Genomic DNA, 56,503 nt, shown 5'->3' with positions numbered 1-56,503 from the left:
GAAACGGCCGAAGCGACCGTCCGGCAGGCATGGGACGAAGGCGTCCGTTATTTCGACACCGCCCCGCACTACGGTCTCGGCCTGTCCGAACGACGGCTGGGCGCGGCGCTTTCGGCGTACCCTCGCGCGGACTACGTGGTGTCGACCAAGGTCGGCCGCGTGCTGGAACCCGATCCCGATGGCGCTTCACGGACCGACAGTCAGGGTTTCGTCGTGCCGGCGGCCTACAAACGCCGGTGGGACTTCAGCCGTGACGGGATCCTCCGGTCGCTTGAGGACAGTCTCGAACGACTCGGGCTCGACCGCGTGGACGTCGTCTACGTGCACGATCCGGACGAACACTTCGAAGATACCGTCGACGGCGCGTTTCCCGCGCTGCTCGAACTGCGCGAGCAGGGTGTCGTCGACGCCATCGGCGCCGGGATGAACCAGGCGCCGATGCTCGCGGAGTTCGTCCGCCGCTTCGACCTCGACGTGCTCCTGCTGGCCGGCCGGTACACCCTGCTCGACCAGCCCGCGCTCGACGATCTTCTGCCGCTGTGCGTGGAACGCGGGGTGGACGTGGTCGCCGGGGGAGCGTTCAACGCGGGGATCCTCGCCACGGCGTCGCCGGGCACGATGTACGACTACGCCGAGGCTCCCACCGGACTGGTCGCGCGGGCGCGGGCCATCGCCGAAGTCTGCGAGCGGCACGGTGTCGAACTCCCGCAGGCCGCCTTGGCGCTGCCCGCCGCGCATCCGGCGGTCGTGTCCGTCGTCGTCGGCGCGCACGATCCCGGGCAGGTCCGGCTCAACGCCGAGCGGTTCCGGCGGCCGGTACCGCGCGCGTTGTGGGCGGACCTGATCCGTGCGGGACTGTTGCGTGAGGACACCGTGCTGCGACCGGAAGGACAGTCGTGATCGACGCGCACCACCACCTCTGGGATCCCACGCGGCGGCACTATCCTTGGCTGGCCGATGCCGCCCTCGATCCGATCCGCCGTCCGTACACAGTGGACGATCTTCGCGCGGTGACCAAGGCTGCGGGAGTGAAGGGGACCGTGCTGGTGCAGACGGTCTCGTCGGAGGAGGAGACGCGTGAGTTCCTCGCGACCGCTTCCGCCGAGCCTTTGCTCGCCGGGGTCGTCGGCTGGGTCGATCTCACCGCCCCCGATGTCGCCGACCGCGTCGCCGCCTTTTCCGGTCCACTGGTGGGAATCCGGCATCAGGCGCAGGACGAGGCGGATCCGTCTTGGCTGACCAGGCCCGAGGTCCTGCGTGGCCTCGCCGCCGTCGGCGAGGCCGGGCTGGCGTACGACCTGTTGGTGAAGCCGCCTCAGCTCCCGGCCGCCGTTACCGCGGCGAGGTCGTTGCCTGATCAGGTTTTCGTTCTCGACCACGCCGCGAAGCCACCGATCTCCTCCGGGGAATGGCAGCCTTGGGCGGACGGAATCGCGGCCTTGGGCGCCTTGGAAAACGTCTACTGCAAGCTCTCGGGCCTGGTGACCGAGGCGGACTGGGCACAGTGGAAGGTCGGACATCTGGCGCGCTGGGCCGAGCACGTGCTGGAGTGCTTCGGGGCTTCGCGGCTGATGTTCGGCTCCGACTGGCCTGTCTGTGAACTCGCCGCCGCGTACGAGGTGGTCGTGGACACGGCGTTCTCGCTGACCGGTTCGCTGAGCGACGCCGAGCGGCTGGAGTTCTTCGACGGCACGGCTCGGCGGGCCTATCGGCTCACCTGAGCGGCAGGTCGGGAAAGTGAGAGGCGCGGGGGCCAGGCGCCGGATAGCCGCCGATCAACGACCTGCGACAGGGGGAAGGAAAGATCAGAATTCGTCGTGGGTGACCATCGTCCGCAGGCGGGCCAGTGCGCGGTGCTGCGTCACGCGCACGTTGCCGGCGGAGATTCCGAGCGCCTCGGCGGTTTCCGCGGCGGAAAGGCCGACGGCGATGCGGAGCGCGAGGATCTCCTGCTGCACTCGCGGAAGTTTGGAGAGCAGGCGGCTGAGCCGGGCACCGAGGTCCAGGTGCAGGGCGTGCGTTTCGGGCTCGTTGTCGCCGATGGGTCGTTCCGGCAGTTCCGGCACCGGTTCCGACCGGTCGCGGGAGACCGCGCGGTAGGCGTCGGCGACCTTGTTGGCGGCGATCGCGTGCACGAGGTAGAGGAACGAACCGCCGCGATCCTGATAACCCGGCAGTGCCTTCAGCACGGCCATGCACACTTCCTGCGCGACGTCGTCCGCCGACAGGTAGGACAGGTCGCGGCCGCCCATTCTGGCGCGGCAGTAGCGGACCACGACGGGGCCGATCATCCGCAGCAGCGCTTGGATGGCGGCGGGATTCCCGTCGCCCGCGTCCTTGACGAGAGGATCGAGATCCTCCTTCGTCAACCGTCCGCCCGGTCGAGGCAGGTTCTCCGGTGTCGTATAGCCGGGGACCGCATCGGTGGTGACGGTTCTGGACGCGCTGGAGATTGCTTGCATGGTCGTCCTCCCCGGCCGACCCTGCGACCGTCGCTGTCGAGGGGCCAACAATCCGTAATGATTGAGGGCGGCAGATGCTCCGTAAGATCAGGTTCACCCGCCGCCGTTGCGACGCAGCGTAATCGTAGGCGTCGATCGGACGGCAGTAAAGATTTCAACTAGAGATAGCCCATTCGCCGGAGTCGGCTTAATACAACCGAGACTCCGCGTCGCGAAAAGGGTGCGCGCGATCGCTCGATGTGCGCGGCGGTTAGCGCACGGCGATCAAAGCGGCCGCCGTGGCTACGACAAGTGCCGACACGGTGACCGCCAGGACAGGGTTAAGAGGTTTCGGGGTGTCCGTGCTGCGCAGTGCCCGTTCACGAACCGCTCCGACGACGGCGAGGGTGATCACCATGGCGCCGGCGAACACGACGGGGATGATCGCCGTCCCCCACCCCCGGCGGGCGGCCGAATGCAGCAGCAGGAGTGTGCAGGCAGTAGCCGCGAGCGCGGTCCGGCGCCAGGCCAGTCCCGTCCGTTCCGCTTGCGCTCCGTGATCGCTCACACGCTCGCCAAGTTCACGAGAAGACCACCAGTGCCGCGGCCGTCAGTGTGATCACGAGGATCCCCGTGGTCAGCACGAGCAGCATTCCGCTCTTCGGCAGCGGCCGTCCCGCGCGCATCGCGGCCTGGACCCGCCGCCAGCGGGGATACGCGCTCGCCGCGAGTACGGCGGCCAGTACGACGCACAGCCCGGCGAGGACGGTGCTCAGCGCGGTGGGGTCCGGTACCAGCTGGTGCACGGCGACCCCGCCGGCGAGCAGGCCCAGCGCCGTCCGGAGCCAGGCAAGGAAGGTCCGTTCGTTGGCGAGCGTGAATCGGTAATCGGGTTCCGAACCGCTGTCGTGCGGTCCGTTGATCTCTGCCACGCGACGAGACTAGGCCTTCTGGCGCGGGAAGACCCACCAGCGAAGGACCCCGAAGCGCGCGATGCCACCCACGACGCTGGCCGCGAGCAAGGCGCCCGTCTGCTCCAGCGCGGTCGGCTCGGTGATCACCGCGTCGAGTGACGCGAGCACGATCGAGCCGTACGCGGCGTAGAAGGCGAACGTCACCACGTCCTGAAAATGCCGTTTGCCCGCATGACTCTTCCGGGTGGCGAAGGTGACCCGACGGTGGAACTCGGTGTTTCCGACCGTCGTGACCGCGAGCGCGACCAGATTGGCCAACTGGGCGCCCAAGACCGGCTGAAGGACAAGGAAGAGCACCGCTTGGAGGCCGGTGGCGGCGACCCCGGCGACGACGTACCAGGCGGCATGGTGGCCGAGCTCGTGATGCCGTTCCGGCGCGCGCCGGATGATCCGGTGCCCTGGCGCCCACCTGGTGGTGGTCATGAAGACGACGCTACCCCTCGTTTCACAAATTTGTGAAGCTGCTAAAGCCATTGAGAACTGTGATCCCCCCGACAGCGTCGTCGTTTGGCCTCCGGTGGCATCGGGTAGGCCACAGGGACCGGGTCGAGTACAGCACGGCCCGGCGAACGTCCGATGAGGAGGGAACGGCCGATGGACGACCGCGATACGGCTGAGCCGGAAACCTTGAGTCCCAGTGAAGCGCTCGACGAGGACGAACTCCGGGTCGATCCGCTCGAAGAGGGCGTGGAACCACCCGAACACTGGAGTGGCGCCGACCGGTTCGGGACGACGCCGGCGGAAATGCGCGAAGGGGAGTCGCACGCCATGCGGCTGGCCGAAGAGGAGCCGGACGTCGGCGAAAAATGATCTTCACTCAGACGGCGGGCCGTGTTGTCACCCCCTAGCGTGGTCCGTCAAGTGCAAGACCGCGACGAAGGAAGGCAGAGATGCTGACAGTCACCGAAGCCGCCGCCGAGGCGATCACCGCACTGACCGGGCAGGAGGGAACCGACGACGGCAGCGGACTGCGTTTCGCGATGCACTCCCAGCAGGGAGACAGTCCGCAGCTCGCGGTTTCCGTTGCTCCGCAACCCGAAAGCGGCGACAAGGTGCTCGGCGCCGACGGGGGCCCGAAGGTCTTCCTGGAGCCGGAAGCGGCCGCGTTGCTCGACGACAAGGTGCTCGACGTCCAGCAGGACGAGACCGGCGAAGTCGCTTTCGCCGTACTCCCGCAGCCTCACCCAGGCAACTGAGCCGTTTCAGGCTTACTTGAGTTTTAAGGCAAACGTGGCGTCTTGAGGCTTTCGGTGAGGGATGGGTCAGGTTGGTCGTGAGTGGCGATTCGGGTTCTAACCCGAATCGCCACTCACGACCCACTGGACCCACGCGCCGCTGCCCTCAACGAGTCCTTCACGGCCCAGCCGCTGGCCGCTCCCGCCCACTCCACCACGACACGTTTGCCTCACCCCTCTATAGAACCCTCAGCGCCACTCACGACCCCATGCAGGGCAGAACATCGGGGCATAATCGAGCGCTCGCTCAGGAATGTCCCTTGTGGACATGAAGCCCGGTCCGCGTCCACCACCCCTCAAACGGTCCGAGCCCAGGCGCGGACCAGTTCCCCGGCCCGCTCGCGCAGGAGTTCCGCCGCGTGCGTGCGGGCGTGGTCGAGCGAAGGCGCATGGTCGATCAAGGCGGCGCTGCCCACGACACCGAGGCCGGTGAGCTGGCGCTCGTCCAGCTGGATCCGTCCGGCGAGCACCATCAAGGGCACCGAATGCTCGTGCGCGCGGGCCGCGATACCCGCCGGGGCCTTGCCGTCCAGGCTTTGCTCGTCGAGTGAGCCCTCGCCGGTGATGACCAGGTCGGCGCGCTCGATGGCGCCGTCGACCCCGGTGAGCCCGGCGATGAGCCGGAAACCGGATTCCACTCGGCCGCCGAGTCCCGCGATCGCGCCGGCGGCCACCCCGCCACCCGCCCCCGCTCCGGAGATGTCGGAGACGTCGGGAGCCCCGGCGTTCCGCAGCGCCTGTGCCCAGCGGGCCAGCGACGCGTCCAGTCGCTCGACTTCGCGTGGTCCGGCCCCCTTCTGCGGTCCGAAGATCGCGGCCGCGCCACGCGGTCCGAGCAGCGGATTCGTCACGTCCGTGGCGACTGACACCGGCACGGAACCGAGTCGTTCGCGCGCCGGCCCGAGTTCGGCCGAGGCGACGCGCCCCAACGTGCCGCCACCGAGCCCGACCGGCGCCCCGAACGCGTCGAACACCCCGGCGCCCAGCGCCGCCAGCATCCCGGCACCGCCGTCGGTGCTCGCGGTTCCGCCGACGGTCAGCACGAGCCGCCGCGCGCCGTCGTCGATCGCGTGCGCGAGCAGTTCGCCGACGCCCCAGGTATGCGCGGCCAGCGCCACCTCCGGACTTGGCTCGACGAACTCGATCCCGCACGCACGGGCCGATTCGATGTAGGCCGTCCCGTCGAGTGTCACGTAGCGCGCGTCGACGGTGTCGTCGAGCGGCCCGCGAACGGGGAGTTCCACGAGACGGCCACCCGCCGCCACGAGGACGTCGAGCGTTCCCTCGCCGCCGTCCGCGACCGGGCAGGCGGAGATTTCGGCCTCGGGCAGTGCGTCGCGGACGCCGTGGGCGATCGCCTCCGCGGCCTCGACCGCGGTCAGGCTTCCCTTGAATTTGTCGGGCGCGATGACCACACGAGTCATGGACGAACCTCCGTCAGCGGGTTTCCGCCGGTGAGCACCGACGCGACGTTCTCGGCCGCGAGCACGGCCATGGCGGTACGGGTTTCGACCGTCGCCGATCCGAGGTGCGGCGTCAAGACGACGTTCTCACGGTCAAGGAGGCGCGGTTCGACGTGGGGCTCGGCTTCGAACACGTCGAGTGCGGCTCCGGCGATCTCCCCGGCTTCGAGCGCGTCCGCCAGCGCCGCCTCGTGCACGACGGGTCCGCGCGTGGTGTTGATCAGACAGGCGCCCGGTTTCATCGTCTTCAGCGCTTCCGCGTCGATGAGATGCCGGGTCTGTGGCGTCAGCGGGCAGTGCAGTGAGACGACGTCGGAACTTTTCAGCAGTTCGTCGAAGGGCACATATTCGGCGCCCAAGGCCTTCTCGGTCTCTTCGGCGGCCCGCGACCGTCCTGAGTAGACGATCCGCATGCCGAAGCCGAGTGCCCGCCGCGCGACCGCCTGCCCGATCTGGCCGAGCCCGACGACACCGAGCGTCTTGTCCTGCAGTCCGGAGCCGAGCAGGAAACCCAGGTGGAACGACCACGGCGTGCGCGAGCGGAGCAGCCGTTCGCCCTCGCCGAGCCGTCGCGTGACCGCGAGGATCAGCCCGAACGCCAGATCCGCGGTGGCGTCGGTGAGCACGCCGGGGGTGTTGGTGACCGTGACGCCGCGTTCGGCCAGTGCCGGGACGTCGATGTTGTCGTAGCCGACGGCCACGTTCGCCACGACCTTCAGCGCCGGACCCGCCGCGTCGGCGACCCCGCCGTCGATCCGGTCGTGCAACATGCCGACGATCGCGGACGCGCCTTGGACGAATTCACGCAGTTCGTCCGGCGTCAGCGGCCGTTCGGCTCGCGACAGTTTCACCTCCCCGATGTCGGCGAGCACTTTCAGCGCTTCGTCGGGAATCCACCGGGTCACCGCGATCGTCGAGGTCACGCCATCAGCCTAGTGGGCGGAGATTGGTATCCCAAACGCGAGAAACCCCGGTATGAGGGAGGCGCTTCCCCTGTGCGGGGGAGTCGTCACCGTCCGTCGCCGCGAGATGGTCGTAACCGCGGAAAGGTTCCGTGAGCAGGGGGTTCCAGGGGGTGGAAATGAAACGATCACGAGAACTCGCGGCCATCGGAGCCGCGATGGTCATCGCCACGACCCTCGTCGCGTCGGGCCCGGCATCGGGGGCGGAGGGGGACAAAGGGAAGCCGTCCGAGCCGAGTCTGATCGGCAGCGCCAAGATGCTGCGCACGGACGGCGACGACGTTCGGTTCACCTTCGATGCCCACGGTCTCTATCCGGACAGCCGCGGGACGTTCCGGGTGAGCCATGTCGGCGAGGGTTTCTCCGGCTACTTCCAGGGGACGGTCGACTGCCTGGTGGTCGGCGGTCCGGTCGCCGTGGTCACCGGCATCGTCAAGGACACGAACGTCCCGGAGCTCAAGGAGCGCCGCGTCGGGATGACGGTGTACGACCACGGTAGGCGCGACCGAGTCGGCTACAGCTGGGGGCTCGATCGCGAAAACAAGTTCGTCGTGCCGCCCTGTATGAGCGGTGCGCCGTTCGAGACGGTCGAGACCGGGGACTTCCGGGTCGTCGAATGGTTTCCGCCCGGCAGTGGGATGAGCTGAGCTCCTTCGGGGACCCGTGAAGGCTGATCGAGATTCACCGGGCCGGAAGCAGTGCCCGGACCCGGCCGACTGTGCTATGTTCATATGGAGAACAGCTGTGCGCGATACGAACATTATCAACAGGCCGGGAGTGGGGATGGCGGAGCTGCTGTCGTTGAAGGACGCCGTGGCACGGCTGGTGCACGACGGGGACACCGTCGCGCTCGAGGGCTTCACGCACCTCATTCCGGTCGCCGCCGGTCACGAGATCATCCGGCAGCGCCGCACCGGGCTGACGCTCGTCCGCATGACCCCGGACATCGTCTACGACCAGCTCATCGGCGCCGGTTGCGCGAGCAAGCTGATCTTCTCCTGGGGTGGCAATCCCGGTGTCGGCTCGCTGCACCGCTTCCGTGACGCGGTACAGCATGATTGGCCGGTTCCCTTGGAAATAGAGGAACACAGCCACGCGGGCATGGCGAATCGGTACGTCGCCGGCGCGTCGGGCCTGCCGTTCGCGGTGCTGCGCGGCTACACCGGCACCGATCTCGCCGCGCAGACCGACACGATCAAGCCCATCACCTGCCCGTTCACCGGCGAGCGACTCGCCGCCGTCCCCGCGCTCAATCCGGACGTGTCGATCGTGCACGCCCAGCGTGCCGACCGGTCCGGCAACGTCCAGATCTGGGGCATCACGGGCGTGCAGAAGGAGGCGGTGCTCGCGGCGAAGCGCTCGCTGGTCACCGTCGAGGAGATCGTGGACGAGCTGGAGCCCAGGCCGGGCGCGATCGTGCTGCCGTCGTGGGCGGTCACCGCCGTCGCCGAGATTCCCGGCGGCGCGAAGCCGTCGTACGCGGCGGGGTACTACGAACGGGACAACGACGCCTACCAGGCATGGGACGCGATCGGCCGGGACAGGGAGAGCTTCACCCGCTGGCTCGGCGAGCTGACGGGAGTGAAGGCATGACCGACTACACCTCCGACGAGATGATGAGCGTCGCCGCCGCTCGCGCGCTCGGCGACGGAATGTCCTGTTTCGTGGGCATCGGCCTGCCGAGCACGGCCGCGAACCTCGCTCGGCGAGGCCACGCGCCGAACCTCACGCTGATCTACGAATCCGGGTGTCTCGGCGCCAAACCGAGCCGCCTCCCGTTGTCCATCGGCGACGGCGAACTCGCCGACACCGCGGACGCCGTGGTCAGCGTCCCGGAGGTCTTCAACTACTGGCTTCAGCCCGGCCGGATCGACGTCGGCTTCCTCGGCGCCGCACAGCTGGACAAGTTCGGCAACATCAACACCACCGTGATCGGCCCGGACTACGCCAACCCGAAGGTGCGCCTGCCCGGCGCGGGCGGTGCGCCGGAGATCGCCGCGTCCTGCCGCGAGGTGTTCGTGGTGCTGCGGCAGAGCACCCGCACCTTCGTCGAGAAGGTCGACTTCGTGACGTCGTTCGGCCACGGCACCGGCAAGGGCGACCGTGAGCGGCTCGGCCTTCCCGGCGCCGGGCCGACGCTGGTGGTCACCGACCTCGGCCTGATGCGGCCCGACCCGGAGACCGCGGAGCTCACGCTGACCGAGCTGCATCCCGGCGTCGAGGTCGATCAGGTCGTCAAGGCGACCGGGTGGAAACTGAAGGTGGCAGGCGACCTGGCTACCACCCCGGCGCCGACCGAGGCAGAACTCCGCATCCTCCGAGACCTCAAAAGGGCGAGCGCATGACCGACGTCTTCCTGTTCGACGCCATCCGTACCCCGTTCGGCAAGTACGGCGGCGCCCTGTCCGGGGTCCGCCCGGACGATCTCGCCGCCACCGTGCTGCGGGCGCTGGGCGAGCGCAACGACCTCGACCCGGCCACCGTGGACGAGGTCGTCCTCGGCGACGCCAACGGCGCCGGCGAGGACAACCGGAACGTCGCGCGGATGGCGGCGCTGCTGGCGGGCTGGCCGACGAGTGTCCCGGGCGCCACGGTCAACCGGCTGTGCGGCTCCGGCCTCGACGCGGTGATGCAGGCGAGCCGTTCGATCCAGGTCGGCGACGCTTCGCTCGCCGTCGCGGGCGGGGTGGAGTCGATGAGCCGCTCGCCGCTGGTCATGCAGAAGCCGGAAAAGGCCTTCCCCGCCGGAAACCAGACGCTGTACTCCACCGCACTCGGCTGGCGCATGGTCAACCCGAAGATGCCCGAGCAGTGGACGGTCTCGCTCGGCGAGTCCACCGAACAGCTCGCCGAACGCTACGGCATCGGCCGCGAGGAGCAGGACGCCTTCGCCGTCCGCAGTCACGTCAACGCCGCCCGCGCCTGGGACGAAGGCTTCTACGACGATCACGTCGTCCCCGTCGAAGGCGTCGAACTCACCCGTGACGAAGGTATCCGGCCGGATACCAGCCCGGAGAAACTCGCGAAGCTCAAGCCCGTCTTCCGTCCACAAGGGACGGTCACCGCCGCGAACGCCTCGCCGCTGAACGACGGCGCGTCCGCGTTGCTGCTCGGTGACGAGGCGGCCGGGAAACGGCTCGGCAAGGCGCCACTGGCCAGGATCGCCGGCCGGGGCGCGGCGGGCGTCGATCCCGACGTCTTCGGCATCGGCCCGGTGCGCGCGGCCGAAATCGCCTTGGAGCGGGCCGGAATCGGCTGGGAAGACCTGGCTGCCGTCGAACTGAACGAGGCGTTCGCCGCGCAGTCGCTGGCGTGCCTGCGCGACTGGTCGGAACTCGACCCGGAGATCGTCAACGTCAACGGCGGCGCCATCGCGATCGGGCATCCGCTGGGCGCCTCCGGCGGCCGCATCCTCGGCACCTTGGCCCATCATCTGCGCCGCTCCGGTGGCCGGTGGGGACTGGCGGCCATCTGCATCGGCGTCGGCCAGGGGCTGGCCGTCGTCCTCGAAGCCCAGTGATCCGCTGACCCGCGCTGGAGGGAACAGTATGTCCGCACCCGCAGAACTGAGGCTCCCGCGCTACCGGCGCGATCCGGAGGGGACGCATCCGCCGCTCGACCACGCCGGTTACCGGTCGACGGCGCTGCGGCACCCCAAAGAGCCGCTGATCGTGCTTCCGCAGCTGCTGACGGAGGTGACCGGGCCGGCGCTGGGGCCGGGGCGCGTCGGCGAATCCGACAACGACCTCACCCAAGGGCACGCGGGCGAGCCGCAGGGACAGCGGATCATCGTCACCGGGCGGCTGCTCGACGGCGACGGGCGGCCGATCCGGGATTCGCTGGTGGAGATCTGGCAGGCGAACGCGGGCGGCCGGTACCGGCACACCGGGGACCGGTGGCCGTCGCCGATCGACCCCAACTTCGACGGCGCGGGCCGGACGCTGACCGACAGCGAGGGCCGCTACACCTTCACCACCATCAAACCGGGCGCGTACCCGTGGAAGAACCACGACAACGCCTGGCGCCCGGCGCATATCCACTTCTCCGTGTTCGGCAGCGCGTTCACCCAGCGGCTGGTCACGCAGATGTACTTCCCGGAAGACCCGCTGTTCTCGCAGGACCCGATCTTCAACTCCATCCCGGACGAGAAGGCGCGGCAGCGGATGATCGCGCGGTTCGACCTCGACCGCACCGAGGCCGAATGGGCGCTGGCCTTCCAGTTCGACATCGTCGTCCGGGGCCGCGAGGCGTCGGTCTTCGAGGACGAGGAGGACGAGCACTGATGCCGGAGACGACGCCCTCCCAGACCGTCGGCCCGTACCTGGCCCTCGGCCTGCCCTGGCCGGACGGGCCCGACGTCGTCCCCGCGGACGAACCGGCCGCGATCCGTATCCACGGCCGCGTCCTCGACGGCGCGGGCGCCCCCGTGCCGGACGGCATGATCGAGACCTGGCAGGCCGACGCCGAAGGCCGGTTCGATCACCCCGACGATCCGCGCGGAGCCGTCGCGAGCGGATTCCGGGGCTTCGGGCGCTGCCCGACGGACCCGGACGGGAACTACGAGATCCGGACGATCAAACCCGGGCCGGTGCCCGGACCGGCGGGAAGTACCCAGGCTCCGCACATCGACGTCTCGGTACTGGCCCGCGGCCTGCTGCACCGCGTCGTCACCCGGATCTACTTCGAGGACGACGACAACTCCGGGGATCCGGTACTGGCTTCGGTCCCGGAGGCGCGCCGGGGCACGCTGATCGCCGCCAAGACCGGCGACGGCTACCGGTTCGACATCCGGTTGCAGGGCGAAGGGGAGACGGTGTTCTTCGATGTCTGAGCCGGTGAAGGTGCACAGCGTCGCGGACGGGCCGGCGGACGGCCCGGTCGTGGTGTTCAGCGGATCGCTCGGCAGTGACCACCGCATGTGGGAGCCGCAGGTGAAACCCTTGGCGGACAAGGGTTTCCGGGTACTCCGCTATGACACCCGCGGACACGGCGCGTCCCCGGTACCGCCGGGGCCGTACGCGCTCGAGGACCTCGGCGGTGACCTGCTCGCATTGCTCGACGAGCACGGCGTCGAACGTGCCCACGTCGTCGGGCTCTCGCTCGGCGGGATGATCGGGATGTGGCTCGGCGTGCACGCGCCGGACCGGATCGAAAGCCTGGTGCTGTGCTGCACGTCCGCGAAACTCGGGCCGCCGGAGATGTGGGCGGACCGGGCGAAGACAGTCCGGGAGAACGGCACCGGAGCGGTCGCCGAAGCCGGAGCCGGCCGCTGGGTGACGGCGGGCTACGCCGCGGCCCATCCCGACAAGGTCGCTTACCTGCGCGAGATGATCGCGGCCGTCCCCGCCGAGGGATACGCGGCCGCATGCCGGGCCATCGAACAGATGGACCTCGTCGGCGACCTGCCGAAGATCTCGGCGCGGACCCTGGTCATCGCCGGGGCCGAGGATCCGGCCACCCCGGTCGAGCACGCCGAGGTGATCGCGGGCGGTATCCCGGGCGCCCGGCTCGAGGTCGTCGGAGGCGCCGCGCACCTGGGGAGCTTCGAACAACCCGAGCGGTTCACCGCGCTGATCCTCGACCACCTGGAGGTGCCCCGATGAGCGAAGATCCCTATGAGACGGGCATGCGGGTGCGGCGTGAAGTCCTCGGAGACGCCCACGTCGATCGCGCGGTGGCCCGCACCACCGAGTTCAGCCGACCGTTCCAGGACTACATCACCCGGGGCGCCTGGGGCTCGGTCTGGTCGCGCGACGGACTCGACCGCAAGACCCGCAGTTGCGTCACCCTGGCCGCGCTCACCGCGTTGCACGCGCACGACGAACTCGCCATGCACGTCCGGGCCGCCGTCCACAATGGACTTACCGCCCAGGAGATCTCCGAGGTCCTGCTGCACACCGCCGTCTACGCGGGCGCCCCGGCCGCCAACGCCGCGTTCGCCGTCGCGCAGCGGGTGCTGGCCGAACTAGGTGAGCCTGCCGCCCAGGAAGAGGGTGGCCGTTAGGGTTCTCATATGGACGAAGGCGAGGTGACCGAGCGCGGAGCGCACCATGTCCAGTCGCTGGAACGTGGGCTGGCGGTGATCAAGGCGTTCAACGCGGACGCGGCCGAGCTGACCTTGAGCGACGTCGCCCGTGCCACCGGGCTGACCAGGGCGGCCGCTCGCCGGTTCCTGCTCACCCTCGTCGACCTGGGGTACGTGCGCACGGACGGCAAGTACTTCTCGCTCACCGCGCGGGTCCTCGAACTCGGCTACTCGTACCTGTCGAGCCTGTCGCTGCCCGAGGTCGCCCAGCCACATCTGGAGCGGTTGTCCGCCGAGGTACACGAGTCCAGCTCGGTCTCGGTGCTCGAAGGCCCGGACATCGTCTACGTCGCCCGCGTGGCCGTCTCGCGGATCATGACCGTCAGCATCAACGTCGGCACCCGGTTCCCCGCCCACGCGACGTCGATGGGGCACGTCCTGCTGGCCGGTCTCCAAGATCCCGACCTGCGCGGCTACTTCGACGCGGCCAAACTCGAGAAACTGACCGCGCACACGCTGACCAGGCAACAGGACCTCCTCGCCGAACTGGAGCGGGTGTACCGGCAGGGTTACGCGATGGTCGACCAGGAACTCGAAGAAGGCCTCCGCTCGATCGCCGCGCCGATCCGGAACCGGCGCGGCCGGGTCGTGGCCGCGGTCAACCTGTCCACGCATGCCAGCCGCACGACGCGGGAGTCGGTCGAGCGCGAACTGCTGCCGCCGTTGCTCGAGGCGGCACGGGCCATCGAAGCCGATCTGGCCTCGGCACCGCCGAGCAAGGCCGGCCATGGCTGAGATCGCCGGGCTGCTGCTCGCGGCCGGGGCCGGGCGCCGGTTCGGTGGGCCGAAGGCGCTGGCCGTCCTCGACGGCGAGCCGTTCGTCGTCCGGGCGCTGCGGGCGCTCACCGACGCGGGCTGCGTGCCGGTCCGGGTGGTGCTGGGTGCCTCGGCCGCCGAAGTCCGTGCGCTCCTGCCCGATCCCGAGTCCGCCGTCGTGGCAGGTGGCTGGGAGTCCGGTATGGGCGCGTCACTGCGTGCAGGCTTGAGGGCGCTGGAAACGACCGGCGCCGAAGCCGCCGTCGTGCACCTCGTCGATTTGCCCGGCGTCGGTGCCGAAGTCGTCCGCCGGGTCGCGAACGACGCAGGCCCGGGCAGCGTCGCGCGGGCGGCCTACGACGGTGTCCCCGGTCATCCTGTCGTGCTCGGCCGCCGCTGGTGGCCGGAGATCGTGGCGGGCGCGTCCGGGGACAAGGGCGCGCGCGACTGGCTCAAGGGCCGCCCGGAGCTGCGGCTCGTCGAATGCGGCGACCTCGGCACCGGCCACGACGTGGACCGCCGCGAGGATCTTCCAGGCTGATCCGCGGCTCCGCGAGGCCTACCATCGGGTCGTGACCGTCGAATCGCCGGAGAAACTGGCCGAAGCCCTCGAATCGGTCGGCTATCTCGCCGACGACGGCATCGCCACGGCCGGGTTCCTCGCCTTGCGGCTCGGCCGCCCGCTGTTCTGCGAGGGCGAACCGGGCGCCGGCAAGACCTCGCTCGCACTGGGACTGGCCGAAGCACTCGGCATGCCCCTCATCCGGCTCCAATGCCACGAAGGGATCGACGCGGCACAGGCGCTGTACGAATGGGACTTTCCCCGGCAGCTGCTGCATTTGCGCGCGCTCGAAGCCTCCGGCCACGGCGGTCTCGACGTCGAGACCGCCGAGCAGTCCCTCTACACCGAGCGTTTTCTGCTCTCCCGGCCCCTGCTGAAGGCGTTGCAGACCTCGCCGTGCGTGTTGCTGGTCGACGAGATCGACCGGGCGGACGACGAGTTCGAAGCGTTCCTGCTGCAACTTCTCGACGAGAACGCGGTGACCATCCCCGAGTTCGGCGAGGTGCGGGCCGAACATCCGCCGCTGGTGGTGCTCACTTCCAACCGGACCAGGGAAGTGCACGACGCGCTGAAGCGCCGTTGCCTCTACCACTGGCTCGAACACCCCGGCCTGGCCCGCGAAATCGAGATCCTGCGCCGCAAGATCCCGAACCTGGGCGAAGATCTCGCCGCCCAGGTCGCGACGGCGGTGCACCGGCTGCGGGCGATGGAGCTGCTGAAGCCGCCCGGCGTGGCGGAGTCGATCGACTGGGCTCAGGCCCTTCTCGCGCTGGGCAGGTCCGAACTGGACGCCGCGGTGGCCGCCCGGACCCTCGGCTCGGTCCTCAAGTACAGCGAAGACCTCGACCGGGTCCGGGCCAAGCTGGACAAACTGCTCGCCTGAGCAGGGGTGCGGGTTACCATGGCCAAGCGGAACACTGATCCGGTAACCGCGAGGTGGCGAGGAGCGACGTGGTGAGCAACGGCGAGGGTCGCAGGTCGAAACGGGCGGACGCCCGGCGCAACGAGAAGACCCTGCTCGACGCGGCCGCCGCCGTCTTCGTCGCTTCGGGCGTCGAGGCGCCGGTCCGCGACATCGCGGCCAAAGCGGGCGTCGGGATGGGCACGATCTACCGGCACTTCCCGACCAGGGCGGATCTCATCGTCGCCGTCTACCGGCACCAGGTCGACGCCTGCGCCGAAGCGGGTCCGGAACTGCTGGCGTCGAGCGATTCCCCGTACGAGGCGTTGCGGCGCTGGATCGACCTCTTCGTCGATTTCCTGGTCACCAAACACGGTCTCGCCGCCGTGCTGCAATCCGACAACGCCGGCTTCGAGACGCTGCACACCTCTTTCCTCGACACCCTCCTGCCCGTCTGCACCCGATTGCTCGAAGCGGCGGCCGAAGCGGGCGAGATCCGCGCCGGTCTCCAGGCCTACGAGGTCATGCGCGGGATCGGGAACCTCTGCATCGGCGCCGACAGCGATCCCCGCTACGACGCGCGACGGCTGGTCGACGTCCTCATCGCGGGACTGCGCCGGTGACCCCGCGTTTCGTCCTCTGAATGCGGTAGTTGCCCGGGCAACTACCGCATTCAGAGGACGAAACGCGCGCACAATGGGGGTGTGAGCGATCCAGTGGCGGGTTTCGTCGGCTTCGCGGAGGCTTTGCGCGAAGCGGGCTTGCCGTGCGACGCGCACCGGGTCCAGGCGTACCTCGCGGCCGTGGGCGAGGTCGACCTCGCCGATCCCGAGCAGCTGTACTGGGCGGGACGGCTGACGCTGTGCGCCGACCCCGACGACCTCCCACGCTACGACGCCGCCTTCGACGGCTGGTTCACCGGAACGGAAGCCGGACCACGCCGTCGAGGCCGGGAAGCGACCCCGAAACGAGCCAGGATCGCCACGCTCGTGCAGGCGCCAGGCCAGGGCGAGTCCGGCGCGGAACCCGACCGGCTCCGCGTGGCGGCGAGCGAGGACGACATCCTCCGGCATCGCGACCTCGCCGAACTGACCGTCACCGAACGCGCTCACCTGCGGGAACTGCTCGCTAAACTGCGCCCTGCCCTTCCGCCGCGGACATCACCGCGCCGCCGTGCCGCCCGGCGAGGCGCCCTCGATCCCTCGCGCACTCTCCGCGCGATGCTGGCGGGCGGCGGCGAGCCCGTGCGGCTGGCGTATCGGCGCCGGAGCACCAAGCCGCGCCGTCTCGTCCTCCTCATCGACGTCTCCGGCTCGATGGGCCCGTACGCCGACGCCCTGCTGCGGTTCGCGCACGTCGTGTCCCGGAGCGCTCCCGGCCGGGTCGAGGTGTTCACCCTGGGTACCCGGCTCACCCGGGTGTCCCGCCAGCTGCGGCTGCGCGACCCCGAACGCGCGATGCTCGCCGCGGCCGCCGCGGTCCCCGATTTCGCGGGCGGGACCAGGCTCGGCGAGACCCTCCGGGCCTTCCTCGACCGCTGGGGGCAACGCGGGGTGGCCAGGCGTTCCGTGGTCACCGTGTTCTCCGACGGCTGGGAACGGGGCGACCCGGGACTGCTCGGCGAGCAGGTCGCCAGGCTGCGCCGGCTCGCGCACGTCGTATTCTGGGTGAATCCCCATGCGGGGCGGGCGGGTTACGCTCCCGTGCAGTCCGGCATCGTGGCCGCGCTCCCGTACCTGGATCGGCTGCTGGCCGGGCACAGCCTGGCCACGTTGGAACGACTGCTTGTGGAGATCGCCGATGCGTGACGTACTGGACGAACTGCACCGCCGCTGGGCCGCCGGGGAGACGGTGGGGGTCGGCACGGTGGTGGCGACGTTCTCGTCGGCGCCGCGGAGTCCTGGCGCGGCGATGCTCGTCGCCCCGGACGGCACGGTCACCGGCAGCGTCTCCGGCGGGTGCGTCGAGGGAGCGGTTTACGAACTCGCCCAGCAGGTGGTCGCCGAACGCGCGCCCGTGCTGCGACGCTACGGCGTCACCGACGACGACGCCTTCGCCGTCGGGCTGACCTGCGGCGGGATCATCGACATCTACGTCCAGCACGTCGACCGCGACTCGATGCCGGAACTAGGTGACGTCGTCGAATCGGTCCACAATGGACAGCCGGTCGCCGTGGTGACGGTGGTCGAGCACGAACGGCCAGGGCTGGTCGGGGAGCATCTGATCGTCTGGCCGGACCGCGTCGCCGGTTCGCTCGGCTCCTCGCGGATGGACGACGCCGTCGTGGACGACGCGCGCGGCATGCTCGCCGGTGGCCGCACCGGCACGCTGCACTACGGGCCGGACGGGCAGCGCCGCGGCGAGGGGATGACGGTCTTCGTCAATTCCTTCGAACCGCCCGCGCGCCTGCTGGTCTTCGGCGCGATCGACTTCGCCGCCGCGATGGCGAAGATGGGCGCGTACCTCGGCTATCAGGTCACGGTCTGCGACGCGCGACCGGTGTTCGCGACGAAGAGCCGGTTCCCCGACGCGCACGAGGTCGTCGTCGACTGGCCGCACCGGTACCTCGCGGCGGAAGTGGAAGCGGGCCGGATCGACGGCCGGACCGCGATCGCCGTACTCACCCACGACCCGAAGTTCGACGTGCCGCTGCTGGAGGTCGCGTTGCGCCTCGACGTCGGCTACGTCGGCGCGATGGGCTCGCGCAAGACCCACGACGACCGGTTCGCGCGGCTGCGCGAGGCCGGGCTGACGGAGGCGGAACTCGAACGGCTGTCTTCGCCGATCGGCCTCGACCTCGGCGCGCGGACGCCGGAGGAGACGGCCGTGTCGATCGCGGCGGAGATCATCGCGCTGCGGTGGAACGGTTCGGGTTCGAGGCTCGCCGAACTCACCGGCCGGATCCACGGCTGATGCCGGGGACCGGGACGGCCTGACTCGATTTGACCACTTCGAAGGCGGGCAAGGTCTCGAAACGTTTGACGTGCTCCTCGAACAGTTCCCTGGACAGGTACCGGCTCTCTTTGAGGTCCGGGGTGAGCAGGACGACGACGTAGTCCCATTGCCCGACGATGCTGTAGCAGTGCTGGACGCGTGGTTCGGCCAGCATGCGTTCGCGGAAAGCGGTGTGGTGCTTCTCGTCGTCGTCGGTCAGCGCGACCAGGATGACCGACGCCATCCCCGCGCTCAGCGCCTCCGGATCGAGCACGGCGACCTGCGCGCGGATCACGCCCGCGGCGCGTAACCGCGTCAGCCGTCGCTGGACCGCGCTCGGGGAAAGGCCGATGGCGTCACCCAATTCATGCAGCGGGCGGGCCGCGTCCACCTGGACGAGGTCGAGCAGCAGGTGGTCGATCTCGTCGAGAGGCACGCAAGATTTTTGCACACGGACGGGAAAATTTACAATCGGGATGATCGGCTTCCCGCCTAATTTCGACGTCATGACCGACATCGACCTGCAGCTGGATCACGTCGCCGAAGCGACGAAGGTGATCGATCCCGTTTTCCTGAACTCCCCGCAGTACAGCGACGAACAGCTGAACGAGCGCCTCGGCAGGCGCGTACTGGTGAAGATCGAGACGCTGAACCCGTTGCGCAGCTTCAAAGGCCGCGGCGCGGACTACTTCGCCGCCGGACTGGAGCCGGGGACGACCCTGGTGTGCGGGACCAGCGGCAACTTCGGGCAAGCCATCGCGTTCACCGCCAGGAAGCGCGGCCTGCGAGCCGAAATCTTCGTCCCCGCCGACATCTCGCCGGTCAAACTGCGGCGGATGAAGGCACTGGGCGCGCGGGTGCGCCGGGTCGACGGCGAGGCGAAGGTCGCCGCGGCCGCGTTCGCCGCCGAAGCCCCGGATCGCGTCTTCGCGGTCGACGGCCGTGATCCGGCGATCTCCGAAGGGGCGGGCACGATCGGCCTCGAACTGGCGGCCGAGCGCGGGATCGACACGGTCGTGCTCCCGGTCGGCGACGGCGCGCTGATCGCCGGGGTCGCACTGTGGCTCAAGGCGCATTCGCCGGACGTCCGGATCGTCGGCGTCGGGGCCAAGTCGGCGCAGGCCATGGTGACGAGCTGGCGGGCGGGCGAGCCGATCACCGTCGAGCGGGCCAACTCGTTCGCCGCCGGGATCTCGATCCGGGCCCCCGAGCCGGAATCCGTGCGACGCCTGCGGTCACTGGTCGACGACTTCGTGCTCGTCGACGACGACGAGCTGCGCGCGGCCATGCGGCTGGGCGCGGAAACCCTCGGCGTCGTCCCGGAACCCGCGGGTGCGGCCGGTCTGGCCGCGCTGACCGTGCACGACATCCCTGGCGACCTGGCCGCCACCGTGGTCACCGGGGCGAACGCGGACCTCTCGGTGCTCGGCATGACGAGGTGAGTCCGCCGGGGTGGGGGTGTCGTGGGGGGGGAGGGGGGGTGGGAACCGAAGCGCCAACCCAGAACCACCGAAGACGGGGGGGTCGAGAGAGGAAAAAAACGGTCGGATCCAAGAAGTCAAGCGATCAGCCGTCGCCCGCCCCGCACGGCGGCTGGTGTGCTCGGATGATGTTGCTGAGACGCACCTTGACGGTGTTCGCCGCCATCGGTCTGCTCCTCGCCCCGGTCACTACGCAAACCTCCGCCGCCCAGACCACCGCAGCCCAGACCGCCGCCCAAACCACCGCACAGACCGACGCCCCGAAGAGCAGGCTCACCGAATGCTCGGACGCCGATCACCACGGTGACAAACGGCTCGGCCCGGAGAAACTGCCCGTTCTGGGCGACGTCGGCTTCCAGCTCATCGGCTACCGCCGCACCGGGACGCTGACCGAGCAGCGTTTCCTCGACACCTACTACGACCCGGCGGCCTCCTCGTGGCGCTACCCGCCGAAGAACGGCTACGTCCTGCGCCCCGACGGGACGCCCGTCCAGTACGTGATCACGTTGACGCCGGGCAAGCGGATCGACCGGTACGGCAGCGAGTACGGCTCGTTCCTCGCGCCGAAGGGCTCTCCGTACGCTTCGAGGGCGATCCCGCCGCAGAGTCTCGACTCCGCGCCGGCCGCGAGCTGCAACTATCACGCCTATCGGGTGGCGAAAGCCTTCGCGGTCCATTCCGGTCCGATCGCCGCGTGGTTCGCCCAGCCGGGCGGTGGCCTTCAGTACCAAGTGGACGGTGCGTTGCTGCCCGGTTCACCGCCTTCGGTCAATGTCGGATGGTTGATCGCCAACGGATTCCTCGAGCGCTTGAAGTAAGGGTTGCAAGTCCGCATTCGCGGTGAAAATCCTTGGCTGGAAACTTGCCCGCGGTTCCGGTCGGGAGTGACCCCCTGGTGGGGGTTGTCCCGGCCGGGCAGAAGTAGCACGCTCGACTGTGAGTCCGATCACGGTTCGCCCGTGACCGCCGACTGACCGGCCGCTCCCGAACGACCCCGGACCCAGCGCGGGGTTTCTCTCGCTTTTGGAGGCCTGATGCGCATCACCGTCACCGTCGACGGCACCAGCTACACAGACGACGTCGAGCCCCGCACCCTCCTCGTGCACCATCTGCGCGAACGGGTCGGGAAGGTAGGCACCGTGGTCGGTTGCGACACCAGCAACTGCGGGGCCTGCACCGTCCACCTCGACGGGCACAGCGTGAAATCCTGTTCGGTACTCGCGGTACAGGCCGACGGCTGCGAGGTCACCACGATCGAGGGACTCGCCCGCGACGGCGAACTGCATCCGGTGCAGAAGGCCTTCCACGAGAACCACGCGCTCCAGTGCGGTTTCTGCACGCCCGGCATGATCATGCAGGCCATAGACCTGCTCGCCGACAATCCCGATCCGGACGAGAAGGCCGTCCGGGAGGGGCTCGAAGGCAACCTGTGCCGCTGCACGGGTTACCAGAACATCGTCCGCGCGGTCCGCGACGCCGCCCACCAGATGCGGCCCGGTGCCGGTCCGGAGGCCGAGCGGCTCGCCTCGGACACCGCCTCCCGTGTCGGCGCGGGTGGTGAGTGATGACCTCCACGACCGAACCGGAAGTCGGCCCAGAGATCGGCAGGGCCCGCCGCCGCAAGGAGGACGAGCGGCTCATCACCGGCAGGACCCGCTGGACCGACAACCTGACGCTGCCGGGGATGCTGCATCTCGCGGTGCTCCGCAGCCCGTTCGCGCACGCCAAGATCGTGTCGATCGACGTCACCGGGGCGAAGTCCGCGCCAGGGGTGATCGCGGTGTTCACCGGGAAGGACCTCGACCCCGAAAGCGCCATCGGCATGCCGTGCGCGTGGCCGATCACGCCGGACATGAAATCGCCGAGGCGGCCGATCCTCGCTTCGGACACGGTGAACTTCGCCGGTGAAGGCGTCGCGGTGGTCGTCGCCCGCACGTCGGCCGAAGCGCACGACGCGCTTGAAGCGATCGACGTCGAGTACGACGAACTGCCGGTCGTTCTCGGACTCGAGAACGCGCTCGCCGAGGGCGCCCCGCTGGTGCACGAAGAGCTCGACACCAACCAGAACGCGGTGTGGGTCTTCGATTCCGCCGACGCGGGCACCGGATCCAGTGTCGAGGACGCCATCACGAACGCGGAAGTCGTGGTCAAACGCCGGTTCCGCCAGCAGCGGCTGATTCCGGCGTTCATGGAACCGCGGGCGTGCGTCGTCGATCCGACTGGCAGCCAGCTGGTCATGTGGTCGGCCACCCAGGTCCCGCACATCCTCAAGACGATGACCGCGGCCACGCTCGGCCTGCCCGAGCACAAGGTGCGGGTGATCGCGCCGGACGTCGGCGGCGGCTTCGGCGGCAAGATCGCCGTGCTGCCCGAAGAAATGATGTCGACGCTGATCGCGCAGCGGCTCGGCAAACCGGTCAAGTGGACCGAGTCCCGTTCGGAGACGATGGTCGCCGCGCACCACGGCCGGGACCAGATCCAGGACATCACCATCACCGCGAACCGCGACGGCACGGTGACCGGCCTCAAGGTCGAACTGCTCGCCGACATGGGCGCGTATCTCGGTCTCGTCGGCCCCGGTGTGCCGATCCTCGGCGCGTTCATGTTCAACGCCATCTACAAGTTTCCGGCGTACCACTTCGCCTGCACCAACGTGTTCACCACCACCACGCTCACCGACGCCTATCGCGGCGCCGGGCGGCCGGAGGCCACGTTCGGGATCGAGCGGATCATGGACGAACTGGCCGTGGAACTCGGGATGGACCCGATGGAGCTGCGCGAGAAGAACTGGATCTCCCACGAGGAGTTCCCGTTCACCACGGTGGCCGGGCTGACCTACGACTCGGGCAACTACGAAGCCGCCACCGCCAAGGCCAAGGAACTGTTCGATTACGACGGCCTCCGCCGCGAACAGAAGGAACGGCGGGACTCGGGTGACCCGGTCCAGCTCGGCATCGGCATCTCGACGTTCACCGAGATGTGCGGTCTCGCGCCGTCGCGAGTGCTCGGATCGCTCGACTACGCGGCTGGCGGCTGGGAACACGCGGAGATCCGGGTGCTGCCGACCGGCAAGATCGAGGTCGTCACCGGCGCCTCCGCGCACGGACAGGGCCACGAGACGGCGTGGAGCCAGATCGTCGCCGACAAACTCGGCGTCCCGTTCGAGGACATCGAGGTCCTTCACGGCGACACCCAGTCCTCGCACAAGGGCATGGACACCTACGGTTCGCGGTCTCTGGTCGTCGGCGGGATCGCGGTGATCAACGCGGCGGACAAGGTGCTCGCGAAGGCGAAGCCGATCGCCGCGCATCTGATGGAGTGCTCCGAAGACGACCTCGAATTCGAGGCGGGCAAGTTCTCCGTCAAGGGCACGGATTCGTCGACGTCCATCCAGGACATCGCGTGGGCCGTGTTCTCGGCGCACAACCTGCCGGACGGCGTCGAACCCTCGCTGGATTCGTCGGACACCTTCGACCCGGAGAACTTCTCCTTCCCGCACGGCACGCATCTGTGCGCGGCCGAGGTCGACACCGAGACCGGACGGGTGCGGTTGCGGTCCTACGTCTGCGTCGACGACGTCGGGGTGGCCGTCAACCCGCTCATCGTCGAAGGCCAGGTGCACGGCGGGCTCGCGCAGGGCATCGCGCAGGCGCTGTTCGAAGAGGCCGTCCACGACGAAGGCGGGACGCTGACCACCGGGACGTTCGCCGACTACCTGCTCCCGTCGGCCGCGGATCTGCCCGAGTTCACCACCGACCGCACCGAGACCCCGTCGACGACGAACCCGTTGGGCGCCAAGGGAGTCGGTGAGGCGGGCACGATCGCCTCGACGCCGGCCGTGGTCAACGCCGTCATCGACGCCGTCCGGCACTTCGGCGTGAACGACATCGAAATGCCGTTGACCCCGATGCGGGTCTGGCACGCCATCCAGCACGGGTCGGCCTCGGCGGGCGGCCTCGGTTCCGAAGCCGGTGGCGGTCTCGGTTCGATCGACGCCTCCGGAGGTGCCCAGTGATCCCCGCCCCGTTCGACTACGTCGCTCCATCCACAGTGGACGAAGCGATCAGTGCGCTCGCCGAGGCGGGCGAGGACGCCAAAGTACTGGCGGGCGGGCAAAGCCTGCTGCCGGTGCTGCGGATGCGGCTCGCCACGCCGACCACGCTGATCGACCTGGGGAAGATCGGTGAGCTGCGCGGGATCACCGAAGCCGGTGACGCGCTGGTCATCGGCTCGATGACCACGCATGACGACGTCCAGCGGGACGCGCTGGTCGCCGAACACGCCGCGCTGCTCAAGGCCGCCACCGACACGGTGGCCGATCCGCAGATCCGCCACCGCGGCACGTTCGGCGGCGCCATCGCGCACGCCGATCCCGCCGGTGACCTGCTCGCCCCCGTGCTCGCGCTCGGCTGCGAACTCGTCGTCGCCGGACCGGGCGGGCGGCGGACGGTGCCCGCGGCCGACTTCTTCCAGGACATGTTCACCACGGCCCTCGCCGCGGACGAGATCCTCGTCGAGGTCCGCGTCCCGAAGCACACCGGCTGGCGTGCCCACTACGAGAAGTTCAACCGGGTCGCGCAGGCGTGGTCGATGGTCGCCGTCGCGGCCTGTGTCCGCACCGAGGCGGGGACCATCGAGGAGGCACGGGTCGCGCTCACCAACATGAACTCCACACCGGTGCGGGCGGCCGGGGTCGAGGCGGCGCTGGTCGGCTGCGCCGCCACCGCGGAGGCGATCCGCGGCGCGGCCGAACACGCGGCCGAAGGGACGAACCCGACGGCCGATGGCAATTCCGACGTCGAATACCGGCAGCATCTCGCGCGGGTGCTGACCGGCAGGGCGGTCCTCGCCGCGGCAGGTTCGTAACACGAGAAGGGAGGTCGGCCCGTGCGGCTCGACCACGAATTCACCGTCCCCGCGCCGGTCGACGAGGTCTGGCGGGCCGTCGTCGACCCGGAACGGGTGGCGCCGTGCCTGCCGGGCGCCACCATCACCGGAGCCGAAGGCGACACCTTCCAAGGCACGGTGAAGGTCAAGCTCGGGCCGATCTCCCTGCTCTACAAGGGATCCGGCGAGTTCGTCGAGAAGGACGCGGACGCGAAACGGGTGGTGATCAAGGCGTCCGGCAAGGATGCCCGCGGCGCGGGTACGGCGTCCGCGACGGTGACGCTCACCTTGACCGAGAAGGACGGCGTCACCCATGGCACCGTCGCCACGGAGCTTTCGGTCACCGGCAAACCGGCGCAGTTCGGGCGCGGGATGATCGCCGAGGTCGGCGGCAAGATCCTCGACTCGTTCGCGGACCGTCTGTCCGGCGAACTCGGCGAGCCCGAACCTGAGAAAATCCAGGAACGCCCGCCGCTGCAAGCGGTCAAGCCGGTGCCGGAGGGCGAAGCCGTCGACCTGATGGCGTACGCCGGCGAGTCGGTGGTCAAACGGGTCGCGCCGGTGCTCATCGCCGTCACCGGGGTGCTCCTGATCGTCGCGATCGTGCGGGCGCTGAAGCGGTGAGTGTGACCTAGGCGGCGCTGGGGACATAGAGAGAAATATCCGGGATCCGCCACCGTTGAACCCGGTATGAAGGCGGATCACGAAGTCGACGTGGCGGTGATCGGGGCGGGCCAGGCCGGTCTGTCGGCGGCGTATCACCTGCGCCGCGCGGGTTTCGCCAACGAGTCGGGCTTCGTCGTGCTCGATCACGGCAAACGACCTGGCGGCGCGTGGCAGTACCGCTGGCCTTCGCTGGTGATGGAGAAGGTCCACGGCGTCTACGACCTTCCCGGGATGGCCTTCGGCGTCCCGGATCCGAAACTGCCCGCGGCCGAGGTCGTCTCGGAGTACTTCGGCCGCTTCGAACGGACCTACGACCTTCCCGTCCATCGCCCTGTCGACGTCCTGTCGGTAAGCGCCGAGGACGATCGTCTGGTGATCGCGAGCGCGGCCGAAAGCTGGGCCGCCCGTGCGGTGATCAGCGCGACCGGCACCTGGCACCGGCCGTTCTGGCCGTATTACCCGGGACAGGAGACCTTCCGCGGCCGCCAGCTGCACACCGCCGACTACACCGGTGTCGGCGACTTCCGCGGCAAACGCGTCGTGGTGGTCGGCGGCGGTTCGTCGGCCGTCCAACTGCTGCTGGAGATAGCGCCTTTCGCCCGGTCGACGCGCTGGGTGACCCGGCGTCCGCCGGTCTGGCGTGACGAGCCGTTCAGCGAGGACTGGGGCCGCGAGGCCGTGGCCAAGGTCGACCGGCGGGTCCGGGAGGGCCTTCCGCCGGAAAGCGTCGTCAGCGTGACCGACCTGGCGGTGACGCCCGAGGTGCGGGCGGGGCTGGACGCGGGCATCCTCGACCGCCGCCCGATGTTCGAGCGGATCACCCCGGATGGCATCCGATGGGCGGACGGGACTTTCGAGCCCGCCGACATCATCCTGTGGGCCACCGGTTTCCGCGCCGCCATCGACCATCTCGCCCCGCTGCGCCTGCGCGCCGCGGGCGGCGGGATCCGGATGGACGGCACCCGGGTCGTCGCCGAACCGCGGCTGCACTTGGTCGGCTACGGGCCGTCCGCCAGCACCGTCGGGGCGAACCGCGCGGGGCGGGCGGCCGTCACCGAGATCCGGCGCCTGCTCGGATCGCCCGCCGCCTGAAGTCGAGTATTTGACCGTTCGTTACAGAACGTGCGATGCTGAACGGGTGCCACGTCCGAAGGGATTCGATCCCGCCGAAGTTCTCGACGCGGCCGTCGACACGTTCTGGCGCAAGGGTTACGCGGCCACCTCGGCCCAGGATCTGGTGGACGGCACCGGGCTGGGGCGAGGAAGCCTGTACCACGCGTTCACAAGCAAGCAGCGGCTGTTCGAGGAGGCGTTGCGCCGCTACGAGGACACGTCCGCCACGCGCGTGGAGGAGATGCTGGCCGCGCCGGGCACGATCCGGGACCGGATGCGGCGGGTGTTGATGGACGTGGTCGACGAGGAAACGGCGGAGTCGTCCGGGCGTCGTGGCTGCCTCGCCGTCAACGCAGCCCTCGAACTCGGCGGAATCGACGAGGAGGTCACCGCGCGTGTCCGCCACAACTTCCAGCGGCTGGAAGACGCGTTCCACGTCGAGTACGCCGCCGCGCGGCAGGAAGGTGAAATCGCCGAGAGCCGCGATCCGCGGGCGCTGGCGCAGTTCACCCTCGCCGCGATGTACGGCCTGCGGGTACTGGGCAAGACCGCGGACCGGCAGGTGCTCACCCAGGTCGTCGAAACCACCATCCAGGCGTTGTGATGTTCCAGGTTTCGTAGCGAACCCCGTCAGTCCGCGCGTTTCCGTGCGCCCGCGCGGTCCCGCTGTCGGCCGTGTCCCTCACTGTGCGGATTTCGGAAGTTAGATGACACTCAACGGCCCTATCCCCACACCCCCTCGTCCAACGACGCCATTTTTGACTTACCCCTCGAAGTAAGTCAGCCGGTCAGGTAGCCTCCGCTCGCGTCGACGTCGGTCCCGGTCACCGCGCTCGAATCCGGGGAGCTGAGCCACATCACCACCGCCGCCATCTCCTCCGGCCGCACGATGCGCTTGATCGGGTAGTCCTGTGCGATCTGTTCGTAGGTCAGCCCGAAGGCTTCCGCGGCGCGGCGGAGCATCGGGGTGTCCACGGCGCCCGGGGCGAACGCGTTGACCCGGATGTTCTTGTCCGCGTATTCGAGTGCCGCGACCTTGGTCAGCGACGTGACACCGTGCTTACTCGCGTTGTAGGGCGCGATGGTGGCGAACCCGACCTCCGCGGAGATCGAAGCGGTGTTGACGATGACGCCACCACCCTGCGCGAGCATCCTCGGGATCTCGTACTTCATCCCGAGGAAGACCCCGGCCGTGTTGGTGCGCCAGACGTCCTCCAGTTCGGCCAGGGTCTGCTCGGCGAGCGGTACCGCCCGGGGGCTCTCGATCCCCGCGTTGTTGACGGCGATGTCCAAGCGGCCGTAGCGGCGCACGCACTGGTCGACCAGACCGTGTACCTCGGCCTCCACCCGGACGTCCGCGCGGCGGAAGGTCGCGTCGCCGCCGTGCGCCCGGATTTCGGCCGCGACCTCCTGGCCGAGCCTTTCGCGGCGGCCGCAGAAGAACACCTTCGCGCCCTCGGCCGCCATAGCCCGCGCCGTGGCGGCACCGATACCCGAGGTCGCGCCGGTGATCAGCACGACCTTGCCGTCGAACCGGCCTCGGGACCGTTCCGCGGCGGAGGCCGCGCCGGTCGACGCCATGGCCGTCGCCGCGAGCCCCCAGGCACCCGCGGTCAGCACTCGTCTGCGTGAGGTATCCATCGCTCAGCCCTTCGCGAGACGGTCGGGGATCCGTGCCAGCGGGTACTGCCGCCAGAAGAACGCGTCGGCGGCGTGCTGGTCGGACGCGAAGTTGATCGCCTCGGCGATCCGCTTGCCCTGGATGCGATAGGCGAGCACCCAGGTGATGTCGAGTCCGGTGGGCGTGGTGCTCCAGCCGCGGTGCAGATCGACCACCCAGTCGCCGTCCGCGGCCAGATACAGCACCTCCGCCCGGAATCCGGCGCGGGCGAGTTCGCCGAAGAAGGCGAGCACCTCGTCCGCGCCGGTCTTCGTCCCGGCGAGCGGATGGTGTCCCGGGATCGTCCACCGGATGTCCGGCGTGAAGAACTGCTTGAGCGCGTTCAGATCGCCGGAGCCGTAGGCCTCGTAGTAGCGCCGGATCAGCGCGACGTTGGGGTGTTCCCGGGTACGCTCCGGCGCGGCGGACGCGGTCCCGCCGGTCAGGGACGTGGCCAGCAGCGCGGCGGCGCCCGCCCCACCGGCCCGCAGGAACGTCGCCCGGTCGATCGGTGTCCTTCGGTCTTCCACGGTCGTTTCCCTCCAGAAGTGGCTGCCGTCCACGCAATCACCGGGACCTCACGGCGGTCCAATGCCCGTACCCATACGTTCGGGGCATCGGGAGGATCGGACATGGATGTCGACACGAGGGTGCTGCGCTATTTCGTCGCCGTCGCGGAACATCTGAGCTTCACCAGGGCCGCCGAAGCCCTGTTCGTCACGCAGCCGTCACTGAGCCGCCAGATCCGGCAACTGGAGTCCCGGCTCGGCACGGATCTGTTCGCCAGGGGGAACGCGGAAATCCGGCTGACCGCCGCCGGTGAGGTGCTCCTGCCCGCCGCGCGCCGTCTTCTCGCCGACTGGCAGCTCGCCGGTCGTCTCGTCCGAACGGCCGCCGCGGCCGAGGGCAACGTGCTGCGGGTCGGTTTCGTCGCGACCGGTGGTGGTCCGCTCGCCCGGCGGGCGCGGACCCTGTTCACCGAACGCCATCCCGACGTGACCATCGAACCGAAGCGGTTCGACTGGGGTGGTGAGGCGCAGGCCTTGCGTGACGGACTCGCGGACATCGCGTTCGTCTGGCTGCCCGCCGAGCTGACCGGACTGCACGCCGAAGTCGTCGCGACCGAACGCCGGTGGGTCGCCATGAACGCGTCACATCCCTTGGCGGACAAGGAAGAGGTCGTCATCCACGACCTCCGCGACGCGCCGTTGCTGTGGACCCGCAACGCTCCCTCCGACTGGGTCGACTGGTGGGCGGTCAACCCACGCCCCGACGGCTCGGCCCCGAACTGGGGACCGGAGAACGACAACGTGGAGGAGATGCTCGAACTCGTCGCCACCACCGACGCGGTCTGCATCTCGCCCGAGTCGATGGCGAAGTTCTACGCGCATCCGGACCTGGTGTGGCGGCCGATCGTCGACATCGAGCCACTGCGGATCGCGCTGGCCTGGCCGAAGGAGAGCACCAGCCCGCTGGTGGGGGCGTTCGTGCGGGCGGTGCGTCTCGTCAGCCCTTCAAGTACCTGACCTGCGTGGCTTTGCTCTCCTCGAAGTCTCCCCGGCCGGAAAGATGCTCCGGAACGCCGACCTCCCACCAGGCGCCTGCCTCGGTCCAGGAGTTCGGCTGGGTCCGGACCACGACCACCGCCGGCCGGCTCTCGGCCACCGCCGCTTCTCGCGCCTTCGCGTAGGCCGCCCGCACATCGTCCAAAGAGGACGCTGTGAACACCGCGCAGCCCAGCGATTCCGCATGGCGTGCGAAGTCGACTCGCGGCGGTGACGCGTGCGCTGTGCGGCAGTCGGCGAGGAAGTTGTTGTACGGCTTGCCGCCTTGCCCTTCCTGCAGCCGGGCGATGACCGCGTAGCCGTCGTTGTCACAGACCACCGCCACGAACGGATGCCCGGCGAAGGCGGCCGAGAACAGTTCCGAGTTCAGCATCAGATACGAGCCGTCGCCGAGCATCGTGGTCACCAGGCCATCGGTGTGCGCCATCGCCGCACCCCAGGCGCCCGCGAGTTCGTATCCCATGCACGAGAACCCGTACTCGACGTCCATGCTGATCGACCCCGAGCCACGCCAGCCGCCGATCAGTTCCCCCGGCATCCCGCCGGACGCGGTCATCACGTAGTCGTGCGGTTCGGAGAGGTCGTTGACCGCGCCGACGACCTGGGCGTAGGTCGGAACCTCGCCGGAAACGGCGCGCAGGGAGTCGACATGCGCGTCCCACCGGCCGCGTTCCGCCGCGGCACGTGCTGTCCACAAAGGATCGACCTGCCAGCTTTCCAACTGGGCGGCCAGCTCCGAGAGACCGGCGTCGGCGTCACCCACGACGGCCAGCGCACCGTGCTTGACCGCGTCGAACCGCGCGGCGTTGAGGGTGATCAACCGGACGCCGGGGGAGAACACCGTCCATGATGCCGTGGTGAAGTCCTGCAACCGGGTGCCGACGGCCAGGACGACGTCGGCTTCGGCGGCCAGGACGTTCGCGGACGCCGAGCCGGTGACGCCCAGCGGGCCCGCGTGCAGCGGATGTCCGTGCGGGACCAGGGTCCGCCCGGCGGTGGTCTCGGTGACGGGGACCCCGTGGTGGTCGGCGAAGGCCAGCGCGCGCTGACCGGCGCCGGAATACCGGACGCCGCCCCCGAGTATCAGCAACGGTTTCCGGGCCGCCCGCAGCACGCCCGCCGCCTCGGTGAGGGTCCGGCGGTCAGGCCGGGAGCGCGGCGGGCGATGGGTCACCGGTTCGAACAGCGCGTCCGGGAAGTCGTAGGTCTCCACCTGGACGTCCTGGGGCAGCGCGAGGGTCACCGGACCCGCGTCCGCCGGATCGGTCAGCACCCTGGCGACCTGTGGCAGGGTCGAAAGCAACTGCTCCGGCCTGGTGATCCGGTCGAAATACCGGCTCACCGCGCGGAACGCGTCGTTGACCGTGGCCGTCGGATCGCCGAAATGCTCCACCTGCTGCAGCACCGGATCCGGCGCACGGCTGATGAAGGTGTCACCGGGAAGCAGCAGCACCGGCAGCCGGTTGGCGTGCGCGACCCCGGCCGCGGTGACCATGTTCAGCGCGCCGGGCCCGATCGACGACGTCACCACGCCGACCTGGCGCCGATGCGTCGCCTTGGCGTAGCCGACGGCCGCGAGCGCCATGCCCTGTTCGGTTTGGCCACGCCACAGCGGGAGCTCGTCGCGGTGTTCCTCCAGTGCGGTGCCGAGCCCCAGTACGTTGCCGTGCCCGAAGATCGCGAACACGCCGGGGAACAGAGGGACCTCGCGGCCGTCCATGGCCTCCGACCGCTGCGCGAGCAGCCAGCGCACCAGCGCCTGTGCGGTGGTCAGCTTCATGACACCCGTCCTTCGTGGCTCGTGACCGGGCAACGCGGGTCGAGTTCCTGGTCGTTCCAGGTCTCGCGGACCCAGCCGTGCGCGGGGTCGTCGCAGAAGGCCATCGACCGCTCGTCGGCGGGCCCGGCCAAGACGTTCAAGTAGTACATCGGGTAACCCGGGGCGGCGACGCAAGGGCCGTGATAGCCGCGCGGGATCAGGAAGACGTCACCGTCCCGGACCGCGACGTCCTCGTCCAGCTCGCCGTCCGCGGTGTACGTCCGGTGCAGGCCGAAGCCTTCGCGTGAAGGGGTCACGCCGTCGCGGCCGGCGACGCGGAAGTAGTAGATCTCCTCGTTGACGACCTCGCATTCGGACACTTCGTCGTGCTTGTGCGGCGGGTAGGACGACCAGTTGCCGCCGGGGGTGATCAGCTCGCACGCGTTCAGCTTGTCCGCGTGGTCCCAGACCCCGGGCACGCCGAAGTTGGTGACCTGCCTCGTCGCCTGCCCGGCCCCGCGCACCTCCACCGGGACGTTCTCGGCCGGTCCATAGCGGGGTTCGAGACGGCGGGTACAGCGCGCCATCGGCAACGCCACCTCGATGCCCTCCACCGTCGACAATTCGACTTCGGCGCCGCGGGGCACGTAGACGAAATCCGTGACCCGGGTGAACACCGAATCGCGTCCGGCGAGGTCGAAGACCTGCCCGTCGACGCGGACCGTGCACGCGCCGGACAGCGGCAGGACGAATGCCTCGTACTCGCCGGTGCGCAAGACCCGTTTCTCACCGGCCCGCAGCGAGAGCACCCGAAGCCCGCTGTAGGTCCAGCCCGCCGAATCCGGGGTGAGCCGGACCGGGTCCTGCTCGTCCGAAAGCGTCCCGAGTGGACGGTGCAGCTTGCTCACAGCAACTCCTCGATCTCTTCGGCGGTGGGCATGGCGTCGGCGCAGGCCAGCCGTGACGCGACGAGCGCGCCCGCCGCGTTGGCGTAGGTGGCGATACGCACCGGATCCCAGCCGGACAGCAGACCGTGGATCAGCGCGCCACCGAACCCGTCACCGGCGCCGAGCCCGCACACGACCTCGACCCGCTGCGGTGGCACGGTCCAGCGTCCCTCGGCGGTGGCCACCAGAACACCCTCGGCGCCCTTCTTGATCACCGCGAGTTCGACGCCCCTGGCCAGCATCCTGGACGCGGCCTCGTCGGGATCCGCCGTGCCGACGGCGACCTCCGCCTCGGTGCGGTTGCCGACCGCCACCGTGACGTGGTCGAGCATCCAGCCGATCTCCTCGCGCGCGGTCTCGGTGCCGGGCCAGAACATCGGCCGGAAGTCGAGATCGAGCACGGTATGCGACCGCCGTCCGCGCCGCTCGAGCATCTTGCGCTGGGTCCCGCGTGCCGGTTCGACGGACACACCGGTCCCGGTGACCCACAGCAGCGGCACCGTTTCCACGAGGTCCCAGGGCACGTCGGTTTCGTCGAGGGTCAGATCCGGCGCGATGGGGGACCGGTAGAACAACAGCGGCGGATCCGCGGGCGGGTTCAGTTCGCAGAACACCACCGGCGTCCGCAGCCCCGCCGAGGTCCCGACGTGGTCCGAGGACACGCCGAACTCCCGCAGTGCCTGCCGTACGTAGTCGCCGAACCCGTCCGGGCCGACCTTCGTCAGCACCGACGTCGAGCGGCCCAGCCGCGCGGCGGCGACCGCGACGTTGGTCGCGGTGCCGCCGAGCGATTTGGCGAAGGTGCTGACCCCGGCCAGGGGCACGCCGCTCTGTTCCGGGTAGAGGTCCACCCCGACCCTGCCGACGGTCAGTGCTTCGAGAGTGGTCATGAAGGAGACTCCACAGCTCGCAATTCGTGTTCGAGGGCTTCCAGTTCCGCGCCGCCCGCCATCTGCCGGGTCAGTTCGGCGAGGTCGATCTCGGACTTCTCGTAGGAGCCGAGCGGCGCGCCCCGTTTGAGCAGCAGGAACCGGTCGGCCACGGGATAGGCGTGATGCGGGTTGTGCGTGATCAGCACGACGCCGAGCCCGCGATCACGAGCCTGCGCGACGTACTTGAGGACGACACCGGCCTGTTTCACGCCCAACGCCGCGGTCGGCTCGTCGAGGATCAGCACCTTCGCCCCGAAGTGGACCGCCCGCGCGATGGCGACGCACTGCCGTTCGCCACCGGACAGCGTGCCGACCGGCTGCTCGACGTCACGCAGGTCGATGCCCATGTCGGACAACGCCTTCTTGGTCGTCTCGCGCCCTTTCTTCCGGTCCAGCGCCCGGAACGGGCCGAAGCCGACCGTCGGTTCGGAGCCGAGGAAGAAGTTCCGCCACACGCTCATCAGCGGGACGACCGCCAGATCCTGGTACACCGTCGCGATACCGCGATCGAGGGCCTCGCGTGGGGACGCGAACTTGACCGGCTCGCCCTCGACCAGGAACTCGCCCTTGTCGTGCTGGTGGACCCCCGCGAGAATCTTGATCAAGGTGGACTTGCCCGCACCGTTGTCGCCGAGTACGCAGGTGACCTCGCCCGCGTTGACCACGGTGGACACGTCCCGCAAGGCGATCACGCTGCCGTAGGTCTTGCCGACGTCCTTGACCGACAGCAGCTCTTCGACTTGGCTGTGACTCATCGCCGTACCCTTTCCGCGCGCCGCCGGAAGGCGTTGTTGACCAGGACCGCGGACAGCAGCATGACCCCGAGGAACAGCATGAACCAGTCGCTGTCCCAGCGGGCGAACACGATTCCCTGCCGCGCCATACCGAAGATCAGTGCTCCGATGGCGGCGCCGATCGCCGAGCCGAAACCGCCGGTCAGCAGGCAACCGCCGATCACGGCCGCGATGATGTACTGGAATTCCAGCCCGATGCCCTGGTTCGCCTGGACGCTCGCGAACCGCAGGATGTTGATCGAACCGACCAGCCACGCGGCGAGCGCGGTGGTCATGAACAGCATGATCTTGGTGCGCACCACCGGCACCCCGACCGCGCGTGAACTCGGCGCGGAGCCGCCGACGGCGAAGATCCAGTTGCCGAACCGGGTCCGGACCAGGAGCCAGGCCGCCAGCACGGCGAACCCGATCCACCAGACGATCGAGATCTGGAAGGCCGTCCCACCGACGTCCACTGTGGACGCGAAGACGAAACCGGCGGTTTCGTAACCGTCGGCCGAGCGCATTCCGGAGACCTGGACGGTGCCGGTGACCAACCGTGTGACGCCGAGGTTGAGCCCTTGCAACGCCAGGAACGTGCCCAGGGTGACGATGAAACTGGGCAGGCCGGTGCGCATCACCAGCCAGCCGTTGAACGCGCCGACCGCGAGCGCGAAGACCAGCGACGCGAACAGCGCGAGCCAGACGTTCCAGCCCGCCTGCGTCGCCAGTGTCGCGGTGACGAGGGCGGTGGACGCGGTCATCACGCCCGCCGAGAGGTCGAACTCGCCGCCGATCATCAGCAGTGACACGGCGACCGCCATGATGCCGAGCGTCGAGGCGTCGTCCAGCCAGGTCGCCACCCCGCTGCCGCTGAAGAACTGGTCGGTGACGAGGGTGAAGAACAGGAAGACCACGACGGCGCCGAGCAGCGCGCCGATCTCGGGCCGGACGACCAGCCGGTCGAGCAGTCGCGGTTTCGCGATCCGTTCGTCGAGGAAGGTAGTTGTCATCGCGTGCCCCTTTGCACGTACTGGCCGACCGTGTCCACAGTGGATTTATCGACCAGGTCGGGTCCGGTGAGCACCGGTTTCCCGCCGCCGACGACGTTCGCGTTGTCCCGGTAGAGCTTGAGGAACGACACCGGGAGATAGCCCTGCTCGTACTGCTGCTGGTCGACCGCGAAGACCACGTCGCCCGCCTTGATCGCACCGACCACGTCGGTGTTCAGGTCGAAGGTGCCGACCTGGGCCTTCGAGCCGACCGCCTTGATCGCGCTCACCGCCCGGGCCGCGACCTGCGAGTTCAACGTCAGCACGGCGTCGAGAGAGGAGTCGGTCTGCACCGCGCCTCTGATCCGGGATTCGGCGTCGGTGGGGTTGCTGATGTCGACCTGCAGGGTCTGCACGTCGCCTGCGAAGCCCGTCTTGGCGCCGTCGCACCGCTGGGCCTGCCCGACGTTGCCCGCTTCGTGGACCACGCAGAGCAGCTTCTTCTTGCCGAGTTCCTTGAACTTCTTCCCGGCCTCCTCGCCGGCGATGGTCTCGTTCTGCCCGACGTGGGTGAGGGCGCCGTATGCCGCGCTCTTGTCCTCGCCGGAGTTGATGGTGATGACCGGGATCCCGGCGCGGACCGCGTTCTCGATCGAGGTCTTGAGCGCTTCCGGGTTCGCCATCGACACCACCAGCCCGCCGACCCGCTGGGCGACCGCGTTGTCGATCAGCTTGGCCTGGTTGCCGGGGTCCCCGTCGGAGTTGTACTCGACCTGGACGTCGAGCTGTCTGCCCGCCTCCTCGGCGCCGTTCTTGACCACGTTCCAGAACGCGTCACCCGCCGTGCCGTGCGAGATGACCGCGACCCGGAGCGGCCCGCTGGGCTGGGTCGTCGCCGGAGCTGTGCCCTCGGCGGGCTTCTCCTCGGCCTTCGGCCCGGTGCACGCGGACAGGAGCACCAGCCCCGCCGCGGCCACCAAGGTCGCCTTCAGTGTCTTCCCGGGAACCCGCGACCGGAATCGCGTCGCCAGTGCGCTCTTCGGCGCCGTCCCATGCCAGGCATGGGACGGCGCCCTGCCGCCGCGATTCCGGGGCCTGCCGGCCTTGGCGGGTTCCGGCTGGGGTTCCTGTGCGCAGGCGCCGTCGCTCCGCCATTTCCTCAAGCGATAAGACATCGTCGTCTCTCCTCGCTTCTTCCTTACCGGGCAGCCGGGAGCCGGCTGACGATTTCCTCGAGATGCGCCAGGCTCCTGGCCACATCCCGCTTCGGCAGATCTTCCGGGCTTCGCTCGTTCAGCGCGGTGTCCTGTTCGAGCACGTACCACCCGGCATAGCCCGCCCCGTGGACGGACCTGACCATCGCTTCGATGTCGACGTCCCCGTCACCGAGCGGGACGTACAAACCTTGGCCCACCGCTTCGGCGTAGGGAAGCCTGCCGGCGCGGACGTTTTCGGCGAGTTCGCCGCGTACGTCCTTGAGGTGCAGGTGACCGATCCGATCCGGGTGGCGTTCGGCGAGGGCGACCGGATCGGTGCCGCCGATCAGCAGATGTCCGGTGTCCAGGCACAGCGGGAGGGCGGAATCGGCGAGGAAACGCTCGACCTCCTCCCCGGTCTCCACCTGCGTCCCGGCGTGCGGATGCAGTACGGTGCGAAGGCCGTGTCGCGCGGCGATTTTCGCGATCTCGTCCGAGGTTTCGAGCAACGTCGCCCAGTCGGCCTCGGTCAGCTTCGGCTTGTCGTCGTACCCGTCGAGCCCCGTCGCGGCGGCGAGTACGAGCATGTCACCACCGCAGGCGGCGAACAGCGCCGCCGACTCTTCCGCCTCGGCCAGGGCGGCTTCGGGGTCCTTGTGCAGCACGACGGCGAGGAAACCGCCGACCAGGTCGAGCCGGTATCCCCCGAGCAGCTCACGCAGCGCGGCCGGGTCACGCGGGAGATACCCCGGAGGCCCGAGTTCGGTGGCGCGGACGCCCAGCTCCGCCATTTCGCCCAGTACGGTCCCCGTGTCGAGCACACGGCCCCAGCCGGGGACTTCGCACACACCCCAGGAGATCGGGGCGGCGGCGATTCGGATCCGGGATGTCATCGGCGACCTCCGGTAGAGGAGTGGATTAGAGCGCTCTATTGATTAGAGCGCTCTAATCATGTAGCGTCCGTCACAGCAAAGTCAAGGGCGGGGTTCGGCTGGGTTTCGGCTGATTTCGGCAGGCAGGGGGAGAGCGGGACATGGCACGACCGACGATGGAGGACGTCGCCGCGAAAGCGGGGGTTTCCCGGGCGCTCGTGTCCCTGGTGATGCGCAACGCGCCGAACGTCTCCGACGAACGGCGGACACGGGTGCTGTGCGCGGCGCACGAACTCGGCTATGAACCGCACGCCATGGCCAGGTCGCTGGCCAGCCGGACCTCCACCGTGCTCGGCGTGATGGTCTCCGATCTGCGCAACGCCTTCTTCGCCGACGTCGTCGAAGGACTCGACGCGGCGGCCGAGGCCGCCGGCTTCAACCTGATCCTCAACACCGGTGGCCGTAGTCCCGCGCGCGAGCGCGCCGCGCTGCGGAACCTGCTCTCCTTCCGGCCGGCGGGGGTGATCCTGCTGTCGCCGGTGCTGCCCGCGATGGCGATCGAGGAAGCGGCCGCGCAATGCCCGGTCGTCCTCGTCTCGCGCACCTCGCGTGTCCGGGACGTGGATACGGTGAACGACGACGGTGAGGCGGGTTCCGCGCTGGCCGTCGAGCATCTCGTTTCCTTGGGGCACCGGCGGATCGCCCATCTGGACGGCGGCGTCGCGGCCGGCGCGGCCGCCCGGCGCCGGGGATATCAGCAGGCGATGCGGCGGCACCGCCTGCACCCGATCATCGTGCGCAGTGAACACACCGACACCGCCGGTGAAAAGGCCGTACACGAACTGCTCGGCGACTACGCGCGGGCTGAGTTGCCGACGGCTTTGGTGGCGGGCAACGACTTCAACGCCGTCGGCGCGATCTCCGCGCTGGAGGAGGCGGGCCTGCGGGTGCCGGAAGACGTTTCCGTGGTCGGCTACGACAACACCTCGCTCGCCGCGTTGCGCCATCTCTCACTGACCACAGTGGACCAGCCGCGCACCGAAATGGGACGACTGGCCGTCGAGGCCCTGCTCGAACGGATCCGGGGCGAACGCGCCGAACCGGTCCGGCATCTGCTGCATCCGTCGCTGGTGGTCCGCTCGACCACCGCCGCGCTCTAGAAAGGGCAAGAGAATGAGGTTGGGACTTGCCGGCACCGGCCGGATCGGGACTTCGCACGCCGAAACCTTGAAGGGCTTCGACGAGGTTTCGTCCGTGGTCGTCGCCGACGTCGACACCGCGCGGGCCCAGGCGGCCGCGGCCAAACTCGGCGTCGAAGCGGCGGCGGACCTCTCCGCACTCTTCGCGTCCTCTTTGGATGGCCTGGTGATCGCGGCCGCGACGGACGCGCATCCGGAACTGATCCTCCGGGCCGTCGACGCGGGCATCCCGGTTTTCTGCGAGAAGCCCGTCGCCGCCGACATTCCCGGCACGCTCGCGGTGATCGACAAGATCTCCGGTTCGACCGTCCCGGTGCAGATCGGTTTCCAGCGCCGGTTCGACGAGGGCTACGCGGCCGCCCGCGCCGCGGTGGCGTCGGGTGAGCTGGGCTGGCTGCACACCCTGCGCGCCACGACCCTGGATCCGGCGCCGCCTCCCGCGGAGTACGTCGCGCATTCCGGTGGCCTGTTCCGTGACTGCGGGGTGCACGACTTCGACGTCGTCCGGTTCGTCAGCGGTCGTGAGGTCGTCGAGGTCTACGCCGTCGGGGCGAACAAGGGCGAGCGGTTCTTCGTCGACGCCGGTGACGTCGACACCGCGGCCGCGACCCTGACGCTGGACGACGGCACGCTGGCCGTGGTCTCGCTGACCCGCTACAACGGCGCGGGATACGACGTCCGGCTGGAGGTGCTCGGCTCGGCCGGGAACGCGGTGGTGGGCCTGGACGAACGCACGCCGCTGACCTCGGTGGAGCCTGGTGTCCAGCCCCTGCCCGGTCCGGCCTATCCCGGCTTCATGGAGCGGTTCCGCCCGGCGTACGTCAGCGAGCTGAAGGCGTTCCTGGAGGTCGCGGCCGGTCGTGCGCCGAGTCCGTGTGGTGCCGCTGACGCACTGGAGGCCTTTTACATCGCCGAAGCCTGCGAGGTCTCCCGTCGCGAACGCCGACCGGTCCGCGTGGACGAAGTACGCGTATAGCGTCGGAGGCGCGGATGTGGTCCTGAGTGGCGATTCGGATCAGTGGCTGGTTCGTGAAGGCCCCTTCCCCACTACATGATGGCCCCCTTCCTTGTGCCTAGTGTCGTGCGTCTGAAGTTCGTGTCGTAAGTACGTGCGCAAGCGCGGTGACCCTGTTCTCCGAACTCGCGTGCTCAGAGACGTGACTCGCGTGCTTGGAGGCGGATTTCGCGTGTGCGGTCTCCACGCACGCGAGATCCGCCTTTGAGCACGTGGGATACGGCTCAGAGCACGTGAGTGCGGGGTTTGATCCAGGTTCCCGCTGGACGCACGAACCTCCGGCGCGGGACACTAGGTACATGAAGGGGGCCATCATGTAGTTCACCACTCACGAGCGCCACCAGAAACAATTCACGTACCAAACCGAATCGGGCAGAACCGCTACAGCTTGTCGAGGATCAGCTTCGCCCGTTCTTCGGCGAGCCGGTATCCGGAGCGTGCGGCGAGTTCGAGTGCCAGCTCGGCGTGTGTCCGGGCCTCGTCGAGCTTTCCGAGTTCCAGCAGCGCTTCCGCGAGCCCGGTCCGCGCGGCGGCCTCGCACCAGAAGAAGCTCGTCGTGCGCGCGATCGACAACGCGAGCCGCTGATGTTCGGCGGCCTCCTCGGGCAGGCCGAGGCGCAGGCAGACCTCGCCGAGCCCGGCGAGGGTCCAGGCTTCGGTGCCCCGATCGCCGATCTTGCGGGTGAGTTCGACGGCCTCGAGGGCGTCTTGGCGGTTCTGCTCGCTCGGGTCGAGCCTGCTTTCGAGGACGGCTCTGCCGGAAAGGGCGGTGGCTTCGCCGTAGGTGTAACCGAGTTCGCGGTTGGCCGCGAGCGCTCGGGTGTAGAAGTCGTAGGCCTCGTCGGTCAGGCCCAGGTCACGATGCACATTGCCGAGGTCGACCAGCAGTACCGCGACGCTGAACCGGGCGCCGTCCCGTTCGGAGACCGCGAGCGCGCGGGTGAAGTTGGCGAGCGCGTCGTCGAGCTGGCCGGTCTGCCAGTACGGGAAACCGAGGTTCGCGAGCGCCATCGAGATGCCGGGCATGTTCAGTTCTTCGCACAGCCGCAGGGATTCCAGTCCGCAGCGGATCGCCTCCTGCGGGTCGCCGAGGCGCTGGTGCACGGCGCTCAGGTTGTTGAGTACGGCCGCGCGGCCGGCGGCCCAGTCTGCGAGGAGATCTCCGCGCAGGGCGCTGGTGAGGTGTTCGCGTGCCTCGTCGTAGCGGCCGCTGTTGACGCAGGCGAGCGCGATGCTCAGGTGCATGGCCGCCTGAGCCTGTCCGGCACCGCTGCGGCGGGCGGCCTTGAGGGCGGTCGACGCGGTGTCGATCCATTCCGCGTGATGGCCGCGCTGGTGGAAGAAGGCGCGCAGCGCGTCGGCCAGGTGCCAGGAGAACTCGGGCGGGCCGTGTTCGGCGCTGTGCTCGACGGCGGCGGCGAGGTTCGGCCACTCGGCGTCCAGCCAGGCCAGTGCCTCGTCGGTGTCGGCGAAGGGGGTGTCCTCCGGCTCTTCACGCGGCAGCCGTAAGAAATGGGGGATGAGTACGCGGCCCGCGGCGTCGGCGGTGGTCAGGTAGCTCTCGAAGAGCCGCCTCTCCGCCGTGTCGCGTTCAGGCTTCGCGTCCTCGGAAAGCGTGCGACCCGCCGCGAAACTGCGGAGAAGGTCGTGGAACCGGTACCGGTCCGGGGTGTAGCGCTCCACCAGATGTGCCGCCGCGAGCGCCTTGAGCTGTTGGTTCGCCCGGGAAAGCGGGGCACCGGTCAGCGCCTGCGCGGCGGGAGCGGTGAACGTCTGGCCGGGGACGAGCGCGAGCCTGCGGAACAGCAGGCGGTGTTCCTCGGGCAGCGCCCGGTAGGAGACGCCGAACGCGGTGGTCACGGCGCTTTCCTCGGCGCCGTCGACGGTCAGTTCCGCCAGTGGGTCGCCACCGGCCAGCTCGCGGGCGAGTTCGGCGATCTCGGGTTCGCCGCTCGCGCCGAGGTTGGCCGCCGCGATCCGGAGGGCCAGCGGGAGATGCCCGCACAGCCGGGCCAGCTCCGCCGCCGCGCCCGCCTCGGCCGCGACGAGTTCGCTGCCGAGAACGGCCTCCAGCAGATGCCGCGCGTCCTCGGCGGGCAGCACGGACAGCGGGAGCGCGCGGGCGCCCGTGCGGGCGATGAGGTCGCCGAGCCGCTGGCGGCTGGTGACCAGGACGGTGCCCGACGGCGGCAGCAGCGGCATCACCTGACCGGTGTCGCGCACGTTGTCGAGGACCAGGAGGACTCGCTTGTCGGCGAGGAGGGAACGAAGGAGCGCGGCCCGTGCGTCGGTGTCCGGCGGGATGGCCTTCGGCGCGGTGCCGAGCGCTTGAAGGAGCTGCGTGAGCGCGACCGCCGGGGTGAGCGGTTCGTGGTCGGGGTCGAATCCTCGCAGGTCCAGGTAGAGCTGGCCGTCGGGGAAAGCGTCGCGGACGCGGTGGGCCCAGCGGACCGCGAGCGCGGTCTTGCCGACGCCGGCGGTCCCGCTGATCACCCAGATGTCGGTGCCCTCGCCGTCCGGACGGGTCGCTTCGTCGAGCCGCTCCAACTCGGCCGCCCGGCCGGCGAACCCCCGGACGTCGTGGGGCAGCTGCGCCGGGCGCACCGGCTCGGGTTTGACCGTGCTGGTCACCGGCTCGAGAGCGGGATCCGCCGCCAGGATGGCGGCTTCGAGTTTGCGCAGCTCCGGGGATGGGTCGAGGCCCAGTTCGCCACTGAGCCTGTCCCGCAGCGCACGGAAGGCTTCGAGCGCGTCGTCGGTGCGGCCTTCGCGGTGCAGGGCGAGCATGAGCTGCCCGACGAACCGTTGGCGCAGGGGATGCGCGGCGACCAGTTCGGTCAGGTCCGCGAGCACTTCCCGGCCGCGGCCGAGCCGCAACTGCGCCTCCGCGCGATCCTCCAGCGCCGTCCAGCGCGCCTCGTTCATGCCGCCCCGCAACCGCTGGGCGACTTCACCGCTGACGACGTCGGACAACGCCTCGCCACGCCACAACCCGAGCGCCTCGTCCAGGAGTTCCACGGCGGTCTCGTCGTCGGCCTTGCGGGCTCGTGCCGTCAAGTCGGTGAACCGGTGCAGGTCGACCCGGTGCGGATCGACCTTCAGCAGGTAACGGGTCCCCTCCGAAACGATCTCCGGTCCGCCCGCGCCGCGGAACACCGCCCGCAGCCGGGACACCAGCGCTTGAACGGTGTTCCGGGCGCTCACCGGCGGCTCTTCGGGCCAGAGCAGGTCGATGATCCGGTCTCGCGGGACCGGTTTGCCCGCCTCCAGCAGCAGAACCGCCAGCACGAGCCGTTGTTTGGGCGAGCCGAGATCGACCGGGCCGCCGTCGGCCCACGCCTCGACGGCGCCGAGGACGCGGAACTCCACCCGGCCACCTCCGCCCCAACCTCGTCAGAGCCTGCAAGCGTAGTGCAAGCGCCCTGCATCCGGTTCCGATGATCCTTGGGCGGTGTCCACCGAGGACCCGTCGCCGGAACCGTGCCCAACCAACAAGACGGGCAGGACCCCCCATTCGGTTCCGGTACGACGGTGGACACCTTCGACTTGCACAGGCACCGCCATCTGACGGCGGTGGGGGTTGGGGGTAGTGCCAGCTCGACGTCTTCCCCCGTGTCGTCGGACTGGCGCTCTTCGTGACTGGGGCTGGGGCTTTCTCGTCGCCGTCTCTCGGCGACGTCCTGGGGAGGGTTGGGCGGGCCGGGTGCGGCTCGCCCACTCCAGGACTCTCTGCGGTCAAGGACCGCTTTTAGAGGACTAATTGCGTTCATCGTCTTGACAAGCACGCCCGCCTACCTACACCCTTTCACTACTTAATTAGTGAAAGGGTGTTGCCAGTGGTCACCTTCCACCTGGACAAGGGTTCGGGCGTCGCCACCTACGTCCAACTCGTCCAGCAGGTCAAACACGCCATTCGGCTGGGGTTGCTGGAGCCGGGCGACCGGCTGCCGACGGCGAAGGAAGTGGTCGCCGAGCTGGCGATCAACCCCAACACCGTCCTCAAGGCCTACCGCGAACTGGAACGCGAAGGGCTCGTAGAGGGAAAGCCGGGCCTCGGCACCTTCGTGCAGAAGACGCTCGGGGGTGCTTCGTTCACCGAGCACGCGCGCTTGCGGAAAAGCCTGGGGGTCTGGGTCCGCGACGCCCGGGAATCGGGACTGGATCAGGAAGACGTCGAGGCGTTGTTCACCTCTGTGGTGGTCGACGGCTTTCGAGGGGAGCGAACCGCGTGACTGAGAAACCCGTCATCGAAGCCACCGGCCTCGGAAAGCGTTACCACCGCAAGTGGGCGCTGCGCGACTGTTCCCTGTCCGTCCCGAAAGGACGAGTCGTGGCGCTGGTCGGGCCCAACGGCGCCGGCAAGACGACCTTCCTGCACCTGGCCGTCGGACTGCTCGACGCGACCCTCGGCTCGGTCTCGATCCAAGGAACAGCCGCGTTCCTGGCGCAGGACAAACCGTTGTACCCCGGCTTCAGCATCGCCGAGATGCTCAAATTCGGCAGACGGCTGAACCCCGGCTGGGACGACGAGTTCGCGCGCGAACGCATCGATTCGCTGAGCCTTCCCTTGAAACACAAGGTGGGCAAGCTTTCCGGCGGTCAGCGCGCGCAGGTCGCGCTCACCCTCGCGCTCGCGAAACGCCCGGACCTGCTGGTGCTCGACGAGCCGCTCGCGAACCTCGACCCGCTGGCCCGGCACGAGGTCATGCGCGGGCTGATGGAGGCGGTCGCAGAAACCGGGATGACCGTGCTGCTCTCCTCCCACGTCGTTTCCGACCTGGAGAACACCTGCGACTGGCTGATCGTCCTCAACGGCGGCCGCGTACAGGTCAGCGGCGACATCGACGAGCTCGTCGCCGGACACCGGATCCTGTCCGGACCGGCGGAGGAGGCCGACGCGCTGGCCAACCGCGTCGCGGTCGTGGACGAGGCCAGGGCGGGCAGGCAGGCGACCGTCTTCGCCCGTACCGAGCAGGTCCCTTTGGGTCCACAGTGGACCGAACGGCCGGCGAACCTGGAGGAGCTGGTGCTCGCCTACCTCAGGCGTCCCGACTCCGCGAGTCTGCCGCGGCCCACACTGGCCTCGGCGTAAGGGGAAACGATGTTCTGGCTCACCTACCGTCAACACCGGTCGCAGTTGCTGATCACCGCGGGTGCCCTCGTCGTGGTCGGGATCCTGTTGCTGATCAACGGAAACGCCGCGGCGGACAGTGTGAATCCGGCGGACCACTTCGGGAGTCTCTACACTTATCTCTCCTGGTTGCAGGTGGCTCCGGTGGCGATCGGCGTCTTCTGGGGAGCGCCGCTGCTCGCCGCCGAATACGAGCGCGGCACGACGAAACTCGCCTGGACACAGTCGATCTCACGGTTCCGGTGGCTCGGCGTGAAACTGGGGTTCCTCGCCGTACTGGTCACGCTGGGCGGTCTCGCGTTCGGCTTGATGATGCAGCGCTGGCTGGAGGTCTTCCCGACCGATCGCGGGGACACGAACTTCACCAATCACTTCGACAATCCGGTCCTGTTCGCGATGACCGGCGTGGCGCCCGGCGCTTGGTGGCTCTTCGGCTTCGTCATGGGCACGGCGGCGGGCGCGGTCATCCGCAAAACGCTCCCGGCCATCGCCGTCACCATCGCGGTGACCGTGGGATTGATGATCGGCGTGTCCAACGTGCGCGACTTCTACGCTGAACCAAGGCTCGTCGCCCTGGGCGAGGCGGGCCCGACCGGGCATGATCCCGGCGGCCGGGTCGTCGACATGATCACGGACGCGAGCGGGCAGGTCACCGCGCTCAAGATCTTGCCGCAGGACTTCTACTGGCGCTTCCAATGGACCGAAGCCGCGATCCTGATCGTCGTCACGCTCCTCCTCGCCGCCACCGCGACCTTCGCCATCCGGCGACGCTCCTAGAAAGGGACACGTTCTTGCTCTGGCTCACCTGGCGGCAGCATCGCGCTCAGCTGCTCGTCACCCTGGGGTTCCTGGCTGTGGTCGGCGGAGTCCTGCTCCTGTCCGGCCGGCTCGCCCTCGACGCGGCGAACGGCGAGATCTCCTCCTACTGCTACGGAGGCGGCGTGCCGTGCCGCGAGCGCGACGCGGGACTGGAAGACCTCTACCAGAAGATCTACCCGCTGGTCGTGATGCTGCCGTTCGTTCCCTTGCTGGCGGGCGTCTTCTGGGGCGCGCCGCTGCTCGCCAGAGAGTACGAACGCAACACCCATCAGCTCGCCTGGACGCAATCGGTGAGCCGGGGACGCTGGCTGGGTGTCAAGTTCGGCGTCCTCGCTCTGTGCGCGACCCTCGCCGGGCTGGCCTCGGGGCAGATGTTCGGCAGATGGCTGGAGATCTTCCCCGGCAAGGCCGAAACGCTCGCCGAGACCGCGTACTTCGGCGCCGTCGGGATCGCGCCCGCGGCATGGTGGTTGTTCGCCTTCGCCCTCGGTACCGCGGCCGGGGTGCTGGTGCGCAAGACCTTGCCCGCCATCGCGATCACGGTCGCGGTGTTCGTCGCGGCTTCGATCGCCTTGCTGCTCCTGCGGCCGCACTACGCCGAACCGGTGCGCACGATCGGCGCGGATCCCTCCGCCAAGGACGCCTTGATCGTCCAAGCGGGCAGGGTCGCGCCGGACGGGCGTGAGCTGCGCTTGATGGACGACGTACCCGAATGTCCTCGCGGCAGGGAAATGAACGCCTGTGTCGACGCCGCGGGCTACCGCGACTTCACCGTGTACCAGCCTTCCAGCCGGTTCTGGCGATTCCAATGGACCGAGGCGGGCATCCTGCTCGCCGCGACCGCGGTACTCGGGGGTGTCGCGGTAGGGGGAACGGTCCGCCGCCGTCGCTGAGGCGGCGGCGGCGGACCGTCCGGCCGACGCTGGAAGAACTCAGTCGAGCTGCAGTTCGGGGGAGTACAGGTCGAACCAGTGGTAGAGGTCCAGCGCCCGGTCGATCCCGGTGCGCTGGGCCGAGGACATCGTCGCCGGGTCCACTTCGGACGCCCGGTGCAGCCAGTCGCGGTCCACCAGTGAGAACACCGGGTTGTCCCGTTCGGTCAGCGCCTCCTTGGCCTGCTGCTGCAGCGCCGCCGCGTAGCCGGGGTCCTGAGTGGACGGATACGGGCTCTTGACCCGGTCGCGGACCGACGCGGGCAGGACGTGCTTCGTGGCGTGCCGCAGCAGGCTCTTCTCCCTACCATCGAACGTCTTCAGCGACCACGGCGTGTTGTAGACGTACTCGACGAGTCGGTGGTCGCAGAACGGCACCCGCACCTCGAGCCCCACGGCCATCGACGCCCGGTCCTTGCGGTCCAGCAGCATCCGCACGAACCGGGTGAGGTGGAGGTTGCAGACCGTCCGCATCTTCCGGTCCTGCTCGCTTTCTCCGTCGAGATACTCGACCTGCGCGACCGCGGTGCGGTACTGGTCGGCGATGTAGCCGGGCAGGTCCAGCTTGCTCCGGACGTCCTCGCGCAGCAGGGTTTCCCGCTCGCTGGTGAGGCCCATGCGGAACGCGAGCCAGGGGAAGGTCCCCGAGTTCACCGAAGCCTCGTCGTGGAACCAGCGGTATCCGCCGAACACCTCGTCGGCCGACTCGCCGGACAGCGCCACCGTGGATTCCGCGCGGATCGCCTTGAACAGCAGGTAGAGCGAGGTGTCCATGTCCCCGAGCCCGGCCGGGATGTCGCGCGCGGTCAGCACCTTGCGGCGCACCTCCGGGTCACTGAGGTCCGCCGGGTTGAGCATGACGTCCTTGTGGTCGGAACCGACCAGGTCCGCGACGTCGCGGATGTAGGGCGAGTCCGGGGTGTCGCGCACCTCGTCCGGTTTGAAGTTCTCTTCCTGGCCGAGGAAATCGACCGAGAACGTGCGCAGCCGTTCGCCCTCTTCGGCCAGCCGCGCCGCGGCGAGGCCGGTTACGGCGCTGGAGTCGAGCCCGCCGGACAGCAGGACGCAGCGGGGGACGTCGGCGATCAGCTGGCGGTGCACGATGTCGGTCATCAGCTCCCGGACCCGCTCGACCGTGGTCTCCTGGTCGTCGGTGTGCTGCTGGGCGTCGAGCTTCCAGTACGTCCGCGTGCGGATCCCGGAGCGGTCGACGGTGACGATGGTGCCGGGGCCGACCTCGTGCATGCCCTTCCACAGCGACCAGCCCGGGGTCTTGGTCATCGCCATCAGCTCGCGCAGGCCGTCGGTGTCGACCACCTTGCGCGCCAAGGGGTTGGCGAGGATCGCCTTCGGCTCGGAGCCGAACAGAACGCCGTCCGGGGTCGGGTAGTAGTAGAACGGCTTGATGCCCATGCGGTCACGGATCATCACGAGCTTCTCGTCGCGTTCGTCCCAGATGGCGAAGGCGTACATCCCGTTGAGGTGATCGACGACGGCGTCGCCCCACTCCAGGTAGCCGTGCAGCACCACCTCGGTGTCGCTGTCGGTCTCGAATTTGTGGCCCCGCTTGGAAAGTTCCTCGCGCAGCTCGGTGAAGTTGTACGCCTCACCGCTGTAGACCATGGCAGCCAGCCCGGCTTCGGCCATCGGCTGCCTGCCGCCCGGCAGGTCGATGATCGCCAGCCGCCGGTGGCCCAGCGCCACGTTCGGCCGGACCCAGGTACCCGAGTCGTCAGGACCGCGGCAGGCCATGGTGGCGGTCATCGCGTCGACGACCTCCCGGCGCTGCGTCAGGTCCGTGCCGAAGGAGACCCACCCGGCGATTCCGCACATCGCTACCTCCTATTGCTTAGCACATACAACTATCTGTAACACTGGTGTAACACGCTTCGGCGCCGTTGTCTGCCCGAATTGCACGCTCCGTCCGCAGTACGTCACGGGCTGTGGGGCACATCACCGGGCATCAAGAAGTCGTAAAGGCACCCGATCGGGGCATCAAGACGCCATCAGTCCCCGGTCTCGATGGTCTGTACCAGGCGCACTGTTGCGGGGTCCTGGTCACCGATGGGGTGACCTGTCCTGAGAGGTGCCTAGTGGCCGACTTGCTCTACGCCGTGCTCCTGATCGGCGTATTCGTGGTTCTCGCCCTGACCCTGCGTGGTCTGGAGAAGCTGTGACCGGCACGGGAGCGCCTGCCAACGTCGTCGGCGGACTGCTGGCGCTGGGGCTGATCGTCTATTTGTTCATCGCACTGGTCAGGCCGGAGAAATTCTGATGTCAGACACCATGGCCGGCCTCCTGCAGGCCGGCCTCTTACTCGTCGCCCTCGCCGTGGTCTACCGGCCACTGGGCGACTACATGGCGCGGGTCTTCTTGACCGAGACGCACACCAAGGCCGAACGTGGCCTGTACCGCCTGTTCCGGGTGAACCCCGGATCGGAACAGCACTGGAAGACCTACGCGTCCGCCGTGATCGGCTTCTCGTTCGTCTCCGTCGTCTTCCTGTACCTGCTTCAGCGGCTCCAGTCGATCCTGCCGTGGAGTCTCGGCAAGGAACCGGTCTCGCCGGCGGTCGCCTTCAACACCGCCGTCAGCTTCGTGACCAACACGAACTGGCAGTCCTACAGTCCCGAAGCGACCATGGGTCACTTCGTGCAGATGGCCGGGCTGACCGTGCAGAACTTCCTGTCCGCCGCCGTCGGGCTCGCGGTCGCCGTCGCGGTGGTGCGCGGATTCGTCCGCTCGAAGACCGACCGCCTCGGCAACTTCTGGGTGGACCTGACCCGCGGCACGATCCGGATCCTGCTGCCGATGGCGTTCGTGGCGGCGATCCTGCTGATCGCGCTCGGCGTCGTGCAGAGCCTCAAGAGCGGCGTCGACGTCCTCAACCCGGATGGCGGCACGAGCAAGATCGCGCTCGCCCCGGCCGCGAGCCAGGAGGCGATCAAGGAACTCGGCACCAACGGCGGCGGCATCTTCAACGCCAACTCCTCGCACCCGTTCGAGAACCCGAACGCCTGGACCAACCTGATCGAGATCTTCCTGATCCTGGTCATCCCCGTCTCGCTCACCCGCACGTTCGGCAAGCTCGTCGGCAACACCAAACAGGGCTACGTTCTGCTGTCGGTGATGGCCGGGCTGTTCACCGCGATGCTCGCGGTGACCTGGCTCGCCGAAGCCCACGCGAGCGGACCGGCGCCGCTGGCCGCCGGGGCGAACCTGGAGGGCAAGGAACAGCGGTTCGGCATCGGCCTGAGTTCGCTGTTCGCCAACGCCACCACGGGTACGTCCACCGGCGCGGTCAACAGCATGCACGACAGCTACAGCGGACTCGGCGGCGGTGGGGCGCTGCTCAACATGCTTCTGGGCGAGATCTCGCCGGGCGGGGTGGGCACCGGTCTCTACGGCATCCTGGTGATGGCCGTGATCGCGATGTTCCTCGCCGGGCTGATGGTCGGCCGGACACCGGAGTACCTGGGGAAGAAGCTCGGCAAACGCGAGGTCACCTGCGCGGCGGTCTCGATGCTGGCCATGCCGACCGTGGTGCTGCTCGGCGCCGGGATCGCGCTGCTGAATCCCGGCAACCTGGCCGCGCTGAACAACCCGGGCGCCCACGGGCTCTCGGAGGTGCTTTACGCCTACGCGTCGGCGGGCAACAACAACGGCAGCGCGTTCGGCGGGATCACCGTCACCAACGACTGGTTCCAGTCCTCGCTCGGCGTCGCCATGCTGCTCGGCAGGTTCGTCCCGATCCTTGCCGTGCTGTGCCTGGCCGGATCCCTCGCCTCGCAACGGAAGGTTCCGGAGACCGCCGGCACGCTGCCCACCACCGGACCGCTCTTCGCCACGATGCTCGCGGGCACGATCGTGCTCGTCGCGGCCCTCACTTTCATCCCGGCGCTCGCGCTCGGGCCCATCGCAGAGGCACTGGCATGACCTTGATTCAGGAACGCACTCCCGAGGAGACAACGCGGCACCACGGGGAGAACACCGGCCGCGTCGGTGCGGGCATCTTCAGCCCACGACAGCTCCTGACCTCCCTTCCCGAGGCGCTGCGCAAGCTGAACCCCAAGCACCAGCTGGCCAACCCGGTCATGTTCGTGGTGTGGATCGGCTCGGCGCTGACCACGGTCTTCGCGATCACCGACCCGAGCGTGTTCACCATCCTGATCGCGATCTGGCTGTGGTTCACCGTCCTGTTCGCGAATCTGGCCGAGGCGGTCGCGGAAGGCCGCGGCAAGGCGCAGGCGGAAACCCTGCGGCGCAGCAAGAAGGAGACCATCGCCCGCCGTCTCACCGAGGACGGCGACGAGGAGCAGGTGCCGGGCGCGGACCTGCGGGTCGGTGATCTCGTGGTCGTCGAAGCGGGCCAGGTCATCCCCGGAGACGGTGACGTCGTCGAAGGCATCGCGACCGTCGACGAATCGGCCATCACCGGCGAATCGGCTCCGGTCATCCGCGAGTCGGGCGGCGACCGGTGCGCGGTCACCGGCGGCACCACGGTGCTCTCGGACCGCGTCGTCGTGAAGATCACCACCAAACCCGGCGAGTCCTTTGTGGACCGCATGATCGCCTTGGTGGAAGGTGCTTCCCGGCAGAAGACGCCGAATGAGATCGCGCTGACCATCCTGCTGTCGACGCTCACGATCATCTTCCTGCTCGCCGTCGTGGCACTGCAGCCGATGGCCGGGTACTCCGGCAGTCAGCAGTCCGTGATCGTGCTGACCGCGTTGCTGGTCTGCCTGATCCCGACGACGATCGGCGCGCTGCTGTCGGCGATCGGCATCGCCGGGATGGACCGGCTGGTGCAGCGCAACGTGCTCGCGACGAGCGGCCGCGCGGTGGAGGCCGCCGGTGACGTCTCGACCCTGCTGCTGGACAAGACCGGCACGATCACCTTCGGCAACCGCAAGGCCACCGAGTTGATCCCGGTCGGGCCGTCCACTGTGGACGACATCGCCAAGGCCGCGCGGCTGTCCAGTCTCGCCGACGGCACACCGGAAGGCCGCAGCATCGTCGAACTCGCCGCGCGGGAGCACGGTCTCGCGGCGACGGCGTCCGACGACGAGAAGCACGCGGACTTCGTCGAGTTCACCGCGCAGACGCGGATGAGCGGCATCGACATCGGCGAGCGTCAGGTCCGCAAGGGCGCCACCGCCGCCGTCCGCGAGTGGGTCCGCGACCGCGGTGGCGACATGCCGGACGAGACCGAACGTGTCGTCGACGAGATCAGCCAGCAGGGCGGTACCCCGCTGGTGGTCGCGGAGTACGACGGCGGGAAAGCCTTCGTACGCGGTGTGATCCGGCTGTCCGATGTGGTCAAACCGGGGATGCGGGAGCGGTTCGTCCAGCTCCGCGCGATGGGCATCAAGACCGTCATGATCACCGGGGACAACCCGCTGACGGCCAAGGCCATCGCCGAGGACGCGGGCGTCGACGACTACCTCGCCGAGGCCAAACCCGAAGACAAGATGGCGCTGATCCGCGAGGAACAGGAGGGCGGACGGCTGGTCGCGATGACCGGCGACGGCACCAACGACGCCCCCGCGCTGGCGCAGTCCGACGTCGGCGTCGCGATGAACACCGGGACCTCCGCCGCCAAGGAGGCGGGGAACATGGTGGACCTCGACTCCGACCCGACGAAGCTGATCGAGATCGTGGAGATCGGCAAGCAGCTGCTGATCACCCGCGGCGCGCTGACCACTTTCAGCGTCGCCAACGACCTCGCGAAGTACTTCGCCATCCTGCCCGCGATGTTCACCGGCATCTTCGCCCAGCTCGGCGCGCTCAACATCATGCAGCTGGCGACGCCGAAGTCGGCGATCCTGTCGGCGGTCATCTTCAACGCCCTGATCATCGTCGGGCTCATCCCGCTCGCCCTGCGCGGCGTCCGGTACAAGCCGTCCTCGGCTTCGGCGCTGCTGCGCCGGAACCTGCTGGTCTACGGCCTCGGTGGCATCGTCAGCCCGTTCCTCGGGATCTGGCTGATCGACCTCGTGGTCCGTCTCATCCCTGGAATCGGGTGACTCGAAGTGAAACCGTTGTTCAACCAAACCCTCGCCGGGCTGCGGGTCCTGCTGGTGATGACCGTGCTCCTCGGCGTCGTCTACCCGCTGGGCGTCTGGGCGATCTCCCGGATCCCCGGCCTCGAAGGCAACGCCGAGGGCTCGACCGTCACCCGGAACGGGCAGGCCGTCGGCTCGTCGCTGATCGGGATCGACCCGGTCGCGGCCGACCCGGCCACGGACCCGTGGTTCCACAACCGCCCGTCCGCGGGGTCGAAGGACGTGCTCGGCCCCGGCGATCCGTCGTCGTCCGGCGCGTCGAACAAGGGCACTTACAACGAGGACCTGGTCGCCGCCATCGGCGAGCGCAAGAAGCTGATCGCCGCCCGTGAGGGTGTCCAGGAGTCGCAGGTGCCACCCGACGCGGTGACGGCGTCGGCTTCCGGGATGGATCCGGCGATCAGCGTCGCCTACGCCGACCTCCAGGTCCCGCGGGTGGCCAGGAACACGGGCCTGTCCGAGGAGAAGGTCCGGCAGCTCGTGGCGGAGAACACGGGCGGCGCCGGGATCGGTGTGCCGGGCGTCAATGTGCTGAAGGTCAACTTGGCCGTGCGCGACGCGGCCGGAGGAGCACACTGACAGACGTGGACGAGAACACGACCAAGCCGCGCCGGGGCGAGCTGAGGATCTACCTCGGCGCGGCCCCGGGCGTCGGGAAGACCTTCGCGATGCTGGGCGAGGCACGCCGCCGCCTCGACCGGGGCACCGACGTGGTCATCGGCCTGGTCGAGACGCACGGTCGCCGGAAGACCGCGGAGCTCGTCGAGGGACTCGAGAGCGTGCCGCGCCGCCGGACCGAGCACCGCGGCCGTGAGTTCGAGGAGATGGACCTCGACGCGCTGCTCGCCCGCGCGCCCGAGGTCGCCGTGGTCGACGAACTCGCGCACACCAACGTGCCGGGTTCGCGCAACGAAAAGCGCTGGCAGGACATCGACGAGCTGCTGGACGCCGGGATCGACGTCCTCTCCACGGTCAACGTGCAGCATCTGCAGAGCCTCAACGACGTCGTCGAGCGGATCACCGGCGTCACCCAGCAGGAGACGGTGCCGGACGAGGTCGTACGGCGGGCCGAGCAGCTGGAGCTGGTCGACATCACGCCGGAGGCGCTGCGCAGGCGGCTGGCGCACGGCAACGTCTATCCGGCCGAACGGATCGACGCGGCGCTGGGCAATTACTTCCGCCCCGGCAACCTCACCGCGCTGCGGGAACTGGCGCTGCTGTGGGTCGCCGACCAGGTGGACGTCGCCCTGCAGCGGTACCGGGCCGAGCAGAAGATCACCGACACCTGGGAAGCACGCGAACGGGTGGTCGTGTCCATCACCGGCGGGCCGGAGAGCGAGACGCTGATCCGCCGGGCGAGCCGCATCGCGAACCGGGCGGGCGCCGAACTGCAGGTGCTGCACATCCTGCGCGGCGACGGGCTGGCCGCGATGGGGCCGACGGCGGTCGGCAAGTACCGGAAGCTGGCGGAAGAGGTCGGCGCGACCTTCCACACCGTCGTCGGCGACGACGTCCCGACGGCGCTGCTCGATTTCGCGCGGGGAGTGAACGCCACCCAGCTGGTGGTCGGGACCTCACGGCGATCACGGGTCGCGCGGCTGTTCGACGAGGGTATCGGCGCGGCCGTGGTCCAGCGGTCCGGTCCGATCGACGTCCACATGGTCACGCACGCCCAGGCGGGTGGACGGCTGCGTGCCCGGTTCAACCGGAGCCCGCTGACGCCCTCGCGACGGCTGGCAGGCTGGGCGCTTTCGCTGGTGCTGCCCGCGCTCGCGACGTTGCTCGGCGTACTGCTGCGGGACCAGCTCGACTTCTCCACCGACGTGGTCGACTACGTCCTCGCGACGGTCCTGGTCGCACTCGTGGGCGGCCTCGGGCCCGCACTGGTGGCGGCGGTGTTCTCGGCGGGGCTGCTGAACTTCTTCTTCACCCCGCCGCTGTACAACCTGACCGTCCACGAACCGCGCAACGTGATCACGCTGATCGCGATGGTGCTGGTGGCGGTCCTCGTCGCGGCGGTCGTCGACACCGCCGCGCGGCGCGCCACCCAGGCCGCGCGGGCGCGGACGGAGGCGGCATTGCTCGCCTCCTACGCGCGGACTGTGCTCACGCACACCAATCCGATCGAGCGGCTGCTGGAGAAGGTCCGCGAGAACTTCGGGATGACCTCGGTGACCCTGCTGGAGAAGCGGGACGGGAAGTGGAAGCGGGTGGCGAGCGCGGGCTCGGATCCGTGCGCCGATCCGGATCAGGCCGACGCCGACATCGCGGTGACCGCCGACGTCCACCTCACCTTGCGCGGTCGCACCCTGCCCGCGTCCGACCGCGGGGTACTGGAAGCCGTCGCGGGGCAGGCACTGCTTTCCCTGCGGCAGCAGCGGACGGCGAAGGCGGCTGTTCGCGCCGAACGCAAGGCCGAAGCGACCGAGCTGCGCACCGCGTTGCTTTCGGCCGTGGGGCACGACCTTCGTACCCCGCTGACGTCGATCAAGGCGGCCATCGGCAGCCTCCGCGCGACCGACATCTCACTGTCCGAATCCGACACCGACGAACTGCTCGAAGCGATCGAGGAATCGGCGGACCGCCTCGCCGGGTTGATCGACAACCTGCTCGACTCCTCCCGGCTGGCGACCGGCGCCGTCCGCCCGCATCTGCGTCCGGTCGGCTACGACGAGGTCGTCTCGCACGCCCTGTCCAATGTGGACAACTCGGCTTCGGTCGTGGTCGCGATCGACTCCCGGCTGCCGTCGGTGTGCGCCGACCCCGGGCTGCTGGAACGGGTCGTGGCGAACGTGATCGACAACGCGCTGCGGCACGGGAAGTCCGGCGAGCCGGTCTCGGCCCGCGCCAGCACCCATTCCGACCACGTCGAACTGCGGATCGTCGACCACGGGCGCGGGCTGAAGAAGGGCACCGCGGACTCGGCGTTCGCGCCGTTCCAGCGGCTCGGCGGCGACCGGGACACCGTGCCGGGGGTCGGACTGGGGCTTTCGGTCGCCAAGGGATTCACCGAGGCGATGGGCGGGCGGATCCGCGCGGAGGACACGCCGGGCGGCGGGCTCACCGTCGTCATCTCACTGCCCGCGTATGTCGGTCAGGACCCGGAAAAGAACCTCCTCGCTTTCGACGACGAGGGCCTTGAAAACGAAGAGGAGGAGCGAGTGCGATGAGTGCCGAAACCGTGTCGGCGACCGTGCTGGTCGTCGACGACGAACCGCAGATCGTGCGAGCCCTGCGGATCAACCTGTCCGCCCGCGGCTACAAGGTGATCACCGCCCACGACGGGACGGCCGCGCTGAAGGCCGTCGCCGAAACCAAACCCGACGTCGTCGTGCTCGACCTCGGCCTGCCCGATCTCGACGGCACCGAGGTGATCGCCGGGCTGCGCGGCTGGACGACGGTGCCGATCATCGTCCTGTCCGCCCGCGGCGACTCGGCCGACAAGGTGCAGGCACTCGACGCCGGCGCCGACGACTACGTCACCAAACCGTTCGGCATGGACGAACTGCTGGCCCGGTTGCGGGCGGCGGTCCGCCGGTCGGCGACGTCCAGTGTGGACGGTGCGGACGCGGTGGTGGACACGGGCTCGTTCCGCATCGACCTGGCGGCGAAGAAGGTGCTCCGGGACGGCAAGGAAGTGCACCTCACCAAGACCGAATGGGGTGTCCTGGAACTGCTGGTGCGCAACCGGGGACGGCTCGTGGCGCAGAAACAACTGTTGCACGAGGTGTGGGGGCCGAGCTACGAGACCGAGTCGCACTACCTGCGGGTGTACCTGGCGCAGCTGCGGCGGAAACTGGAACCGGAACCCTCGCGGCCGCGGCACCTGCTGACGGAACCGGGGATGGGGTACCGCTTCGAAATGTGAGCGCTCGGGGAGGCTTACAGCGGGCCGCTCGTGGCCGCCCACGCACGCCGCGAAGTAGTGAAGGCCTCGTTCCCTACCTTGAGAGTAGGGTCCCGGCAAAGTCGAGGTAGGGCGGGCCTGGTTCTGGATGTCGGCCGGGCTTCAGGGTCCACAAAGGACGAAGCCGGTCGACTTGGTGTCCGATTGATGTCTCTATGTCTGGTTGCGGAGGGGGTCGTGAGTGTCAATGAGGGTTAGAACCCCCCCTTCCAACCCCGACCCCACTCTTGAGCCCCCCCAACCGCCAAACCTGGCACACATTCCCCCAAAAACCTCCCT

57 protein-coding genes (1 of these 57 cut by a window edge) are annotated in these 56,503 nt (G+C 69.1%); 39 read left to right on the top strand and 18 right to left on the bottom strand.

The features are described from left to right. Both ACZ54P_RS08870 and ACZ54P_RS08865 read left to right on the top strand, forming a co-directional pair. A protein-coding gene (locus tag ACZ54P_RS08870) for an aldo/keto reductase (RefSeq protein ID WP_465460950.1) crosses the window boundary here: on the top strand, positions 1-900 show its 3' portion. The gene continues 72 nt to the left of window position 1, outside the view; the window shows 900 of its 972 coding nt (coding positions 73-972); the start codon falls outside the window, past its left edge; it ends in the stop codon at positions 898-900. Continuing rightward, a complete protein-coding gene (locus ACZ54P_RS08865; protein WP_465460949.1) occupies positions 897-1,721 on the top strand; it encodes an amidohydrolase family protein in 825 nt (274 codons plus the stop codon). The genes ACZ54P_RS08870 and ACZ54P_RS08865 overlap by 4 nt, the downstream gene beginning before the upstream one ends. Before the next feature lie 84 nt (positions 1,722-1,805). Here ACZ54P_RS08865 and shbA read toward each other — a convergent pair whose 3' ends face one another. The 4 genes from shbA to ACZ54P_RS08845 all read right to left on the bottom strand — a co-directional run bounded on the left by shbA (position 1,806) and on the right by ACZ54P_RS08845 (position 3,838). After that, positions 1,806-2,462, bottom strand: coding sequence for an RNA polymerase sigma factor ShbA (gene shbA, locus ACZ54P_RS08860; RefSeq protein WP_465460948.1), 657 nt, complete (start codon positions 2,460-2,462; stop codon positions 1,806-1,808). A 250-nt stretch (positions 2,463-2,712) separates the two neighbouring features. Then, the gene (locus tag ACZ54P_RS08855; RefSeq protein ID WP_465460947.1) at positions 2,713-3,009 is read right to left on the bottom strand and encodes a DUF202 domain-containing protein; all 297 of its coding nucleotides are present in this window, start codon (positions 3,007-3,009) and stop codon (positions 2,713-2,715) included. Positions 3,010-3,022: 13 nt separating this feature from the next. Continuing rightward, positions 3,023-3,373: a YidH family protein gene (locus ACZ54P_RS08850; RefSeq protein WP_465460946.1), complete on the bottom strand. Its 351-nt coding sequence runs from the start codon at positions 3,371-3,373 to the stop codon at positions 3,023-3,025. A gap of 9 nt (positions 3,374-3,382) precedes the next feature. After that, a complete protein-coding gene (locus ACZ54P_RS08845) occupies positions 3,383-3,838 on the bottom strand; it encodes a GtrA family protein (RefSeq protein ID WP_465460945.1) in 456 nt (151 codons plus the stop codon). A 171-nt stretch (positions 3,839-4,009) separates the two neighbouring features. Between ACZ54P_RS08845 and ACZ54P_RS08840 the strand changes: the two genes are divergently transcribed. Both ACZ54P_RS08840 and ACZ54P_RS08835 read left to right on the top strand, forming a co-directional pair. Then, complete coding sequence (locus tag ACZ54P_RS08840) at positions 4,010-4,225, top strand: hypothetical protein (RefSeq protein WP_465460944.1); 216 nt, start codon at positions 4,010-4,012, stop codon at positions 4,223-4,225. A gap of 80 nt (positions 4,226-4,305) precedes the next feature. Continuing rightward, the gene (locus ACZ54P_RS08835; protein WP_465460943.1) at positions 4,306-4,611 is read left to right on the top strand and encodes an iron-sulfur cluster biosynthesis protein; all 306 of its coding nucleotides are present in this window, start codon (positions 4,306-4,308) and stop codon (positions 4,609-4,611) included. Positions 4,612-4,946: 335 nt separating this feature from the next. Here ACZ54P_RS08835 and ACZ54P_RS08830 read toward each other — a convergent pair whose 3' ends face one another. Then, positions 4,947-6,074: a glycerate kinase gene (locus ACZ54P_RS08830; protein ID WP_465460942.1), complete on the bottom strand. Its 1,128-nt coding sequence runs from the start codon at positions 6,072-6,074 to the stop codon at positions 4,947-4,949. Continuing rightward, positions 6,071-7,036 (bottom strand): 2-hydroxyacid dehydrogenase, encoded by a 966-nt coding sequence (locus ACZ54P_RS08825; RefSeq protein WP_465460941.1) that lies wholly within the window; start codon positions 7,034-7,036, stop codon positions 6,071-6,073. Before ACZ54P_RS08825 ends, ACZ54P_RS08830 begins: the two co-directional genes overlap by 4 nt. 158 nt (positions 7,037-7,194) lie before the next feature. On the opposite strand from ACZ54P_RS08825, the gene ACZ54P_RS08820 reads away from it, so the two are divergent. The 14 genes from ACZ54P_RS08820 (at position 7,195) to ACZ54P_RS08755 (ending at position 18,292) form a co-directional block, all read left to right on the top strand. After that, positions 7,195-7,722 carry a hypothetical protein gene (locus tag ACZ54P_RS08820; RefSeq protein ID WP_465460940.1) on the top strand — a complete coding sequence of 176 codons (528 nt, stop codon included), beginning with the start codon at positions 7,195-7,197 and terminating at the stop codon, positions 7,720-7,722. 136 nt (positions 7,723-7,858) lie between these two features. After that, complete coding sequence (locus ACZ54P_RS08815; RefSeq protein WP_465460939.1) at positions 7,859-8,668, top strand: CoA transferase subunit A; 810 nt, start codon at positions 7,859-7,861, stop codon at positions 8,666-8,668. Further along, positions 8,665-9,420, top strand: coding sequence for a CoA-transferase subunit beta (locus tag ACZ54P_RS08810; RefSeq protein ID WP_465460938.1), 756 nt, complete (start codon positions 8,665-8,667; stop codon positions 9,418-9,420). The genes ACZ54P_RS08815 and ACZ54P_RS08810 overlap by 4 nt, the downstream gene beginning before the upstream one ends. Continuing rightward, a complete protein-coding gene (locus ACZ54P_RS08805) occupies positions 9,417-10,595 on the top strand; it encodes a thiolase family protein (protein ID WP_465460937.1) in 1,179 nt (392 codons plus the stop codon). The genes ACZ54P_RS08810 and ACZ54P_RS08805 overlap by 4 nt, the downstream gene beginning before the upstream one ends. A 28-nt stretch (positions 10,596-10,623) precedes the next feature. Beyond that, complete coding sequence (pcaH, locus tag ACZ54P_RS08800; RefSeq protein ID WP_465460936.1) at positions 10,624-11,358, top strand: protocatechuate 3,4-dioxygenase subunit beta; 735 nt, start codon at positions 10,624-10,626, stop codon at positions 11,356-11,358. Beyond that, a complete protein-coding gene (pcaG, locus tag ACZ54P_RS08795) occupies positions 11,358-11,906 on the top strand; it encodes a protocatechuate 3,4-dioxygenase subunit alpha (protein ID WP_465460935.1) in 549 nt (182 codons plus the stop codon). Before pcaH ends, pcaG begins: the two co-directional genes overlap by 1 nt. Then, on the top strand, positions 11,899-12,678 hold the full coding sequence (pcaD, locus tag ACZ54P_RS08790) for a 3-oxoadipate enol-lactonase (protein WP_465460934.1): 780 nt from the start codon (positions 11,899-11,901) through the stop codon (positions 12,676-12,678). Before pcaG ends, pcaD begins: the two co-directional genes overlap by 8 nt. Beyond that, a complete protein-coding gene (gene pcaC, locus ACZ54P_RS08785; protein ID WP_465460933.1) occupies positions 12,675-13,079 on the top strand; it encodes a 4-carboxymuconolactone decarboxylase in 405 nt (134 codons plus the stop codon). Before pcaD ends, pcaC begins: the two co-directional genes overlap by 4 nt. 9 nt (positions 13,080-13,088) lie before the next feature. Next, on the top strand, positions 13,089-13,895 hold the full coding sequence (locus ACZ54P_RS08780; protein WP_465460932.1) for an IclR family transcriptional regulator domain-containing protein: 807 nt from the start codon (positions 13,089-13,091) through the stop codon (positions 13,893-13,895). Then, positions 13,888-14,457, top strand: a complete 570-nt coding sequence (locus ACZ54P_RS08775; RefSeq protein WP_465460931.1) for a nucleotidyltransferase family protein — start codon at positions 13,888-13,890, stop codon at positions 14,455-14,457. The genes ACZ54P_RS08780 and ACZ54P_RS08775 overlap by 8 nt, the downstream gene beginning before the upstream one ends. Positions 14,458-14,488: 31 nt before the next feature. After that, a complete protein-coding gene (locus ACZ54P_RS08770) occupies positions 14,489-15,361 on the top strand; it encodes an AAA family ATPase (protein WP_465460930.1) in 873 nt (290 codons plus the stop codon). Between the two features lie 71 nt (positions 15,362-15,432). Continuing rightward, positions 15,433-16,002 (top strand): TetR/AcrR family transcriptional regulator, encoded by a 570-nt coding sequence (locus ACZ54P_RS08765; protein ID WP_465460929.1) that lies wholly within the window; start codon positions 15,433-15,435, stop codon positions 16,000-16,002. 81 nt (positions 16,003-16,083) lie between these two features. Next, positions 16,084-17,187 (top strand): vWA domain-containing protein, encoded by a 1,104-nt coding sequence (locus ACZ54P_RS08760; RefSeq protein ID WP_465460928.1) that lies wholly within the window; start codon positions 16,084-16,086, stop codon positions 17,185-17,187. Beyond that, entirely contained in the window at positions 17,180-18,292 is a 1,113-nt protein-coding gene (locus ACZ54P_RS08755; RefSeq protein WP_465460927.1) for an XdhC family protein, read from the top strand. The genes ACZ54P_RS08760 and ACZ54P_RS08755 overlap by 8 nt, the downstream gene beginning before the upstream one ends. Here the strand turns inward: ACZ54P_RS08755 and ACZ54P_RS08750 are convergent. Next, a complete protein-coding gene (locus tag ACZ54P_RS08750; RefSeq protein WP_465460926.1) occupies positions 18,270-18,749 on the bottom strand; it encodes an Lrp/AsnC family transcriptional regulator in 480 nt (159 codons plus the stop codon). The genes ACZ54P_RS08755 and ACZ54P_RS08750 overlap by 23 nt on opposite strands. Positions 18,750-18,819: 70 nt before the next feature. On the opposite strand from ACZ54P_RS08750, the gene ACZ54P_RS08745 reads away from it, so the two are divergent. The 8 genes from ACZ54P_RS08745 (at position 18,820) to ACZ54P_RS08710 (ending at position 27,064) form a co-directional block, all read left to right on the top strand. Then, positions 18,820-19,755, top strand: a complete 936-nt coding sequence (locus ACZ54P_RS08745) for a threonine ammonia-lyase (RefSeq protein WP_465460925.1) — start codon at positions 18,820-18,822, stop codon at positions 19,753-19,755. A 164-nt stretch (positions 19,756-19,919) separates the two neighbouring features. Next, the gene (locus tag ACZ54P_RS08740; protein WP_465460924.1) at positions 19,920-20,612 is read left to right on the top strand and encodes a TNT domain-containing protein; all 693 of its coding nucleotides are present in this window, start codon (positions 19,920-19,922) and stop codon (positions 20,610-20,612) included. A gap of 216 nt (positions 20,613-20,828) precedes the next feature. Next, on the top strand, positions 20,829-21,359 hold the full coding sequence (locus tag ACZ54P_RS08735) for a (2Fe-2S)-binding protein (protein ID WP_465460923.1): 531 nt from the start codon (positions 20,829-20,831) through the stop codon (positions 21,357-21,359). Then, complete coding sequence (locus ACZ54P_RS08730; protein ID WP_465460922.1) at positions 21,359-23,809, top strand: xanthine dehydrogenase family protein molybdopterin-binding subunit; 2,451 nt, start codon at positions 21,359-21,361, stop codon at positions 23,807-23,809. Before ACZ54P_RS08735 ends, ACZ54P_RS08730 begins: the two co-directional genes overlap by 1 nt. Then, a complete protein-coding gene (locus ACZ54P_RS08725) occupies positions 23,806-24,660 on the top strand; it encodes an FAD binding domain-containing protein (RefSeq protein ID WP_465460921.1) in 855 nt (284 codons plus the stop codon). The genes ACZ54P_RS08730 and ACZ54P_RS08725 overlap by 4 nt, the downstream gene beginning before the upstream one ends. Before the next feature lie 21 nt (positions 24,661-24,681). Then, on the top strand, positions 24,682-25,305 hold the full coding sequence (locus ACZ54P_RS08720; protein WP_465460920.1) for an SRPBCC family protein: 624 nt from the start codon (positions 24,682-24,684) through the stop codon (positions 25,303-25,305). 66 nt (positions 25,306-25,371) lie between these two features. Next, positions 25,372-26,439, top strand: coding sequence for an NAD(P)-binding domain-containing protein (locus ACZ54P_RS08715; RefSeq protein WP_465460919.1), 1,068 nt, complete (start codon positions 25,372-25,374; stop codon positions 26,437-26,439). A gap of 46 nt (positions 26,440-26,485) precedes the next feature. Then, complete coding sequence (locus ACZ54P_RS08710; RefSeq protein WP_465460918.1) at positions 26,486-27,064, top strand: TetR/AcrR family transcriptional regulator; 579 nt, start codon at positions 26,486-26,488, stop codon at positions 27,062-27,064. A 176-nt stretch (positions 27,065-27,240) separates the two neighbouring features. Here the strand turns inward: ACZ54P_RS08710 and ACZ54P_RS08705 are convergent, their stop codons facing one another. Together ACZ54P_RS08705 and ACZ54P_RS08700 are read right to left on the bottom strand one after the other, a co-directional pair. Beyond that, complete coding sequence (locus ACZ54P_RS08705; RefSeq protein ID WP_465460917.1) at positions 27,241-28,101, bottom strand: SDR family NAD(P)-dependent oxidoreductase; 861 nt, start codon at positions 28,099-28,101, stop codon at positions 27,241-27,243. 3 nt (positions 28,102-28,104) lie between these two features. Continuing rightward, the gene (locus ACZ54P_RS08700; RefSeq protein WP_465460916.1) at positions 28,105-28,650 is read right to left on the bottom strand and encodes a nuclear transport factor 2 family protein; all 546 of its coding nucleotides are present in this window, start codon (positions 28,648-28,650) and stop codon (positions 28,105-28,107) included. Between the two features lie 102 nt (positions 28,651-28,752). Between ACZ54P_RS08700 and ACZ54P_RS08695 the strand changes: the two genes are divergently transcribed. Continuing rightward, entirely contained in the window at positions 28,753-29,646 is an 894-nt protein-coding gene (locus tag ACZ54P_RS08695) for a LysR family transcriptional regulator (protein ID WP_465460915.1), read from the top strand. Here ACZ54P_RS08695 and iolD read toward each other — a convergent pair. The 7 genes from iolD to ACZ54P_RS08660 form a co-directional block, all read right to left on the bottom strand. Further along, entirely contained in the window at positions 29,627-31,465 is a 1,839-nt protein-coding gene (gene iolD, locus ACZ54P_RS08690; RefSeq protein ID WP_465460914.1) for a 3D-(3,5/4)-trihydroxycyclohexane-1,2-dione acylhydrolase (decyclizing), read from the bottom strand. The two genes, ACZ54P_RS08695 and iolD, sit on opposite strands and share 20 nt — an antisense overlap. Continuing rightward, positions 31,462-32,352 carry a 5-deoxy-glucuronate isomerase gene (iolB, locus tag ACZ54P_RS08685; RefSeq protein ID WP_465460913.1) on the bottom strand — a complete coding sequence of 297 codons (891 nt, stop codon included), beginning with the start codon at positions 32,350-32,352 and terminating at the stop codon, positions 31,462-31,464. Before iolB ends, iolD begins: the two co-directional genes overlap by 4 nt. After that, positions 32,349-33,281 carry a 5-dehydro-2-deoxygluconokinase gene (gene iolC, locus ACZ54P_RS08680; protein WP_465460912.1) on the bottom strand — a complete coding sequence of 311 codons (933 nt, stop codon included), beginning with the start codon at positions 33,279-33,281 and terminating at the stop codon, positions 32,349-32,351. The genes iolB and iolC overlap by 4 nt, the downstream gene beginning before the upstream one ends. Then, positions 33,278-34,078 (bottom strand): ATP-binding cassette domain-containing protein, encoded by an 801-nt coding sequence (locus ACZ54P_RS08675; RefSeq protein WP_465460911.1) that lies wholly within the window; start codon positions 34,076-34,078, stop codon positions 33,278-33,280. Before ACZ54P_RS08675 ends, iolC begins: the two co-directional genes overlap by 4 nt. Beyond that, on the bottom strand, positions 34,075-35,109 hold the full coding sequence (locus ACZ54P_RS08670; RefSeq protein WP_465460910.1) for an ABC transporter permease: 1,035 nt from the start codon (positions 35,107-35,109) through the stop codon (positions 34,075-34,077). The genes ACZ54P_RS08675 and ACZ54P_RS08670 overlap by 4 nt, the downstream gene beginning before the upstream one ends. Then, positions 35,106-36,080, bottom strand: coding sequence for a substrate-binding domain-containing protein (locus tag ACZ54P_RS08665; RefSeq protein ID WP_465461440.1), 975 nt, complete (start codon positions 36,078-36,080; stop codon positions 35,106-35,108). The genes ACZ54P_RS08670 and ACZ54P_RS08665 overlap by 4 nt, the downstream gene beginning before the upstream one ends. A 206-nt stretch (positions 36,081-36,286) precedes the next feature. Next, positions 36,287-37,177, bottom strand: a complete 891-nt coding sequence (locus ACZ54P_RS08660) for a sugar phosphate isomerase/epimerase family protein (RefSeq protein ID WP_465460909.1) — start codon at positions 37,175-37,177, stop codon at positions 36,287-36,289. Positions 37,178-37,317: 140 nt separating this feature from the next. Here ACZ54P_RS08660 and ACZ54P_RS08655 point away from each other — a divergent pair, with 140 nt between their 5' ends. After that, positions 37,318-38,316: a LacI family DNA-binding transcriptional regulator gene (locus ACZ54P_RS08655; RefSeq protein WP_465460908.1), complete on the top strand. Its 999-nt coding sequence runs from the start codon at positions 37,318-37,320 to the stop codon at positions 38,314-38,316. Positions 38,317-38,329: 13 nt separating this feature from the next. After that, positions 38,330-39,331, top strand: coding sequence for a Gfo/Idh/MocA family protein (locus ACZ54P_RS08650; RefSeq protein WP_465460907.1), 1,002 nt, complete (start codon positions 38,330-38,332; stop codon positions 39,329-39,331). 420 nt (positions 39,332-39,751) lie between these two features. Here ACZ54P_RS08650 and ACZ54P_RS08645 read toward each other — a convergent pair whose 3' ends face one another. Continuing rightward, positions 39,752-42,739, bottom strand: coding sequence for an AfsR/SARP family transcriptional regulator (locus ACZ54P_RS08645; RefSeq protein WP_465460906.1), 2,988 nt, complete (start codon positions 42,737-42,739; stop codon positions 39,752-39,754). A gap of 467 nt (positions 42,740-43,206) precedes the next feature. Here ACZ54P_RS08645 and ACZ54P_RS08640 point away from each other — a divergent pair, with 467 nt between their 5' ends. The 4 genes from ACZ54P_RS08640 to ACZ54P_RS08625 are packed head-to-tail and all read left to right on the top strand — an operon-like array spanning position 43,207 to position 46,213. Then, entirely contained in the window at positions 43,207-43,602 is a 396-nt protein-coding gene (locus ACZ54P_RS08640) for a GntR family transcriptional regulator (protein WP_061988989.1), read from the top strand. Then, complete coding sequence (locus ACZ54P_RS08635; RefSeq protein ID WP_465460905.1) at positions 43,599-44,462, top strand: ABC transporter ATP-binding protein; 864 nt, start codon at positions 43,599-43,601, stop codon at positions 44,460-44,462. The genes ACZ54P_RS08640 and ACZ54P_RS08635 overlap by 4 nt, the downstream gene beginning before the upstream one ends. A gap of 9 nt (positions 44,463-44,471) precedes the next feature. Next, positions 44,472-45,278 (top strand): ABC transporter permease, encoded by an 807-nt coding sequence (locus ACZ54P_RS08630; RefSeq protein WP_465460904.1) that lies wholly within the window; start codon positions 44,472-44,474, stop codon positions 45,276-45,278. A gap of 14 nt (positions 45,279-45,292) precedes the next feature. Continuing rightward, entirely contained in the window at positions 45,293-46,213 is a 921-nt protein-coding gene (locus tag ACZ54P_RS08625; RefSeq protein ID WP_465460903.1) for an ABC transporter permease, read from the top strand. Between the two features lie 39 nt (positions 46,214-46,252). On the opposite strand, the gene asnB is transcribed toward ACZ54P_RS08625, so the two are convergent. Then, entirely contained in the window at positions 46,253-48,085 is a 1,833-nt protein-coding gene (asnB, locus tag ACZ54P_RS08620; RefSeq protein WP_465460902.1) for an asparagine synthase (glutamine-hydrolyzing), read from the bottom strand. 340 nt (positions 48,086-48,425) lie between these two features. On the opposite strand from asnB, the gene kdpF reads away from it, so the two are divergent. Genes kdpF through ACZ54P_RS08590 form a run of 6 tightly spaced genes read left to right on the top strand, consistent with a single transcriptional unit; the run spans position 48,426 to position 56,185 of the window. Beyond that, complete coding sequence (gene kdpF, locus ACZ54P_RS08615) at positions 48,426-48,527, top strand: K(+)-transporting ATPase subunit F (protein ID WP_465460901.1); 102 nt, start codon at positions 48,426-48,428, stop codon at positions 48,525-48,527. Next, a complete protein-coding gene (kdpA, locus tag ACZ54P_RS08610) occupies positions 48,527-50,188 on the top strand; it encodes a potassium-transporting ATPase subunit KdpA (RefSeq protein ID WP_465460900.1) in 1,662 nt (553 codons plus the stop codon). Before kdpF ends, kdpA begins: the two co-directional genes overlap by 1 nt. Next, a complete protein-coding gene (gene kdpB, locus ACZ54P_RS08605; RefSeq protein WP_465460899.1) occupies positions 50,185-52,278 on the top strand; it encodes a potassium-transporting ATPase subunit KdpB in 2,094 nt (697 codons plus the stop codon). Before kdpA ends, kdpB begins: the two co-directional genes overlap by 4 nt. A 6-nt stretch (positions 52,279-52,284) precedes the next feature. Then, complete coding sequence (locus tag ACZ54P_RS08600) at positions 52,285-52,896, top strand: potassium-transporting ATPase subunit C (protein ID WP_465460898.1); 612 nt, start codon at positions 52,285-52,287, stop codon at positions 52,894-52,896. A 5-nt stretch (positions 52,897-52,901) separates the two neighbouring features. After that, positions 52,902-55,487 carry a DUF4118 domain-containing protein gene (locus tag ACZ54P_RS08595; RefSeq protein WP_465460897.1) on the top strand — a complete coding sequence of 862 codons (2,586 nt, stop codon included), beginning with the start codon at positions 52,902-52,904 and terminating at the stop codon, positions 55,485-55,487. Further along, the gene (locus ACZ54P_RS08590; protein ID WP_465460896.1) at positions 55,484-56,185 is read left to right on the top strand and encodes a response regulator; all 702 of its coding nucleotides are present in this window, start codon (positions 55,484-55,486) and stop codon (positions 56,183-56,185) included. Before ACZ54P_RS08595 ends, ACZ54P_RS08590 begins: the two co-directional genes overlap by 4 nt. Positions 56,186-56,503: the final 318 nt, after the last annotated feature.

Source organism: Amycolatopsis sp. NPDC034160 (assembly GCF_055575355.1).
This window is presented reverse-complemented; position numbering and strand designations above follow the sequence as displayed.

Coding starts and splice junctions, on each gene's coding strand:
- shbA (WP_465460948.1), bottom strand. CDS start 2,462: ATGCAAGCAATCTCCAGCGCGTCCAGAACCGTCACCACCGATGCGGTC.
- ACZ54P_RS08845 (WP_465460945.1), bottom strand. CDS start 3,838: ATGACCACCACCAGGTGGGCGCCAGGGCACCGGATCATCCGGCGCGCG.
- ACZ54P_RS08840 (WP_465460944.1), top strand. CDS start 4,010: ATGGACGACCGCGATACGGCTGAGCCGGAAACCTTGAGTCCCAGTGAA.
- ACZ54P_RS08835 (WP_465460943.1), top strand. CDS start 4,306: ATGCTGACAGTCACCGAAGCCGCCGCCGAGGCGATCACCGCACTGACC.
- ACZ54P_RS08830 (WP_465460942.1), bottom strand. CDS start 6,074: ATGACTCGTGTGGTCATCGCGCCCGACAAATTCAAGGGAAGCCTGACC.
- ACZ54P_RS08820 (WP_465460940.1), top strand. CDS start 7,195: ATGAAACGATCACGAGAACTCGCGGCCATCGGAGCCGCGATGGTCATC.
- ACZ54P_RS08815 (WP_465460939.1), top strand. CDS start 7,859: ATGGCGGAGCTGCTGTCGTTGAAGGACGCCGTGGCACGGCTGGTGCAC.
- ACZ54P_RS08810 (WP_465460938.1), top strand. CDS start 8,665: ATGACCGACTACACCTCCGACGAGATGATGAGCGTCGCCGCCGCTCGC.
- ACZ54P_RS08805 (WP_465460937.1), top strand. CDS start 9,417: ATGACCGACGTCTTCCTGTTCGACGCCATCCGTACCCCGTTCGGCAAG.
- pcaH (WP_465460936.1), top strand. CDS start 10,624: ATGTCCGCACCCGCAGAACTGAGGCTCCCGCGCTACCGGCGCGATCCG.
- pcaG (WP_465460935.1), top strand. CDS start 11,358: ATGCCGGAGACGACGCCCTCCCAGACCGTCGGCCCGTACCTGGCCCTC.
- pcaD (WP_465460934.1), top strand. CDS start 11,899: ATGTCTGAGCCGGTGAAGGTGCACAGCGTCGCGGACGGGCCGGCGGAC.
- pcaC (WP_465460933.1), top strand. CDS start 12,675: ATGAGCGAAGATCCCTATGAGACGGGCATGCGGGTGCGGCGTGAAGTC.
- ACZ54P_RS08780 (WP_465460932.1), top strand. CDS start 13,089: ATGGACGAAGGCGAGGTGACCGAGCGCGGAGCGCACCATGTCCAGTCG.
- ACZ54P_RS08775 (WP_465460931.1), top strand. CDS start 13,888: ATGGCTGAGATCGCCGGGCTGCTGCTCGCGGCCGGGGCCGGGCGCCGG.
- ACZ54P_RS08755 (WP_465460927.1), top strand. CDS start 17,180: ATGCGTGACGTACTGGACGAACTGCACCGCCGCTGGGCCGCCGGGGAG.
- ACZ54P_RS08745 (WP_465460925.1), top strand. CDS start 18,820: ATGACCGACATCGACCTGCAGCTGGATCACGTCGCCGAAGCGACGAAG.
- ACZ54P_RS08740 (WP_465460924.1), top strand. CDS start 19,920: ATGATGTTGCTGAGACGCACCTTGACGGTGTTCGCCGCCATCGGTCTG.
- ACZ54P_RS08735 (WP_465460923.1), top strand. CDS start 20,829: ATGCGCATCACCGTCACCGTCGACGGCACCAGCTACACAGACGACGTC.
- ACZ54P_RS08730 (WP_465460922.1), top strand. CDS start 21,359: ATGACCTCCACGACCGAACCGGAAGTCGGCCCAGAGATCGGCAGGGCC.
- ACZ54P_RS08715 (WP_465460919.1), top strand. CDS start 25,372: ATGAAGGCGGATCACGAAGTCGACGTGGCGGTGATCGGGGCGGGCCAG.
- ACZ54P_RS08705 (WP_465460917.1), bottom strand. CDS start 28,101: ATGGATACCTCACGCAGACGAGTGCTGACCGCGGGTGCCTGGGGGCTC.
- ACZ54P_RS08695 (WP_465460915.1), top strand. CDS start 28,753: ATGGATGTCGACACGAGGGTGCTGCGCTATTTCGTCGCCGTCGCGGAA.
- iolD (WP_465460914.1), bottom strand. CDS start 31,465: ATGAAGCTGACCACCGCACAGGCGCTGGTGCGCTGGCTGCTCGCGCAG.
- iolC (WP_465460912.1), bottom strand. CDS start 33,281: ATGACCACTCTCGAAGCACTGACCGTCGGCAGGGTCGGGGTGGACCTC.
- ACZ54P_RS08675 (WP_465460911.1), bottom strand. CDS start 34,078: ATGAGTCACAGCCAAGTCGAAGAGCTGCTGTCGGTCAAGGACGTCGGC.
- ACZ54P_RS08670 (WP_465460910.1), bottom strand. CDS start 35,109: ATGACAACTACCTTCCTCGACGAACGGATCGCGAAACCGCGACTGCTC.
- ACZ54P_RS08660 (WP_465460909.1), bottom strand. CDS start 37,177: ATGACATCCCGGATCCGAATCGCCGCCGCCCCGATCTCCTGGGGTGTG.
- ACZ54P_RS08655 (WP_465460908.1), top strand. CDS start 37,318: ATGGCACGACCGACGATGGAGGACGTCGCCGCGAAAGCGGGGGTTTCC.
- ACZ54P_RS08650 (WP_465460907.1), top strand. CDS start 38,330: ATGAGGTTGGGACTTGCCGGCACCGGCCGGATCGGGACTTCGCACGCC.
- ACZ54P_RS08630 (WP_465460904.1), top strand. CDS start 44,472: ATGTTCTGGCTCACCTACCGTCAACACCGGTCGCAGTTGCTGATCACC.
- asnB (WP_465460902.1), bottom strand. CDS start 48,085: ATGTGCGGAATCGCCGGGTGGGTCTCCTTCGGCACGGACCTGACGCAG.
- kdpA (WP_465460900.1), top strand. CDS start 48,527: ATGTCAGACACCATGGCCGGCCTCCTGCAGGCCGGCCTCTTACTCGTC.
- kdpB (WP_465460899.1), top strand. CDS start 50,185: ATGACCTTGATTCAGGAACGCACTCCCGAGGAGACAACGCGGCACCAC.
- ACZ54P_RS08590 (WP_465460896.1), top strand. CDS start 55,484: ATGAGTGCCGAAACCGTGTCGGCGACCGTGCTGGTCGTCGACGACGAA.